Consider the following 54398-nt stretch of genomic DNA (forward strand, 5'->3'; position numbering starts at 1 on the left):
GGCCCGACCCTTGTTCCCCCACCCGCCCCCCTCCCGAACCCCCCCCCCCGCGCGGGGGGGCCCGCGGCGGGCACCGGGGGCGGGGGTGACGCCGGTGCACCGGCGTCACCCCGCGGGTCAACGGTGCGGCGTCACTTCGCCAGGAAGGCGAGGAGTGCGGTGTTGACCTCCTCCGCGTGGGTCCACAGCAGGCCGTGCGGGGCGCCCTCGATCTCGACGTAGTCGGCGGACGGCAGGGCCTTGTGGAAGGGGCGTGCGGTGCCCTCGGCCGGCAGGATGCGGTCGGCGGTGCCGTGCAGGATCAGGGCGGGCACGTCGACGGCGGGGATGTCGGCGCGGAAGTCGGTGTACCAGGTCGCCGGCGCGGCGGACGCGGCGAAGGAGCCGCCGCGGGCGGCGGTGTTCCAGCTGTTGCGGACGGCCTCCTCGCTGATGCGGGTGCCGAGGTTCTCGTCGAGGTTGTAGAAGTCGTTGAAGAAGGCCGTGTAGTAGGCGTACCGGTCGGCCTTGACGGCGGCGACGACGCCGTCGAAGAACTCCTTCGGCGCGACGCCGTCGGGGTTGTCGTCGCTCTTGAGCAGGCAGGGCTCGAGCGAGGCCAGGAAGGCGACCTTGGCGACGCGGTCGGAACCGTACGTGGACACGTAACGGGCGACCTCGCCGGTGCCCATGGAGAACCCGACGAGGACGGCGTCCCGCAGGTCGAGGGTCTCCATCACGGTGTTCAGGTCGGCGGCGAAGGTGTCGTAGTCGTAGCCGGTGGTCGGCTGCGAGGACTGCCCGAAACCGCGGCGGTCGTACGTGATCACGCGGTGGCCGGCGTCGAGCAGCGCGGCGCTCTGGCGCTCCCAGGAGCGTCCGTCGAGCGGGAAGCCGTGGATGAGGACGACGGGCTGACCGGCGCCCTGGTCCTCGAAGTACAGCTCGACGGGGTTGGTGTTCTCCTGGCCCACGGTGATGTACGGCATGGGGATGCTTCCTCGATTCGGGTCGGCTGGTCCGCGCCTCGAAGCGGCGCGGCATGCCCGTCACGCTAGGACCGGACCCGCACCTCCTGTTGCCGTACCGCGCACCACTCCTTGCACGGGGGCGCAGAGGTCGCTCAGCCGCCGGTGGCCGTTCCGGTGTCGTCCTCGGCGAGCACGACCCGGGCCAGGTGGACCCTGGAGCGCACCGAGAGCTTGCGGAAGATCGACGCCAGATGGGTGTTGACCGTGTGCGGGGAGACGACGAGGGCCTCCGCGGCCGACCGGTTGGTGTGGCCCGCCGCGATCAGCCGGGCCACCTTGCGTTCCGAGGCCGTGAGCGCGTCCCAGCCCTGTCCGGGGCGCGGCCGGGGGCCTCCGGTGCGTCGGCCGGAGCGGCTCGTGGCCCGGTCCGGATCGGCCCGCACCCGGTCGGCCTCCGCGTCGGCCCCCGCCTGGGCGTAGATGTCGTGCGCCCTGGTCAGGGCGGGTGTGGCGGCGGGGTCGCCGGCCGCGAGCAGGGCGCGCCCGAGGTCGGCGGACGCGGCGGCGAGGGGCAGCGGCCGGGGGCCGGTGAGGAGGACGCGGACCGCTCGCTCCAGGAGTCCGTGGTCGGCGTTCACCAGGCCGGCCGCGTGGGCGGCCGTCCCTTGTGCGGTCGGCACGGAAGGGTTGCGGGTGGCGTGCTCCGCCGCCTGGACCGCGAGTTCCTCGGCCAGGTTCCGGTCCCCGCCGCGCAGGGCGATCCGCACGGCCTGGACGACATGGGGGCGCAGGAGGCGCCATCGGAGGAAGGGGTGGTCCCGCTGCGCGGCTCGGACCAGTTCGGCCGCTGCCGCGTGGTCGCCGTCGGCGTCGGCGACGACGGCCTCGAAGTACTGGTGCGTGGCGTGGTTGCCCGTGTTCGGCCGGTCGGCCACGGTCGCCCGCACGACGTCCAGGTGTTCCCGCGCGGCTTCGCGGTCGCCGCGCAGGAGCGCGAGCAGGCCGCGGTTGACGCGGATGTTGACCAGGTTGCCGGGCACGTGGAGGTCCGCTTCGAGCCGCTCGGCGGTGACGAGGTCGGCGTCCGCGTCGTCGAGCCGGCCGAGCCCCATGTTCAGGGTTCCCTGGGCCCAGATCAGCATGGCGGGGCGCAGGGGAGCGTCGCCGGCCGTCCGGAGCAGTCGCCGTACGGTGTCGAAGTCGTCCATGTGGATGCGGGCGACGGCCTCCTCGGGCAGGAAGGCCGTGTCGAACACGCTCAGCGCCGTGTGGTGTTCGACGGCGGCGGCGCAGTCGCCCGCGTTGAGGGCGATCTCGCCGAGCCCCCAGAGCGCGAGGACCCGGGCCTCCCGGTCACCGGACCGCGCCGCCTCGGCGAGCGCCCGTTCGGCGGTCTCGCGAGCGGCCCCGAGGTCGCTTCCGCGGGACCGGGCGAGGGCCTGCCGGGCGGTGAGCCGGGCGCGGATCACCGGGTCGGTGACGGCCGCGAGTGCCGCCGTCGAGCGTCGGGTCAGCTCGTGGACGTCGTCGAGGTGCCACAGCGTGTCGCCGAGTACGGACTGCAGCCGGGCGAAGACGTCCAGGGGCGGCTGCCGGGCGAGCAGCGTGTCGCCGGTGTCCCGTGCACGGGTGTACCGGCCCGCGCGGGTCAGCGCGACGATGGCCCGTTCTCCCACGTCGAACATCATGGGCGCATGGGGCGGTACGAGTTCCAGGGCGCGTACGGCCAGGTCGGCGGCGAGGTCGGGCATCACGGCGATCACGTCCGCGGCGGCCGTGCCGAGCAGCCCGATCGCCTCCTGGTCGCCGGGTTCGGCGCTCTTCAGCAGGTGCGGGACGGCGTCGGTGGAGCTCCGGCCCGCCGCGACGAGCCGGCTGGCGGCCTCGCGGTGGAGCGCCCGGCGTACGGAGGGGGCGAGATCGGCGTACACCGCCTGGCGGAGCAGGTCGTGGCGGAACAGGAGGCGGTCGCCGTCGTCGTGGAGGAGGGCGGCCGCGATCGCCTCGTCCACTTCGGCGCTGAGTCCGGAGGCGGGCCTGCCGCACAGGGCGGCGGCGTCCGCGAGCGAGAACGCGCGGCCGAGGACCGAGCCGATCCGCAGGAAGTGGAGGGTGTCCGGCCGGAGATCGGCCAGCCGGTCGCGTACACCGAGGACCAGCCGCTCCGGCGGCTGCGGCGTGTCCGCGCCCGGCGCCGCGATACCCGTGAGCATCTCGGCCGCGAGGAAGGGGTTGCCTCCCGCCCCGTCGAGGAGTTCCGCGACCCGCGTCGGCACGTCGCCGCCGAGGACGTCCCGTGCCAGTTCGGCCAGGGCCGTGTCGGACAGCGGCCGGAGGGGGAGGGTCGTCGTCCGCGGCCCCTGCCCGTACAGCTCGGGGTCGCTCCTGCCCGTGAGCAGCCAGAGGACCGGGGAGCTGAGCAGCCGTGCCGGCATGACGCTCAGGGCGAAGCGGCTCAGCGGGTCGGCCCAGGGGACGTCGTCGACCGCGATCACTACGGGCGTGCTCGCCGAACGTTCCTCGATCAGCTGGGCCAGTCGTTCGACGAGCCAGATGCGCTGGTCGTGACGGCCCGCGAGGTCGGCGAAGTCCGTGCTGGACAGCAGCGGGGGGTCGCCGTGCAGGAGACCGGAGGCCAGCGAGGCGAGCGGTGCCAGCTCGTGAAGTTCCTCGGCGCGTCCGTGGCTGACGAGGAACCCGTGAGCCCGCGCGATCGAGAGGGTCTCCCGCAGCAGTACGGTCTTCCCGATCCCGGGCTCGCCCAGGAGCAGCGCGATCGCTCCCCCCTCGCCGTCGCGCACCCCCTCGACCAGGGCGCGCAGCCGCTCCAGCTCGGCTTCGCGGCCCCGCAGCCCCGGCCGGCTCAGCGCCGTGCTCCCGGGCGCCTCCGTGCCTGCTCCGCGGGGCCCGTCGGTGCTCATCCCTTGACCGATCCGGCGAGCAGTCCCCGTGCGAAGTGCCGCCGGAGGGAGAAGAAGACGAGCAGCGGGACGGACGCCGCCACGAAGGCTCCTGCGGTGAGCCGCTGCCACTCGTTGCCGTACGTCCCGGCCAGGCTCGCCAGTCCGACGGTCATCGGCGCGGTCTCGGCCGACCCGCCCGACAGTGTCAGTGCTACGAGGAGGTCGTTCCACACCCAGATGAACTGGATGATGGCGAAGGAGACCAGGGCCGGGCGGGCCAGGGGCAGCACGATCCGGAGCAGCAGTGTCCCGTGCGACGCGCCGTCGACGCGGGCGGCCTCGATCAGTTCCCGGGGCAGGCCCGCCAGGACGTTGTGCAGGAGGAACACCGCGTACGGCAGCGCGAAGGCCGTGTGGGCGAACCAGATCTGGCCGAAACGGGCGGCACCGGTGAGGTTCCACGCGGGCAGGAACAGCCAGCCCTGGGAGAACAGCTTGAGGAGGGGGACGAGCGCCATCTGGAGCGGCACGACCTGGAGCGCGAAGACGCCGACGACGAGCGCGTCCCGACCCCGGAAGTCGATCCACGCCAGGGCGTAGGCCGCGAAGAGCGCCAGGACGAGCGGGAACAGCACCGAGGGCAGGGTGATGACGACGGAGTTGACGAAGTACTCCGCGAGCCGCCCCGACCCGTTCCCGCCGCCGGACAGCACCTCGCCGTAGTTGTCGAGCGTGAGATGCGGTGTACCGAACACGGTCCACCAGCCCGTCGTCTTGATCTCCTCCTCGGGGCGGAACGAGGAGAGCAGCAGACCGAGGGTCGGTGTCGTCCAGAGGACCGCGATCACCACGGCGATCGCCGTGAAGGCGCGGGAGGCCAGGCGCTCCCGTACGCCGTTCACGCCGCCCTCCGCTGTGCCCGGACCTGGTGGGCGACGAAGGGGGTGACGAGGACGAAGAGGAGCACGGCGAGCGCCGCACCGCGGCCCGTGTCGCCGTAGCGGAAGGCCTGGTCGTACATCTCGTGGGCGATGACGCCCGTGTCGAACTGTCCGCCGGTCATGGTCTTGACGATGTCGAAGGCCTTGAAGGTGCCGATCGCCTGGGCGAGGACGACGACGAGCAGGGTGGGCCGGATCGACGGCATGGTGATCCGCCAGAGGATCTGCCGGGGGGACGCGCCGTCGAGTCGGGCCGCCTCGGTCAGCTCGCCGGGGACGGCCCTGATCGCGCCGGCAAGGAGGACGGCCGCGAAGCCCGCCTGAGTCCACACCATCACCACGATGAGGAACAGGACGTTCCAGGGAGAGTCCACGAGCCATTGCCTGGGTTCGCCGCCGGACGCGACGACGAGCTGGTTGAGCAGCCCGATCTGCCCGGCCTCCGCGGGACGGTAGGCGTAGACGAACTTCCAGACGACGCCCGCGCCGACGAAGGAGATCGCCATCGGCATCAGGACGAGGGACAGCGCGAATGCTCTGAACCGCGACCGTACGACGGCCACCGCGTAGAGCAGGCCGACCGTGGTCGCAAGGAGCGGCACGAGCACCACCCACGCCAGGGTGTTGCGCAGCGCCACCAGCGCCCGGGGGTCGGTGGCCATCCACACGTAGTTGTCGAAGCCGGCCCACGCGTCTCCCCCGTTCTCCGTGAACGACAGCGCCAGGGTGCGCAGGCCGGGCAGGAGGAGACCCACCGTGAGCAGCAGCAGGGCGGGGGCCAGCAGGATCAGGGCCGCGGCCCTCCTCCGGACCGGCCCCCGGTGCAGCGCCAGCAGGATCAGGGCGACCACCGCCGCGAAGGCGGCGACGCCCTGGAGCAGGTACAGCAGCTTGGGCTGCTGGGCGACGGCGTCGAACGACATCAGCGGCTCGGCCAGGACCGTTCGATGGAGTCGGTGACCTGCCGGGTGCTCGCGCCGCCGATCCAGTCGACGGCTCCCTTCCAGAACGTCCCGGCGCCGACCGACGCGGGCATCAGGTCCGAACCGTCGAACCTGAACTGGGTCCCGGGGTCCTGGAGCAGCCGGATCGAGAGCCTGTCGACCGGGGTGGCGGCGTTCGCCGGATCCACGCCCTTGTTCGCCGAGACGAACGGGCCCTTCTTCATCCGCTCGTTCGCGAAGTCCGCGGAGGCCAGGTACTCCTGGAACGCCCGCACTTCGGGACGGTCGGCGAACACCGCGGTGAACACCCCACCGCCCAGTACGGGGCGGTGGGCCGGGTCGGCCCCCGGCAGCAGGAAGGCGTAGACGTCCTTGTCCGGTCCGATCTCCGTGCCCTTCGGCCAGAGGTCGGCATAGAACGAGGCCTGGCGGTGCATCGCGCAGTCGCCGGAGAGAACCGGTGTGCCGGCCTCCTGGAAGGAGATCGACGCCATCGAACGGGCGGGTCCGAAACCGCCGTTGGCGTACCGGTCGTTCCTGAGGACGGAGCCCACGGTGTCCATGGCCTTGATCACCCGCGGGTCGTTGAACGGGATCCTGTGGGTGACCCACTGGTCGTAGACGTCCGTGCCCTGCTGACGCAGCAGGACGTCCTCGATCCAGTCCGTCACGGGCCAGCCGGTCGCCTCGGCGGACTCGATTCCCGCGCACCACGGTGTGACGCCCGACGCCGCGACCTTCTCCGTCACGGCCATCAGCTCGGACCAGGTGCGGGGAACGCTCAGTCCCCTGTCGCGGAAGAACGTGGGCGAGTACCAGACGAACGACTTCACGTTCGCGACCAGCGGCGTGCCGTAGAGGGTGCCGTTCACGGTCGCGTAGCTGTTCCAGTCGGCCGTCCAGCCCTGCTTCGCGAGGGCCACGACCCCGGCGCTCGCGGGCTTGAGGTCCCCCGCCCGCGCGAAGCGTTCCAGGAGTCCGGGCTGAGGGAAGAACGCCACATCGGGCGCGCTCCCGCCGTCGACGCGGAGCTGGATCTGGGCCTCGAACTCCCCGTCGCCCTCGTACCGGACGTCGATTCCCGTGCAGTCCGCGAAGTCCGCCCAGGTCTCTTCGAACAGGTCGGCCTCCCGGTCCCGGTTCTCCGCGTAGACGGTGACCTTGGTGCCGGGGTGCTCGCCGTACCTGGCGTACGGCTCGCAGTCGACGGCGGTGTGCGACTGCGGACCACTTTCCCGCGGCACACCGCAGGCGGTGGCAAGGGCGGCGAGGGTGATGACGGCGAGCGTGAGCCTCGCGCCGAACCTCATGGGTGTATCTCCTCCGATCGCCCGCCGAGGTGTCCTCGGGGGGCGATCCGAAGCTACCAGCGCTCGAACAAAATCGACTAATCGTTCGATCCCGACCGGTCGGGTCAGTGGGCGGTGGACCGGGCCGCGTCCTGGATCAGCTCCGCCACGGCCTTGGGCTGGGCAAGCATGACGAGGTGTGAGGAGTCGACCTCGACGGTGGTCATGCCGGCGCGCTCGTAGCCGAAGCGCTCCACATCGGGGTTGATCGTGCGGTCGGAGGTGGCGACCAGGCCCCACGAGGGCTTGGTCTTCCAGGCCGCGACAGGCGCCGCCTCCGAGAAGGCACGTGCGGCCAGGGGGCGCTGGGAGACGGCGAGGACCGCGGCGAGGTCGGGGTCGACGTCCGCGGCGAAGAGGGCGGGGAACTTCTTGGTCTCCACCGAGACGTCGGTTCCGGTCTCGGTGGAGCCGGCCACCGGGAACGGGGTGTAGACGAGGGCGTCGGCGAGACCGGAGTCGGGGAAGCGGCCCTGCAGCTCGCCCAGGCTCTCGCCCTCCTCCAGCGCGTAGCCCGCGAGGTACACCAGTGCGCGGACGTTGTCCTCCGCGCCGGCGAGGGTGATGACGGCGCCGCCGTAGGAGTGCCCGACCAGGATCACGGGGCCTTCGACGGCGCGGACCACGGAGGCGATGTACGCGGCGTCGTCGACGAGGCTGCGGTTGGGGACCGCGGGGGCCACCACCTCCATGCCTGCGGCGGTCAGTTCGGGGATGACCCGGGCGAAGCTGGACGCGTCCGCGAAGGCGCCGTGGACCAGGACGACGGTGGGACGGGCGTGGCGGGACATGGGGGAACTCCTCGGTGTGTGACGGGGGATGGGACTGGGGAAGCGGGAGGTGCGGGGCGTGTGGTGCCTCACAGGCCGAAGCGGGCGCGCCTCGCCTCGGGCACCAGGTCGGTGTACTCGGGGTGCTTGCCGATCCAGCCCCGGACGAAGGGGCAGTACGGCAGGACCTGGAGCCCGCGCGCGCGGGCGTCGTCGAGGGCTCCACGGGCGAGCAGCCCGCCAAGCCCCTGGCCCGCGAACCGGCTGTCGATCTCGGTGTGGATGAAGGCGATCTCGCCCTCCGAGAGGTGGTACTCGGCGAAGCCCGCGGTCTCGGTGCCGTCGTCGCCGGCGAGGATCTCGTAACGGGACTTCTGGGGCTGGTCCTTCACCTGCGGTGCCATGGGTGCTCCTGTGCGGTCGTGGTGTGACGGGTGGGTGGGCGCGGGTCAGAGCGTGCGGCGCACGCCCGCCTGGCGTTCCAGGTTGCGGAGCTGGACCGACAGGTCGCCTTCCACGGCGAGGTGGGCGGGGCCGCTGCGGCCGATGGGCAGGACCTGCTCGCTGCGCATGTCCTCCAACATCAGGGCGAACGCCGTGTACATCGCCACCAGCGCCACCACGAGGCCGAGCGCGCCGGACGTGCGCGTCAGCCATTCGGCGCCGGTGACGCCAGCGAGGCCGGTGGTCGCCCAGCGGGGCAGGGAGACCGCGAGGACGAGCCACAGGGCGCGCTTGGGCCGGGTCACGGCGGTCATCAGGGCGCCGAAGCAGAGCAGCGCCAGGTTGAACACGCCGAGGACCTGGAGGCCGTCGGCCGCGCCGCTGAACATGACGAGCGCGTACGCCAGCCAGCTGCCGGCGAAGACCGCCATCAGCGTCGCCGCTATCACGTCACGGGCGCCGAAGGCCAGGACGCTCACGAGGAGTTGGAGGACGAAGGCCGGAAGCACGGTGAAGGCGACGGCGGCGCGGGCCGCCTCGTCGAACACCCCGAGCTGGAGGCAGCCCGTCATCACGGAGGCGATGGCGATCGTGAAGAACCCGAGCGGCATGGGGGAGGCGATGGGGTGCAGGTTGATCCGTGTCATCGACCGGAGGTCCGGTTCGAAGCGGCGTCCCGGCGGCGCGTCCGGCGAGGCCGCCGGGGTGTCGCCGCCGTCGGCGGCGGGGGAGGCTGCGGGCATCGGGGGATCTCTCTCTCAGTGGTCGAAGCAGGGGTCGACGAACGACGGCGCCGTGTCGGGGACGGAGCCGCGTGCGACGCGCCAGCGGCGGTGCTGCTCGGACTCGGCGGCAGCCTCGGCCACGGACGCCGCCTGGTGCGCACCGCTCGACTGGTAGCCGCCGAAGTGGGCCACCGGGCTCCATTCCGGGCTGACCGGCGGGACGGCCTCGTCGAGGCCCTCGTACTCCGCGGCCGCGTGGACGATGCGGCCGCCGACGACGGTGAGAACGGACTCGATGTCGGGGATGACGGCCTCGGGCACGGTGAGGTAGTCGTCGGACAGGATCGCGAGGTCGCCGTAGAAACCCTCGCGGAGGACGCCCTTGACGTCCTGCTCGCCGGTGAGTTCCGCCCCGCCCCGGGTGTAGAGGCCGAGGGCGGTCTCGCGGTCGATCAGGTTGCCTGCCGGGTAGAGGGCGGTGCCGCCGACGGTGCGGCCGGTGACCAGCCAGTGCAGTGCGACCCAGGGGTTGTAGGAGGAGACGCGGGTGGCGTCCGTTCCCGCGGCCACGGTCAGGCCCCGGTCGAGCATGGCCCGCACCGGCGGGGTGTGGGCGGCGGCCTCGGGGCCGTAGCGGTCACGGAAGGCGGTGCCCTGGAACGACATGCGGTTCTGCACGGACACCGCGCCGCCCAGGGCCGCGATCCGGTCCAGGCTGTCGGCCGAGACGGTCTCCGCGTGGTCGAAGAGCCAGCGGTTGCCGCCGGGGAAGAGTCCTTCGGCGGCGAGCTTCTCGAAGACGGCCAGGTCGCGTCGGATCGTCTCGTCGTAGGTCGCGTGGAGCCGGAAGCCCCAGCCGTTGTCCATCAGCAGCCGGACCGCCTGCTCGAACCCGTCCTCGTAGCCTGCGGCGAGTTCGGGCCGGGGTTCGGAGAAGTTCTCGAAGTCGGCGGCGGCCCAGGTCAGGTTCTCCCCCGCGCCGTTGAGCCGGAGCCACTCGTCGCCGTCCCCGGGCTTGACCATCTCGGTCCACCGCTTCAGGTCCGCGAGCTCCTGGCCGGCCGTCTGCGGGAACAGGTGGTAGGCGATCCGGAGAGTCAGCTCACCCGACCGGGCGAGGTCCATGACGGTGGCGTAGTTGTCGGGGAAGTTCTGGAAGCCGCCGGCGGCGTCGACCGCCGAGGTCAGTCCGAAGCGGTTCAGCTCACGCAGGAAGTGGCGCGTCGAGGTCCGCTTGTCCGTCTCGTCGAGGGCCGGCGCCTTGGCCAGCGTCGAGTACAGGATCAGGGCGCTCGGCGCGGCGAGGAGCACGCCGTTGGGTTCGCCGTCCCGGCCCCGGACGATCTGCCCGCCGCGCGGGTCGGGGGTCTCCCGGGTGAATCCGGCGGCCCGCACGGCGGCCCGGTTCATCAGCGCCGACTGGTAGAGGTGCAGGACGAAGACGGGGGTGTCGGGGGCGGCGGCGTTCAGCTCCGCGACCGTCGGCATCCGGCGCTCGGCGAACTGCTCGGCGGTCCAGCCGCCCACCACGCGGATCCACTGCCCCTTCGGCGTGCGGCCGGCCTGCTCCCGCAGCATCGCGAGGGCCTGGCGGAGGCTGCGGACGCCGTCCCAGCGCAGTTCCAGGACGTAGTTCAGGCCGCCCCGGATGACGTGCAGGTGGGAGTCGTTGAGGCCGGGGATCACCCGGCGGCCGAGGGCGTCGACGACCTTCGTCGCCGGGCCGACGAGGTGGGCGAGGTCGTGGTCGTCGCCGAGGGCCGCGACCCGGCCGTCGCGGATCGCGACGGCACGGGCCTCGGGGCGGTCGGGGTCACCGGTGTAGACCTTGGCGTTACGGACGAGGAGGTCGGCCTGCGCCTGTTCCCGCCCGGGGGCGGGGACGAGGCCCGCGACCGGCATGCTCGTCGACGGGCCGTGCACCGGAGGTCCTCCGGTCGGCTGCCCGGTCGGCTGCCCGGTCGGCTGCCCGCTCATGCGAGGGCCTCGCGGAGGGTGTCGGTGGCGAGGCGGATGGCGAGTTCCGCGGCCCGCGTCTCGCGCAGCGCGTTCAGCATGACGAAGTCGTGGATGGCTCCCTGCACGCGCAGGGCCGTGACGGGGACGCCGGCGGCACGGAGCTTCGCCGCGTACGCCTCGCCCTCGTCGCGCAGCACATCCGCCTCGGCCGTGATCACCAGCGCCGGCGGCAGACCGGTCAGCTGCTCGGTGGTGGCGCGCAGCGGCGACGCGGTGATCTGGGCCCGCTCGGCGTCCTCGGTCGTGTACTGGTCCCAGAACCACTTCATGGCGTCACGGCGCAGGAAGTAGCCCTCGGCGAAGGCGTGGTACGAGTCGGTGTCGAAGCTCGCGTCGGTCACCGGGTAGAAGAGGACCTGGTGGGCGATGCGGACGTCGCCGCGCCGCTTGGCCATCAGGGTCAGGGCCGCGGTCATGTTGCCGCCGACCGAGTCGCCCGCGACCGCGAGCCGTGTGCCGTCGAGGTCCTTGTGGTGACCCTCGCGGGCGACCCACTGGGCAACGGTGTAGTTCTGCTCGATCGCGACGGGGTAGCGGGCCTCGGGCGACAGGTCGTACTCGGGAAAGACGACCGCAGCGCCCGTACCGACGGCGAGTTCACGGACGAGCCGGTCGTGCGTGTGGGCGTTGCCGAAGACCCAGCCAGCTCCATGGACGTAGAGGACGACGGGAAGCGGGCCGGCGGCACCGCGCGGGCGGACGATCCGGGCACGGACGTCGCCGGTCGGGCCACCGTGGACGGTGACCCACTCCTCGTCGACGGCGGGCAGCGCGACGCCCTCACCGCTCTGGACACCGTCCACGGCCTTGCGGCCTTCGGCGACGGGGATCTGGTACAGGAACGGCGGCTCGGCGGTGGCATCGGCGAACGCCTGGGCGGCGGGCTCGAGAATCGGCCGGTTCGGCATGAGGGGTTCTCCTTCGAAGGGGGTACGGGGCAGGGTCAACGGGTCGCGCGCGCGGCGGCGAGGATCACGTGGGTGACCACGGCCGGCCGGGAGACGGCCACGGCGTGCGACGCGTCCACCTCGGTGATGTGCGAGCCGGCGCGCCGGGCCATCCACCACTCGGCCGCCGGCGGGATGTTCTTGTCGGCGGTGGCGATCAGCGCCCAGGACGGGATCGTCCGCCAGGCCGCTTCCCCGGCCTTCTCCTCCAGGGCGGCGGTGGCGACCGGGCGCTGGGTCGCGGCCATGACCGCCGCGTCGGCGGCGGGGACGTCTGCGGCGAACTGCTCGTGGAACTTGGCCCGTTCGATGACGAGTTCGGTGCCGGTGCCACCGCCGGGCAGCGGGTACGACCGCGGGTTCACCGCGTCACCGAGGGTGGAGCCGGGGAACCTGGCGGCGAGTTCGGCCGCGCTCTCGCCCTTGTCCGGGGTGAACGCGGCGATGTAGACGAGAGCCTTCACCCGGCTGTCGCCCAGCGCGGCACCGCTGATGACCGCCCCGCCGTAGGAGTGGCCGACCAGGACCACGGGTCCCTCGACGGCGGCCAGCACGCTGCGGAGGTAGGCGGTGTCCGCGGCGAGACCGCGCAGCGGGTTGGCCGGGGCCAGGACGGGGTAGCCGGCGCGCTGCAGCCGCCTGATCGTGCCGCTCCAGCTGGAGGCGTCGGCGAACGCCCCGTGGACCAGGACGATCGTGGGCTTGGGACCGTGCCGGTCGGTGTCGGTGTCGGTCTCGGCGGCGGCCGGGCCGCTCGCGGGGCGGGCGGATCCGGCGGGTGCGGCACCCAGCAGGGAGGCCACCGCGGCCGGCAGGGCCAGGGCGAGGGCGAGGGTGCGTCTCGTGGGATGCATGGGGGTTTCCTTGTCGGGTGGTGAAGCGTTCGGGGGCGCTCGGGCGGGTGCGCCGGTCCGGCGGTAGGGGCGTCGCCTCAGAGGTCGTACGCCTCCGAGAGCAACGGTGGCCGGGCGGATGAGCCCGGTCTCCGTCAGGCCGGTGAGTACGCAGCCGACGTCGCTTCGAGGCTCGTCGACGACGGGCTCGGCGGGGCCTCGGTGGTCGTCCCCGTGGAGCGCGGCTCCGGCGGCGTCTCGATGCGGCGCTCCACCGTAGGTACCGCGAGACCGCCGCACGTGCCGCGCGTTCCGTGAGACCGACGCTCGCGACCAGGCCGACGGAGTCCGGGCCGAGGTCCGCGGTGCGCGGGCGCAGTCCGACGTCGGCGAGGACCTCGTCGCAGACGAGGTCGGTGCCGACGTCGTACGTGTCCATCAGCCGCGCACCAAGGGGGTGTCGACGAGGTGTTCGGCGAGGAACCAGACCTGTGCCTCGCCGGTGCGGATGACTTCGGAGACGAGGAGGTCGGTGGTGCCCTCGTCGCCTTCCCCGGAGATCCGGGCGGCGGCGTCGCGGGCGTCGATCAGGATGCGCTCGTGCGCGTCGAGGAGCCGCGACAGCATGACCGGCACCGGCTCGACGCCGTCCGGCGGACGGGGGATCGCGGTCAGTTCCGCGACGTGGCGCGGGTCTCCGACGGCGACACCGCCCAGGCTCTGGACCCGCTCGGCCAGCGCGTCCACGATGGCCAGCTGGGCCTCGGCGTGCTTGTCCAGCATCAGGTGGAGCGAGTAGAAGGTCGCCCCGCGCATGAGCCAGTGGTGCTTCTTGTAGAGGGAGTACAGGATCTGCGTGTCGGCGAGTACGCGGTTCAGCCGCTGGCACGCGTACATGCGGGTGTCGTGCCCCAGACCGATCGGCAACTGCTTGAGCGTGCCGAACGCCTGCGTCTCGGCGCCCTTCTGGTGCAGCAGCGGCTGACCGCCGCCGTGCGAAGTCGTGAGGGTGTCCATCGAATGCTCCTGTTCGGGAGAGAAGGCGGGAAGGACCCGGCCGCCCGGTCGGGGGGAACGCGGGCGGCCGGACCCGGTCTGCGCGGCCTGCGCTCAGCGCTCGCCGAGGGCTTCCGTCCGGGTCGTCGGGGTGGTGGTCCGGTGCAGGACGAGCCGGGTGAGGAGTCCGCTGCCGAGACCGGCCGCAAGCGCCACGGCGGCCCACCACACCGGATACGGCGTGAGACCGAGGACCGCGTCGAGAGACCACGCCCCGGGGCCGGTCGCGGCGAGGGCGGCGGCGGTGACGACGAGGACCAGCGGATACTCATAGCCGTCGTTCTGCACCCAGAGCCCGTGACGCCACTTCACCGTCAGCGCGACCGTCATCACCCCGATGACACCGGTCACCGCGAGAGGAGTCAGAAGGCCGGCCGCGAGCAGCAGCCCGGATCCGATCTGACCACCGCCCGCAGCCAGGGCGGTCAGGGCACCGCCGCGGAAGCCGTCCGCGCGGAACTCCTCCGTACCGCCCTCAAGCCCCCTGCCGCCCAGGTGCGAACTGACCTTCTGCACCCCGTGACCGGCGACGAGCAGGCCCACCAGCAGACGCAGAACCAGAATGCCGGTGTCCACGGACGTCAGCCGGCCGCGTGCGCGCCGATGACGCTCTGCGCGTACACGACACCCAGGCCGTACGCGCCCGCGTGCGCCTTGACGATCTCCATGACCGCGCCGTACGTGTCCTGGCGCGCCCAGTCGCGCTGCAGCTCCAGAAGGACCTGCACCCAGGTCACCGGCACCGCACCCGCGGCGAGCATCCGCTGCAGCGCGTGTTCGTGCGCGGCCGGGCTGACGCCACCGGAGGCGTCGGAGACCACATACACCTCATACCCCTGCTCAAGCGCCGAGAGCGCGGGCAGCACCAGGCAGACCTCGGTCCACAGACCGGCCAGGACGATCTTCTTGCGGCCGGTCGCCTTCACCGCCGCCACCAGCGCCTCGTCCTCCCAGGCGTTCATCGTCGTACGGTCGATGACCTCCTGCTTCGGGAACACCTCCGCCAGCTGCGGCAGCAGCGGCCCGGAGAACGACTCGGCGGCCACCGTCGTCAGCACGGCCGGCACACCGAACGCCCGCGCCGCCTTCGCCAGACCCACCGTATTGTTGATGATCGCCGCCCGGTCACCACTGCCCGTACCGAAGAACATCTGCGGCTGGTGGTCCACGAACAGCATCACCGAGTTGTCCGGCGTCAGCAGATCCTTGCTCGGCGCGGCCTGCACCTTGTCTATGTCGAACATGAGGGGGTCCTCTCGCAGCGGTCGGTAGATGCCCACCGCACTCCCGCGGCCCGGCACACCTTCACGCTACGAGCGGCCCGACCGGCCGTGTTGACCTTCGGCGCCCAGGGGTTGACACGACAGCGCACAACCGGTCAGGGACGGAATCCGCGCGGGGTCACGGGCGCGCACGCGCGAGGCCGAGGTACGTGCGGTGCCGCCCGGTCCGGTCACGCCAGGCGGCTCAGGGCCGCCGACACCAGGGTCTGGACGCCTGGCACGAGCACGGAGAGGTCGGGGGCGAACAGGGGGCTGTGGTTGCCCGGCACGTTGCCGAACTTCTCGGCCAGGTCCCTGCCGGGCGCCGCCTCCCACACGTCGGCCGGAGTCGAGGTGACGTACCAGTAGTCGTACGGGACGCCGCCGGGTACGAGGAGGGAGAAGTCCTCGCTGCCCATCGCCGGTCCGAAGTCGAACACCGTCTCGGCGCCGAAGAGTGCGCGGTGCACGGCCGCGATCTGTCCGTCGAGTACGACGTCGTTGACGGTGTTCGGGTAGCCGGGCCGTACCGTGACCTCGGGCGGCTCCGGGCAGCCGGCGGTCCGGCACTCGCCCGCGACGATGCGGCGGACGGCGCCGAGGACCCGGTCGCGTACGTGCGCGTCCTGGGTGCGCAGGTTCAGGGAGAGCCGGGCGTCGGCGGGGATGATGTTGTGCTTCGTACCGGCATGGAACCGGCCCACCGTCAGCACCACCGAGTGCGCCGCCGCGACCTCCCGTGACACCACCGTCTGCAGGCGGGTGACGATGTAGGCGGCTGTCACGACCGGGTCGATCGTCGACTCGGGACGTGAGCCGTGGCCGCCCACGCCGTGCACGACGACGTCGATGTCGTCGGAGGCCGACATGGTCAGGCCCGGGGTGTGCGGGTGGAACCCGGCGGGACCGGGCGCCACGTGCTGGCCGAGCAGCACGTCGGGGCGGGGGAAGCGGCTGTGCAGTCCACCGGCGACCATGGCGGCCGCGCCGCCGCCGGACTCCTCGGCGGGCTGCCCGATGACGACCAGCGTGCCGGACCAGGTGTCGCGGGCGGCGGCCAGTGCCTCGGCGGCGCCGGCGAGCCAGGTGACGTGGAGGTCGTGGCCGCAGGCGTGCATGACTCCGTCGACGGTGGAGGCGTACTCCAGGCCGGTGGCCTCCTGGACCGGCAGCGCGTCCATGTCGCCCCGCAGCCAGACGACCGGGCCGTCGCCGTTGACGAGGACACCGACGACACCGGTGCCGGCGACCCCTTCCGCCACGTCATAGCCGGCCGCGCGCAGGCACGCGGCGAGCTTCGCCGCGGTGCGGTGCTCCTGGAAGGCGAGCTCGGGATGGCGGTGCAGGTCGCGGTAGAACTCCTCCAGTGCGGCGGGCTTCAGACCGGCGGTGATCTGCCGGGTGCGGTCGGCCACGGCGGTCGGCTCGTTCATGCTGCTGACTCCTTCATCCCGAGCGTCTTCTCGGACGTCACCTCAGGCTTCTTCTCGAACGCCGGCACGCTCGCGAGCAGGCGGCGTGTGTAGGGGTTCCTCGGCGCGCGGTACACGTCCCGCACCGGTCCCTGTTCCACGATCTCCCCCTGGCGCAGGACCGCGACCTCGTCGCTGACATGGCGGACGACGGCCAGGTCGTGGGAGATGAAGACCATCGTCAGATCCAGCGAACGCCGCAGCTCCTCAAGCAGGTTGAGCACCTCGGCCTGCACCGAGGCGTCGAGCGCCGAGGTGATCTCGTCGGCGATCACCACCTCGGGTTCCACGGCCAGGGCGCGGGCGACCGCGATGCGCTGGCGCTGGCCGCCGGAGAACTCGTGCGGGTACCTGGCCGCGGCCGAGTCGTCCAGCGCGACGGTCTCCAGCCACCGCCCGACCGTCGCCGCGTGCTTCCTCGCGTCGGCCCGCACCGGGTCGACGGCCTCGGCTATGGCCTCACCGACCGTCATGCGCGGGTTGAGCGAGGCGTACGGGTCCTGGGAGACGAGCTGTACCCGGCGGCGTACGGCGACGAGCTCCCTCCCCCGGAGGCCCGTGAGGTCCTCTCCGCCGAGAGTGACGCGGCCGGTACGGACGGGGTGGACGCCCACGATCGCCTTGGCGATCGTCGACTTCCCCGATCCGGACTCGCCGACCAGGCCGAGCGTCTGCCCGGCCCTGACCCCGGTGGACACGCCGTGCAGCACCGTCCTGGTGCGCCGGCCGTGCCCGAAGGTGACGGTCAGGTCCTCGACGGCCAGCTTGTAGGGGGACGTGGTGGTCATGCGGGCTGCACCTCCTGGCGTACGGCGTGGCAGGCGACGGCGTCGGCCATCGGCGGGCGTTCGGTCCCGCAGAGGCCGTCGAGCACCACCGGGCAGCGGTCGGCGAAGGCGCAGCCGGCCGGGCGGTCGGCGGGTGCCGGCGGGCGGCCCGGGATCGTCGCGAGCGGTGCGCGCGCCGCGACGGCGTCCGTGCCCGTATCCGTGCCCGTACTCGTATCCGTGCCCGTGTCCGTGTCCTGGAGGCGCGGGCTCGCGGCAAGCAGGGCCTTCGTGTAGGGATGCCTGGCGCGGCCCGCCCGCAGGTCGGCCGCGGACAGTTCCTCCACCACCCGGCCGGCGTACATCACCACGACCCGATGGCAGACCGTGCCGATCACCCCGATGTCGTGGGAGATGAAGAGCATGCTCGTGCCACGGGTGCTGTTGATGTCCTTCAGGAGGTCGAGCACCTCGGCCTGGACGGTCACGTCGAGGGCGGTGGTGGGTTCGTCGGCGACGATCAGCCGCGGACCGGGCAGGATCGCGGCGGCGATCATCGCGCGCTGCCGCATGCCGCCGGACAGCTCGTGCGGGTACTGCTTCACGACCCTGGCCGGGTTCTCGATCCGTACCTGCTCCAGGGCCTCGACGGCACGCCCACGCGCTTCCCCTCCGCGCACGCCCTGGTGCACGCGGAGCGTCTCGGTCAGCTGACCGCCCACCTTGAGGGCCGGGTTGAAGGAGGCCGAGGGGTCCTGGAAGACGATGCCGATCTCGGTGGCCAGCCGCCGGGGGTCGATCGCGGAGCCGGTCAGGTCGAGGTCGTCCAGGGTCAGCTCCGCCGCGTACGCGGTCAGCCCCTCCGGCAGGAGCCGGGCCACGCTCATCGCCGTCAGCGACTTTCCGGAGCCGGACTCCCCCACGAGGCCGAGGATCTCGCCGGGCATGACGTGCAAGGAGACGTCGTCGACGAGACGGGTACCGTCCGGCAGGGCGACGACGAGGCCGTCCACCGTCACCAGGGCGTCCACGGGCGCCCGGTGGGAGCTCGCGGAGACGTCGACGGCCGGGCGCCTCGTCCTGGCCTTCGTTCCGCCGGTACGAGGGTCGAGTGCCGTGGCGAGGCCGTCGCCGACGAAGCCCGCGAGAACGCCGGTGACGGTGATGGCGACCGCCGGGCCGATCGCCTCCGCCGGGTTGGTGTAGAGCGCCTCCAGGCCGGAGTTGAGCAGCGCCCCCCAGTCGTAGGCCGGCGACTGCACGCCGATGCCCAGGAAGGACAGGCCGGACAGTGCGACGAGTACGTTCGCGAAGGCCACCGAGAGCAGGACGAGCAGCGGCCCGGAGATGTTGGGCAGCAGGTGGCGGGCGAGCAGACGGGAGGGCGGTACGCCCATCAGGCGGGCCTGCGTCACGAAGTCGCGCCGGGCGACCGAGGCCGCCATGTTGGCGGTGAGGCGGGCGAACGCGGGTGCGCCGCCCAGGCCGATCGCGAGGACCGATGCGGTGGGCCCTGTCCCGAGGACCGTGGCGATCACCAGGGCCAGGATGAGCGCCGGGTAGGAGATCATCACGTCGATCAGCCGCAGGCCGAGCTCGCGTACGCGCCGGCCCGAGACCCAGACGACGGTGCCGAGCAGGCTGCCCGCGACGGCGGCGAGCGCGGTCGCGGCGAGCGTCATCTCCAGGGTGAGGCGGGTGGCGACCAGGGTGCGGGCCAGTACGTCGCGGCCGAGGGCGTCGGTGCCGAGCCAGTGTGCGGCGGACGGGTGCGCGCGGGCGGAGCCGCCGAGCGCGGTCGCCCGCTCCTCCCACAGGAAGGGGGCGACGACGCCGAGAAGGGCGATCAGGCCGAGGCCGGTGAGGGCCACGACGAGGGGGGCGTTCCACCGTACGCGTCGCATCAGTGGCCTCCCTTTCCGGCGAGGGTGCGCGGGTCGAGCAGCGCGAGGACGACGTCGACGAGCAGGTTGAGCAGGGCCGCGAGCAGGCCGAGGACCAGGACGCAGCCCTGGATCACGGGGTGGTCGCGGACGAGGAGCGCCTCGACGACGCGTTGGCCGATGCCCGGCCAGGCGAAGACGGACTCGACGACGACCGTGCCTCCGAGCAGGCCCGCGAGGATCAGTCCACCGAGGGTGAGCGTGGCGGTCAGCAGGTTGGGCAGGGCGTGGCGGGCGTACAGGCGCAGGGGTGGCAGGCGGCGGCCCCGCGCCGTGCGCATGTAGTCCTGGGCGAGGACGTGTGCGGCCTCGCTGCGCACGATGCGGGCCATGACGCAGGTCCCGGGCAGGACCAGCGCGGCGATGGGGAGCACCATCGACGTCACCGTCTCGGCGCCCGCCGCCGGGAGCCAGCCCAGTCCGATCGCGAAGCCGAGGACGAGGAGCGTTCCGATGATGTACTCGGGTGTGGCGCCGACCAGGCCGGTGACGAAGGTGAACGATCCGTCGGTGCGCCGGCTGCCGCGTGCGGCGACGGCGAGGCCGATCGGCACGGCGAGCAGCAGCACCGCCAGGACGGAGAGGAACGCGATCTCGGCGGTGAAGGGCAGTCGGCCGCCGATGATCTCGGCGACGGGTTCCTTCGTCTGGAAGGAGGTGCCCAGGTCGCCGCTGAGCAGGCCGCTCGCGTACGTGCCGAACTGCGTGGACAGCGGTTGGTCGAGCCCCAGTTCGTGGCGGGCCCGCTCCACGTCGGCGGGCGTCGCGTCGGCGCCCGCGACCACGCGCGCCGGGTCGCCGGGGATGAGGTGCACCATCAGGAACGTGCCGACGACGAGCGTGATCGCGACGGCGGCGAGCCCGACGAGTCGCCGGAGGAGGAAGCCGCCCCAGGGGCCGGGCGCCGTCGTGCGCCCCGCCCCCACGGCCGTCCTGCCGGCCGGTGTCGTCGTCGCCATCAGCCGGTGACCCGGAGCGTGGAGACGGTCAGGGATCCGGCCGGCATGGCGAACGACACGCCCTTGCGGGCGACGTAGTGCACGTTGACCGTGGCGAGCGGGATCACGTCGTCGGCCTTGAGCAGGGCTTCCTGCGCCTTCTGCCAGGCCGCGCACTTGGCGTTCCGGTCGGTGGTGGCGGTGGCCTTGACGTAGTTCTCCGCGAACGCCGTGTTCTTCACCGCGCCGTAGTTCTGGCCGCCGCCGGCCGGTTCGGGGCCCAGGAGGTAGGCGCCGCCGCGCGCGAGGAGCCCGCTGATCAGCGGGAAGACGGTGACGTCCCAGTCGCCCTGGTTGGCGGTGACGTCGGTGGCCCAGGTGGCGTTGTCGGCGTTGGTGAGCTTCACGTCGGCGCCGGCGGTGCGCAGGGCTTCGGCGACGTAGGAGTTGCCCGCGCCGCCCGCGACGGCGTTGGACCCCTCCAGCTTGATCGACACTCCTGCGAGGGTCTTCTTCGCGGCGGCCGGGTCCGTCGTGGTCAGCAGGGAGGTGTCGGTGGAGACGCAGGCGGACGTGTCGTCCACGTACGACGTCATGGGCCGGCCCGCGCCGCCGAAGACCTTGTTGAAGGCGGTGGCGCTGACCGCCTGCGCGACCGCGTTGCGGACCTTCGGGTCGGCGCCCGGGTGCCCGGGGCGTTGGTTGAAGGCGATGTAGTTGCGGATGAACGGCGCCGACCTGATGACGTACCCGGCGTCGCCGGTGAACCGCGTGACGTCCGTGCCGGTGATCGGGGCCAGGTCGAGGGCGCCGGTCTGCAACTGGTTGGCGAGGGTCGACTCGTTCCTCGCGATCTGGATCCGCAGCGTGTCGGCCGGCTTCCCCGCGGGCAGCGAGGCGAAGCGCGGATACGCGTCGAAGCCCTTGCGCAGCCTGAGTTCGTACGAGGCGCCGCGCCGCGCCGTCGCCATCTCGTACGGGCCGGAGGCCGCTCCCGCGACGGCGCCCTGGGCGAGTGCGGCGGTGCCCGCGTCGAGACCGGCCTTGCAGATGATCCCGGCACCGGTGCCGGAGAGGCCGCTGAGGACCTCGCCCCACGGGGTGGCGGTGGTGATGGAGACGGTGCCGGCCGCGTCGTCGCCCGTGATCGTCGTCTTCTCGCCGGCGTTCGCGGCGCCGAAGGTGAGCAGGGCTCCCGCCGAGGTCTTCCGGTAGCGCTGCAGCGAGGCGACGACCTGCGAGGCGGTGAGGGAGGAGCCGTCGGAGCAGGTCAGGCCCTTCTTCAGGGTGAGGGTCGTCTTCGTGGGCGTCGACGTCCAGGTCTCGGCCAGACCGGCGACGAACACGCCGCCGTCGTCCTGGCCGATCAACGGCTGGTACAGCAGGGACGTCATCACGTAGTCCGTGCCGCCCGCGCCCTTCGCCGGGTCGAAGGAGGTGACGTCGGAGGTGACACCGATCCTGATGGTCCCCCCGCTCTTGGCGCCGCTCGACGAGGGGCCGACCGCGGAGCCGGTGGTGCAGGCGGAGGCCAGGAGGGACGTGGCGGCGACCGTGACGGCGCCGGAGAGAAATCGCGAACGGTGCATGGAGGACTCCCCGGGACGGAGGACTGAGGGCGGGGGGGCGGCGCTGCGGTGTGATGCGGCATACAGAACAGGCCACTTCCGGCACCAGCCCGAAATTGCAAGAATCCGCAGCTGGGAGGCGCTCACATGCATGGATCCGCAGCATCTGTCGGCCCGGCCGCGGTCGACACCCCGCCCCGGGGAACACTCGATGAACTCGATCTCGCGCTCGTCAACGCGCTGCAGATGGCACCCCGCGCCCCCTGGGCGCAGTTGGCGCGCCCGCTCGGCGTGGACGCGGCGACGCTCTCGCGGCGCTGGGCCCGGCTGCGTGCCTCCGGCGAGGCGTGGGTCACCTGCCATGCGGCTCCCTCCCAGGTCGCGCACGGCGCCCTCGCCCTGATCGAGGTGTCGTGCGTGCCGCAGGCCCGGGAGGCCCTCGCCGACCGGCTCGCGCGACACCCGCACGCGATGAGCGTGGAGCTGGTGGCGGGATCGTGCGACCTGCTCCTGACGCTGGCCACGGCCACCAGGTCGTCGATGACCGCGTACGTCCTCGCTCTCGGCCGGGACGAGGCGGTGACCGGCACCCGCACCCATCTGGTGCAGCACCTGTACCAGGACGGAAGCGAGTGGCGCATGGACTCGCTCTCCCGCGATCAGCGGCGGGATCTGGCGGAGGCCGAGGACAGTGCCGCCCGTCACGCCGCCGCGGTCCTCGCGCCCGAGGACCGTGCCCTGATGTTCGCCCTCGCGCAGGACGGCCGCCGGTCCATCGCCTCGATCGCCGCCGAACTGGACCGGCCGGAGTCGACGGTGCGGCGGCTGCTGCACTCCCTGCTGCACGGCGGCAGAGCGGTACTGCGCGTCGACACCGCCCACGTGCACTCGGGCTGGCGCAGCTCGGCGACCGTCTGGATGTCGGTGCCGCCCGCGCAACTCACCTTGGCGGGTGACGAGTTGGGTCGACTGCGGAGCACCCGTATGGCGGCGTCGGTGTCCTCGGAGGCCAATCTGCTGAGCGTCGTGTGGCTGCACGCGCTGGACGACCTCGCCCGCTACGAGGCCCAGACCGCCGCCAGGATCACCTCCGTGCGCGTTCTCAACCGCGCGGTGAACCTTCGATGGATCAAGCGCATGGGGCGCCTGCTCGCCGACGACGGCCGCAGTACGGGCTTCGTTCCCATCGACCTGTGGGCCCCGGTCGCCTGAATCACGCCCGCCCGAGCGAGCTGCGGTTTCCCGCACAGCGCCCCCGGTCGTGGCGGATCCATGCAATCCGCGGGGCGGACGGGACCGGTCCATGAGGCTGACACCACCGGCAGACGGCCCACCGGCCGGCCTCAGCCCATGACCGAGAGGGACGCCCATGTCCAGCCACACGCCCGCCGGCGACGGCCTTGTCCACCTCAGCGCCACCGAGGCCATCCGGCTCTTCACCCGCCGCGAGGTGTCTCCGGTCGAGCTGATGCGAGCGGTCGTGGAACGCGCCGAGAAGGTCGAACCGCGGATCAACGCCTTCAGCGAGCGCCTCTTCGACGAGGCCCTGGAGCAGGCCGGGCACGCCGAGGACCGCTACCTCGGCAAGAACGGCCTGACGCCCCGCCCGCTGGAGGGCGTCCCGGTCGCGGCGAAGGAGAAGCACGCCATCCTGGGCCGCACCCTGACGGACGGCTCCCTCGTCCACGAAGGCCGGATCGCCACCGAGAACGCTCCCGTGATCGATCGCGTCCTCGACGCGGGCGGCATCATCCACGCCCGCACCACCACCCCCGAGTTCTCCCTCTCCACCTACACCCACTCCCGCCTGTGGGGCGTCACCCGCAACCCGTGGAACCTCGACTTCACCCCCGGCGGCTCCTCCGGCGGCTCCGGCGCCGCCCTCGCCGCCGGCACGACCCTGCTCGCCACCGCCTCCGACATCGGCGGCTCCACCCGCATCCCCGCCGCGTTCACCGGAACGGTCGGCTTCAAGGCTCCTTACGGCCGCAATCCCGGGCTCGGCGTGCTCACCGCCGACCACTACCGCGGTGACGGCCCGATGGCCCGCACGGTGGACGACACCCTCGCCTTCCAGAACGTCCTGGCCGGTCCCGATCCCCGCGACCACACCTCGATCCGCCCCAAGCTGACGCTGCCCACCGCGTACGAGGACGTCCGCGGCATGCGGATCGCCCTGTGCGTACGGCTGGGCGAGTACGACGTCCACCCGGAGGTCGAGGCCCACACCCGCGCGTCCGCCCAGGCCCTCTCCGACGCCGGCGCGCACGTGGAGGAGATCACCCTCCCCTGGACCCGTACCGAGCTGCTCACCTCGCTCGCCGGCCACTTCTCGACCATCTTCGGCGCCCTCGTCATCGAGGCCGCCGAGACCCGTCGCGACCTGCTGAGCCCGTACGCGGTCGCCTTCGCCGACGCCATGACGTACGCCCGCTCCCAGGTGAGTTACCTCGACTCCCTGCGCGCCGAGCACCGGCTGCAACGGGAGCTCGCCACCGCCATGGCCGGATTCGACGCCATGCTCTGCCCCACCACCGCCGTCCCCGGCTGGCACGCGGGCGACGACCTCGCGGGCGAGAAGATCGTGGTGCACGGCGAGGAGGTGGCCGACACGCTGTGGAGCGCCATGACCAGCCCCTTCAACATCAACAACCGCTGCCCCGTCCTCAACGTCCCCTCCGGCATGTCGAGCTGGGGACTGCCCACCGGCCTCCAGATCGTCGGCCACCCCTACGACGACCCGGCCGTCTTCCGCGTCGGCAAGGCCCTGGAGATCCTGCGCCCCTGGTCGTACGCGCGGATCGAGGACCGGCTGGCGTAGAGGCCTCTCGTTCTCGCCCCCCTCCACCAGCCCTCGCACGAAAGGCAGTTCCCGTGAGCACCACGCAAGGCGATCCGCTCTGGCCGACGTACGGCGAGCCGGACGACCTGAAGACCGTCGAGTCCGTCCCCCTGGAGGACCGCGGCCTGCCGGGTTCCACCTACGACGTTCTGGCCCGCGCCGCCGCGCTGTGGCCCGACCGGCCGGCGCTCACCGCGCTGCCCGGCGCGGAGCGGTGGACGCGTGGCGAGACCGTGGGCTTCGCCCGGCTGCGCGACGACGTACACCGCATCGCGAACCTGTTCCACCAGCACGGCGTCCGCCGCACCACCGCCGTGGGCCTGCTGACCCCCAACACCGGCCTGCTGCCCGCCGCACTCCTGGCCGCCCAGCTCGCGGGCATCGCCGCACCGGTCAACCCCTCCCTCGCCGCCGAGCACGCCGAACGCCTGCTGGGTCTCGGCGGGGCGAGGATCCTGGTCGCGGCCGGACCCGAACTCGACCCCGGCGCCTGGCGGACGGCCCGCACCGTGGCGGCATCGCTCCGCTGCTCGGCGCTCTTCGCGCTGCGCCCCGTCGGCGCGCCCGCCGCCGCCCCCGCTCTGGAGCCGGTCGAGGGGGTGGAGGTCGCCTATCTGCACGTCGCGGCCGCCGCCCAGCCGGCGGAACTCCGTCCCGGGGTGGTGCCCCCGAAAGCGGGTGACCTGGCCGCGTACTTCCACACCGGCGGTACCACCGGCGCTCCCAAGCTGGCCGCGCACACCCATGCCAACGAGGTGACCGACGCCTGGATGATCGCGGCCAACAGCCTGCTGGACTCCGATTCCGTCCTCTTCGCCGGGCTGCCGCTGTTCCACGTCAACGCCCTGGTCGTCACCCTCCTCGCGCCGCTGCTGCGCGGTCAGCACAGCGTGTGGGCCGGTCCCCTCGGTTACCGCGATCCGGCGCTGTCCAAGGTCATCTGGAAGATCGTCGAGCACTTCCGGATCGCCACCATGTCCGCCGTTCCGACCGTCTACGCCGGACTCGCCCGGGTGCCGCTCGACGCGGACATCACCTCGCTGCGCTTCGCGATCGTCGGGGCGTCCCCTCTGCCGCCTGCGGTACGCGCGGCGTTCGAGGACCACACCGGCGTCCCCCTGTGCCAGGGGTACGGACTGACCGAGGCCACCTGCGGCAGCGCCCGGAGCTTCCTGCGCGGACACCAGCGGCCCGAGGCGGCCGGGCAGCGCATGCCGTACCAGCGGGTGAAGACGGTACGGATCGACGGCGACGGCCGGTGGCACGACCTTCCGCAGGGTGAACCCGGCGTCCTCGCCATCAGCGGCCCCACCGTCTTCCCCGGCTACGTCGTGGGCCACGACGCCGACGGACCGCGCCTGGACACCCTCGGCACCGTGCGCGACGGCTGGCTCGACACCGGTGACCTCGCACGCGTGGACGCCGACGGCTTCATCCACCTGCTCGGCCGCGCGAAGGACCTGATCATCCGCGGCGGCCACAACATCGACCCCGCCGTCATCGAGGACGCGCTCCTCGCCCACCCGGCCGTCACCGGCGCGAGCGCCGTCGGCCGCCCCGATCCGCACTCCGGCGAAGTCCCGGTCGCGTACGTCACCCTGGCCCCCGGCGAGACCGCCACCGGCGCCGACGAACTGATCGCGTTCGCCGCACGACACGTACCCGAGCGAGCCGCGGCCCCCAAGGACGTCATCATCCTGACGACGCTGCCCCTGACCGACATCGGCAAGCCCTCCAAGGTGCCCCTGCACCTCGACGCCACCCGGCGCGCCTTCTCCGGCGCCCTGGCCGCCATCGGCATCGCCTTCTCCGACCGGCAGATCCGGTGCGACCTGACCGACGGCCGCCCGGTGGTGTCCCTGCCTCCGGTCTCCGACCCCGCCCTACGCCGCCGCATCACCACCCAGCTCGCCCCGTACGGCGTGGACTGGACGTTCACCGACGCGGACGGCGGCCGGCCCCGGGCTTGGGGCGGTCACGCCTGATCCGTGGCCAGCGGGGACAGCGGCCGCTCGAAGAAGGTCTCCAGGACCACCGTCGCCTGCGTTCCGCTGACCCCCTCGATGGCATAGATCCGCCGCAGCACGTCCTGCAGCTGCTCGGTGGTCGCGGTCCTGACCTTCACGAGCACCGAGGCGCTGCCGGCGATGACGTGCGCCTCCAGGACCTCGGGGAGCGCGGCGAAGTCCCGCGCCGAGTCACCCATCCAGGACGTCGAGTCGACCATCACGTAGGCCAGGACGGCGCTGCCCACGGCGGCCGGGTCCACGTCGACGGCGGTACGCCGGATGACGCCGCGCTCCCGCAGCTTCCGCACCCGCTCGTGGGCGGCACCGGCGGACAGGCCGACGGCCTGACCGAGCGCGGCGTAGGGCTGCGTGGCGTCCTGCTGGAGCTGCGCCAGCAGTGCGCGATCGATGTGATCCACAACTCTCCATTCGGAATCGACTAGCCAGGACAGTATCCCATCTTGCAACATGCGCCTCAGGCCGATTCACATTCGGCATGTGTGGGGTTTCGTGAGGAGTGGACTTCATGAGCGGCGACCGCCCGGGTCTTTACGAGATGCTTGACGACCGGTTCCGTACCGGCAGGTGCATGAACGGTGACGAAGCGCTGGAGGTCCTGTACACCGGCTGTCGTTGGGCCGAGGGGCCGATCTACGTGCCCGCCTGGCGCCAGGTGGTCTGGAGCGACATCCCCAACGACCGGATGCTGCGGTGGGACGAGGAGACCGGCGCCGTCAGTGTCTTCCGCCGCTCCGCCGGACACACCAACGGCAACACCCTCGACCGCGAGGGCCGGCTGATCACCTGCGAGCAGGGCAACCGCCGGGTGACCCGGACCGAGCACGACGGCACCGTCACCGTGCTGGCCGACCGGTGGCAGGGCAAGCGCCTGAACAGCCCGAACGACGCGGCCGTGAAGTCCGACGGCTCCATCTGGTTCTCCGACCCGGACTTCGGCATCACCAGCGACTACGAGGGGTACCGCGCGCAGAGCGAGATCGGCGCCAACAACGTCTACCGGATCGATCCGGCCACGGGCGAAGTGCGGCTGGTCGCGGACTGCTTCGGCGCGCCGAACGGGCTGGTCTTCTCGCTCGACGAGCGGCAGCTGTTCGTCTCCGACACCCGCGCGGGCTTCATCCGGGTCTTCGACGTACGCGACGACGGCACCCTGTCCGAGGGCAAGGTCTTCGCCGAGGCCGGAGCCCGCGGGAAGGCCCGCTTCGACAACCTCCGTTTCGACGACGGCGGACGGCTGTGGGCCGCCGCGATGGACGACGGCGTGCACTGCTACGACCCCGACGGCACCCTGATCGGCCGCCTGAACGTCCCCGAGGCGGTCGCCAACATCTCCTGGGGCGGCGCGAAGCGCAACCGCCTCTTCATCACCGCGGAGACCAGCCTGTACTCGGTGGTCATGGGCGTCACCGGCACGCACCCGACCGGACCGGGACGCCGGCCGTGGCCGGCCGGACCGGCGTTCGGCGATCCGGCTGGTGTGCTCCGATGACAGGGACACGAGAGCGCCGCGATGTGGGCCCTCCTGACGGCGGGTCGGACGAGCAGTCGACCCTGCTCGCGTTCCTGGACTACGTCCGCGACGCGGTGGCGGCGAAGGCGCGGGGCCTCGACGACGGGCAGGGCCGAACGCCCGGAGTGCCTTCGGGGACCAGCGTCCTCGGTCTGGTCAAGCACCTTGCCGCGGCGGAGGTGTACTGGTTCTCGTGGGCCTTCGAGGGGGCCGACATCGAGCATCCGGACCTCGGCATGGACCTTTCCGAGAAGGACAGCGCGGACAGTCTCCTCGCCGCCTATCGCGCTGCCGTGGAACGGTCGAACGAGGTCATCGAGCGCTGCGACGACCTGAGCCTCCCGTGCGCTCGGGCGGCGGGCAGAGGGGGCGTCGTGCGATCGATGCGGTGGGTGCTCGTCCACATGATCGAGGAGACGGCTCGCCACGCGGGCCACGCCGACATCCTCCGAGAGCAGGCCGACGGTTCCGTCGGCAGGTAGGGCGTGGGGCGTGGGGCGTAGGGCGCACGTGGCCCGCGGTCATCGGCATACCGCGGGTCACGTGCCCCTCCCCTCCCCCGTACCGGTCGCGTGCGCCGTACGGCGGCGCGGCTCAGGCCGGGGTCAGTTGATCGTCCAGCGCTGCAGGGGCGCTCCGGTGTCCGGCTGCTGGGTGACCGCGGCGCCGTCGGTGCCGGACGCGGTGGTGAGGACCAGACCGCTCTTCACGGAGGTGACGGTGTACGTGCCGCCCGCCTGCCGTGTCACGGTCCAGCGCTGGTTGGTGCCGCCGGTGCAGGTCCACTGGATCACCTTGGCGCCGGCGCCCGTCGCCCCGCCCTCGACGTCGGCGCAGAGCCCCGACTCGGCGTTGGCGAGCTCGTAGGAGCCGTCGGTGCGGCGGGTGAAGCGCCAGCTCTGGTTGGCGCCGCCGTTCGGGGTCCAGGTGACGAGCTGGGTGCCGGGGGTGGTGCTGTGGCCGGGGTTGTCCAGCGCCTTCCCGCTCGCGACAAGGGTGTGGCCGCCGTCGGGGATCGTGCCGGGGGCCTCGCCGACGGGGGTGAGGGTCAGGGTCTGCTCGTTCGCGGTGCGTGTCCCGCCCACCGCGTTGCCGGTGCTGTTGGTCCAGGTGCGGGTGGGGGTCGTCTCGACCGGTCGGTTCGAGGCGGCGGACATGCCGATCACGAGGCCGCTGTAGCGGTTGACCAGTCGGTACGTGCCGTTCGGGGAGCCGTTCGCGGCGGAGGTGCCGGGGATGACGAACCACTGCTGCCCGACGCCGGGGCCGCCCGCCTGGGCCGCGGTGACCGTCGGCCTGGTACCCCAGGCGCGGGTGCTCGTCGTGGCGGAGTCGACGCCGAGGAGGTGTCCGGTGGCGCCGTTGGCGATGCGGTACGAGCCGTCGCCGTTGGTGTGGAAGATCCACGATTCCAGGGCGGCGCCGGTGGCCGACGGCACGGACGTGGTGGCCGTGCCTCCGGTGACCTGGGCGAGCACCCGGCCGCTCGCGTCGGCGACGCGGTACGCCTTGTTCGTGTCAACGGGCGCGGCGGGTGCGGAGGTGTCGATCGCCAGGTTGACGTACTCGCTGGACGTTCCGCCCGAACAGCCGAAGGAGCAGTAGGAGCGGAAGTTCCTGCCGACGATCCCGGAGCCGGTCTTGTTCACGCCGTCGAGGAACCAGCGGTACCAGGACGCGTTCCGGTAGCTGCCGGTGTCCCCGAGTCGGAACCACTTCTGGGTGGCGAGGTTGTCGGTGGCGTAGATCTCCTGGGGCGCGTTGCCGCTCTGGTCGACGGCCTGCGGCTCGCCGATGTACAGCCCCAGGTGGGCGTTGTACGTGATGTCCATGACGAACAGGGGGGAGGTGGCGGGCATGGTGCCGGCCGCGACCTGCTGGCTCACGGTGCCGGGGTTCGCCGGGTCGTACTCGTCCCCGACGGGGGTGTAGCCGGTCCCGCCGGAGGTCCCGACCGGCGTCATGTTGCTCTCGCGGCCCCCGACACCGGGCTCGGTCCAGGCTCCGTCGTACCACTTCCTCCACGAACCGGGCGCCATCTTGGCGGAGATGGGGGCGCGGGCCACGTGCGCGTGGAAGGCCTTCCAGCCGCCGTTCTTCTCCACGATCCGCGAGCCGTAGAAGGCGTAGAAGTACCCCGAGGCGGTGTCGACGAACAGGCGCTGGTCGCCGTCGCCGTAGTGGTAGGTCTGCTGCGGGAAGGCCGCCGTGTCGCCCCGCCGGGTGCTGTACGGGGAGGTGATGACGTGGCTCTTGATGGTCCAGGTCCTGCCCTGGTCGGTGGAGACCGCGTAGTCGATCCCGTCGTAGTGGACGCCGTCACCGAACGGCTGCGGGGTGAACTCGTTGTGCACCAGGCCGTACCAGTCGCCGGTGTCCGGGTCGACCCACACCCCGGCCAGGTCGCAGAAGTTCCGCTGGGAGTACCCGGAACCGGCCGGCGGCGGGGTGGACTCCAGACCGGTCGGGCTGTTGTTGCACCGCCAGGTCGTGTCGTTGTTCCTGTCGTCGGCGTTCGCCGGGTTCACGGCGTCGCTGAGGGCGCTCGACCGGACGGCGGTGTCGAAGTTCGTGCCGGTGTAGAAGTTCCACTTCCGTTCCTGCGTCGCTCCGTAGAGCGCGTGGGCCTGCTGGAAGTAGAAGGTGCCGTCCTTGTCGATGTAGGTGCCGGCCGGCGTGTCGTCGGGGTGGGTCCACGATCCCTTCGCGCCGACGGTGACCTGGTACGTGGCGGCGGTGGCGGCCGTCGACGCGGATGTGCCCGCCGTGGCCGGAGGGGCCGCCGCGGCGCCCCCTCCGGCCACCGCGAGGGATACGGCGAGGGTCACGGCGAGAACCGTACCGAGCGGACTTCTTGCAGGAGTTGACAACGGGTACTCCCTGGGCTGGTCTCCGTGCGCCGCGCTCCACGACGGCGCATCCACTGCCGACCGGTGCCGACGGCGGCTGGTTACACAGAAGCGCGTGGCCGTCGGCCGTGCACATGGACGCTCGCCCACGGGGCTTGGATTTTCCGGCTGGAACGCGGTCGGCGTCCCGCGGGGGATGATGGGGACGGAATGACGGAACGCGAGGTCAGGAGCTTCCATGGCGAAGCCGGTTCACCAGCCCCGTGAGGACGCGGAGTTCGATTTCATCCTCCGGATGAGCAGAGTCCCGGTCCTCGCCTACTTCATCGGGACGTGGCCCAAGGCCATCGAGCCCTGCCGGGCGATGGACCTCGTCGTGGGCGACGTCGCCGACGCGTACGCGGGCCGCCTGACGGTCGTACGCGCCGACATCGCGCGCTGCCCGGCGGCGACCGAGCGGTACGGGATCACGGGAGCCCCCTCGTACGTCCTCCTGAGGGACGGAGAGGCGCTGGCCCACGGTACGGGGCCCCTGACCGGCACGGAGGTACGGGAGCTCCTCGACGCCCACCTCTGAGAGCCGGGTGCGCCCTCACCGGGTACGCGCCCTGGCCAGGCCTTTCGGTGATGCGTGGCGGAGGGGTGGCGCGGAGCGATGAGTTTCGGGTGGCCTGGCGGTCTGCCCTGTATGGAGAACACCTCACGCATGGAACAGATCGACCTGGGAGCGGCGGCGGAGCGCGTCGCCCGGCTCGCGGAGGGCATCGCCGACGAGCGGCTCGGCGACCCGACGCCCTGCCCCGAGTACACGGTGGGGGTACTGCTCGCCCACGTCGCCGGGCTGAGCGTCGCCTTCCGCGACGCGGCCCGCAAGCACTTCGGGCCCACGACCGACACCCCGCCCGGCTCGTCCCGGCCGGTACTGGCGGACGACTGGCGGACGGCACTGCCGAAGGCGGTGGACGAACTGGCCGCCGCCTGGCGGGAGCCGGGCGCCTGGGAGGGCGACACGCGGGCCGGCGGGATCGACCTGCCGGCCGCCGTCATGGGCCGCATCGCCCTCGACGAACTGCTGATCCACGGCTGGGACCTGGCGCGGTCCACCGGACAGCCGTACGAGGTGAGCGAGGAGGAACTGAGGGTCTCCGAGGCCCTGCTGACCCCGACCGAAGACTCCTCCGGCCAAGGTTTCTTCGGCCCGATCGTCCCCGTACCGGCCGACGCACCCCTCCTGGACCGCGTGATCGGCCTCAGCGGCCGCCACCCCGACTGGCGCCCGGCCTGATCGGCAAGACATCCCCTAGGAACGGCGGTGGTCCGATCGGGGCCGTACGTGGTCCACTGAAGCTCTTCGTGGACGGATCGGGGGGAGCGGGGGACACGTGGGAGACGGCGCGATGGTGGCCAGGGGGTTCGCCGACGCACGGCGTACGGCGGTCGGAGCGCTGTTGGTGCTCGCTCTGATCAGCGGGTGCGGAACCCAGGGCGGCTCGGGCGGCTCGGACGGAGGGCGCGTCGCGGCCGACGCGCCCAGCCGATCGGCCGAGCAGAACCCGCCGGTGGAGGTCAGGCGGGACAGGGATCCGGTGCTGAGGCGGTTCCCGCAGCTGGGGAACATCACCGGCGTCGAGTGGGCCTCGGCTCCCCTCGGCAGCGGGTCCTCCCGAGTGCCCGGTCCCACCGACTTCCGGTTCTCCGGTGTGGCGACCCTCGCGAAGGCGGACGTGCGGCGGCTCCAGACCGAGTACGACTGGGTGCCCGGCCAGACGCCACCGTCCGTCCTGGAGGCCATCGCGCCCGAGGTACCCGCGGGCACCTCGTGGCAGATGAGCGAGGGTTTCACCTCGGCGGTCACCGGCGACGTGTACACGGCGACCTTCCTGCTGGATCCCGCGACCGGCGTCATGGTCTTCGACGCCGTCAACCCGAACGTCGTCGACGGCGCCTAGGTCGTTTTCTCCTGGTCGTCCACCACCTCACCCGGCTCAACGCGCGCGTGACCGCCGCCTTGCGGTGACTGAGGTCGACGGCGGTCGCCTTGGCAAGCGCGTACGCCATGTCGGGGGTTCGAGGAACCAGGTGTGGCCGATCCCGTCGCGCAGCGGGAGGTCGCGGAAGTGCGCGAGATAGCCGAACGCGTGTTCTCGTACCGCCGCGCGGGCATCTCGGCGTACTTCGCCACGGCGGAGTCCTTGCCGTCGGCTCCGATCGCCAGGCGGGCCCGGATCCCACGCCCGCCCCCGGGCGTCGACGCGTCCGGGAAGCCGGGCCGCCTCGGTGTCGGGGCCGGCCGAGCGCGGTGCTGGCAGACTCCGCCCCATGACCAACGACTCCGACTGCGACTCCGTTCACACCCTCTCGGTGGTGCCGCTGACCGCCGGCCACGCCGACGAGGTCGTCGCGATCTACCAGGCCGGCATCGACGAGGGCGACGCCACCTTCGAGACCACCGCTCCCACCTGGGAGCAGTTCGACGCGGCCAAGCTGCCCGAGCACCGCTTCGCCGCCGTCGACGCCTCGGGCAGGGTCCTGGGCTGGGTGGCGGCCACCAAGGTCTCCGACCGGTGCGCGTACGCCGGTGTGGTCGAGCACTCCGTCTACGTCCACCCCGGCGCCCGCGGCCGGGGCGTCGCCGCCGCCCTCCTGAAGGCGCTCGTCGCCTCCACCGAGGCGGCGGGGATCTGGACGATCCAGGCGGGGATCTTCCCGGAGAACGCGGCCAGCCTCGCCGTCCACGCGCGGGCCGGCTTCCGGGTCATCGGCACGCGCGAACGCATCGGGCGCATGAACGGCGGCTGGCGCGACACCGTCCTAGTCGAGCGCCGCAGCACGACCGTGGTGTGAGCGCGACGCCGGCCCCGGGCCGGCTGCGCGCTCAGACCAGGCGGGTCAGGAGTTCGGCGAAGAGGCCGGGGCGGCCGAAGTAGCCGATGTGCGAGGTGGCAAGGGTGTGCACGTCGAACGGGTTGTGCGGGGTCAGCGCATCCGCCTCGCGGATCATGAGGTCCTGGACGGACGGGGTGAGGCTGCGGTCCTCGGAGAGACGGACGTACGTGTGCGGGACGCGCCCCCAGCCGTCGGCCCTGACCAGCGCCGCCGGGGCGAGGACCGCGTAGTTCTCGTCCGGGTCCAGTGAGTCGAGCAGCAGCCGGAACCGGTGGTCCGTCGCGTCGGCCATGACGGCGGCTTTCAGGGCGGCGAACAGTTCCGGATCGGCGTGGGCGCCGCGCCAGTTCAGCCGTACGACCCCGGGATCGGGCAGGTCCGTCGGCACGGCGATACGGGCCGCCGCGGCGTCCAGCAGGTTGTCGTCGACGGCGTCCCACGGCTCGGTGAGCATCGCCGGGTCGCTGAGGCAGAGCGCCGAGAGGTAGACCACTCGGTGCAGGAGTTCGGGAACCGCGTTGGCGACGGCGCTGATCGTGAGACCGCCGAGGCTGTTGCCGACCAGGATCACCGGACCGCGTGCGGCGATCCGGCGCAGGACGCCGACGACATGCGTGACGTTGTCGTGCAGGGTGACGCCGCTCATCGGGGAGGGCGCGGTGGCCAGTGCCGCGGTGTCCTGGGGGTGGCCGTAGTACGCGGCGGGGCCGTCGGCCAGGTCGCCGTGGCCGGGCAGGTCGACGGCGTACGAGCGGTGTCCGAGCAGGGCCAGTTCGTTCTGCAGCGGGCCCCAGGCCTTGGCGTTGCTGGAGCCGCCGTGTACGAACACGAACGTGGGGCGCGGGTCTGCGCGCATGGTGAGGATCCTCGTCATCCGGAGGTGAGGTGAACGGCGGACGTGTGACCCGGGGTCGGCGACGGCCGACACGGCAGGGTCAGGACGCCTAACGGATGCGGCAGGAAGGCCAGTTGTGGATGACGTGGCAACACATGCCGCTGACGCTAACAGGCGGGCACAGCGCCGGACGAGCCGTTTTCCCGCCGGAAGCCCGGTGCCGCGACGCCTACCCGGGCCCGCCCGGCGAGTGGTGCCTCAACGACCGGCGTACGGCAGCAGGGCCATCTCGCGGGCGTTCTTGACGGCGGCGGCGAGGGCCCGCTGCTGCTGGGCCGTCACCCGGGTGACGCGACGGCTGCGGATCTTCCCCCGGTCGGAGATGAACTTCCGCAGCAGATCGGTGTCCTTGTAGTCGATGTACGTGATCCCGGCCGCGTCGAGCGGGTTGGGCCGGGGCGTGGCGGGCTTGCGGGCTTCGTGGCGTCGGGCCATGGGCGTATCTCCTTGTACGGGCTCTTCGGGCGGTGTGATCAGGTCGTACGAGGTCAGGAGGCGTCGAGAAGGGAGTCGAAGGCGGCAGGGAGGTGCTTCCACGCCTCGCGGCCCGAGCCGTACTCCTCGTCCGTCAGCAGGCAGGAGTCGAGGAGCCGTTCCAGCTCGTCCCGGTCGAGGCCGGGTGACGTGAACACCAGGTGCTGGCAGCAGTCGCCGTGGTCGGGGTGCCAGTCGAGGGCGGCCGCGGCACGGCGCACGGCAGGGACCATGTCCCAGGCCGCGTCCGGCAGCGACGCCAGCCAGGGGCCGACGCTCTCGACGCACAGCGCCCCGCCGGCCGCGTCCCACGCGAGCAGCGTGTCGGGCCGGTCGGCGAGCCAGAACCGGCCGCGGCTGCGGGCGGCGGCGCAGCACAGGTCTTCGAGCGCCTGGTAGAGGCGCTCGGGGTGGAACGGCCGGTGGCGGCGCCAGACGAGCGTGGAGACGCCCGCCTCGTCGGCCTCCTGGGGCAGCAGCGCGCACGCGGGGTGCTGAGCCGCGGCGGCGGCCTCGATGTCGACGCCGGCGAAGGCGGCCCGGACGAGTTCGGCGGACGCGGAACGGGCGGGTTCGCCGGAGGAGGAGTCGGAGGAGGGGTCGGAGGAGGAGTCGGATGCGGGGGCGGCCGGGACCCGGCGCGCGGTGGGGTGCAGCTGCGCGAGGAGGGCCCGGTCCTCGTCGTCGGCCTCGTCGTTGTCGACGACGGCGAGGACGGGCGCGTACTCCAGCTGGCGGGCCCAGGTGTCCCCGACGGTGCGCTGATCGGTGGGGGCAGCAGCGAGGCCGGCCTCGGCCAGGTCGTCGCCGTTGGCGAGACAAGGCAGGACGAGCGCGGGGTCCACTGCGGTGATCACGCCGGTCAGCGCCAGCCGGTCTCCGCCGTGTCCCGCGACGACCTCGGCCATGGCCTTCGGTTCGACCGAGTCCCACAGTTCGACCACGGCGAGCCGGGTCAGGCCGGCGTCCGCCATCCGCTCCAGTTCGGGGACCAGGTCCTCGCGCAGGGCGCAGCACGCGCAGTCGTTGACCAGGGGGGTGTCGTCGCGGGAGACGGGGCCCGAGGCGTCGCGGATCACGCGGAGCACGGTGCCGTCGGGTGCACCGGACAGGTCGTGGTGCAGTGCCACGCTGCCCTGGACGGTGTGCAGGAGGCGCTCGACGACCTCCCGCCGCGCGTCGGCGTGCATGCCGGCGACGATCACCACGGGGAGCTTGCCTTCGTGCTCCATCAGCGGGCTCCGTAGCGGCGCTCGAAGCGTTCGACGCGGCCGGCGGTGTCGAGGACGCGGGCGGTGCCCGTGTAGAAGGGGTGGCTCGCGGAGGAGATCTCCACGTCGACGAGCGGGTAGGTGTTGCCGTCCTCCCAGTCGATGCTCTTGTCGCTGGTCATGGTGGAGCGGGTGAGGAACGCGGTGCCGGAGGCGGAGTCGCGGAAGACGACGGGCCCGTAGGCGGGGTGGATGCCGGGCTTCATTGCGGGGCCTTTCGGTGGTCGGGCGGGGGGGTGGGGGCAGCGCTCCGCGGCGTGCCACGAGAGGAGTATATGGCAATGGTTTTCATTACCAAGACGGGGGCCCCTGGGGCGGAAGGGGCGCATCGGCCAGATTGATAATGGGATCCATTTTCATATAGCCTCGCCGTGCTCCTCCTCCCCCCAGACCCCTAGGAGATCCCTGATGGCCGTCCCGAAGCGGAAGATGTCCCGCAGCAACACCCGCCACCGCCGCGCCCAGTGGAAGGCGAGCACCCCCCAGCTCGTACCCGTCACCGTGGACGGGTCGGTGTACCAGGTGCCGCAGCGCCTGGTGAAGGCGTACGAGCGCGGCCTGCTCCACCCGGAGGGCTGAGCCCCCATGACGCCCACCGAGCGACTCCCCGTCACCGTCCTGTCCGGATTCCTCGGCGCGGGGAAGACCACCCTCCTCAACCACGTCCTCGGCAACCGCGAAGGACTGCGCGTCGCGGTCATCGTCAATGACATGAGCGAGGTCAACATCGACGCGGCGCTCGTGCGCGGCGGTGAGGCCGCCCTGTCCCGTACCGAGGAGCGACTGGTCGAGATGACCAACGGGTGCATCTGCTGCACCCTCCGCGACGACCTCCTGGAGGAGGTCGACCGGCTGGCCCGCGAGGGCCGCTTCGACCATCTCCTCATCGAGTCCAGCGGCATCTCGGAACCCATGCCGGTGGCCGCCACCTTCTCCTTCCCCCGGGACGACGGGGCCACCCTCGGCGACCTCGCCCGCCTCGACACGATGGTGACCGTCGTGGACGCCGCGAACTTCCTGCCGGAGCTGGACGCCGGCGACGAGCTCGCCGAGCTCGGCCTCGCCCCCTACGAGGACGACGAGCGCACGGTCAGCGATCTCCTGGTGGAACAGGTCGAGTTCGCGGACGTCATCGTCCTGAACAAGCTCGACCTGGTCGGTCCTGACGAGGCCCGTCGGCTCCGCGCCACCCTCTCCCGGCTCAATCCGGAGGCGCGTGTCGTTCCCGCCGTGCGCGGACGCGTGCCGCTCGAACAGGTCATGGGCACCGGCCTGTTCGACGTCGAGCGGGCCCAACAGGCCCCCGGCTGGGTCAAGGAGCTGAACGGCGACCACGTGCCGGAGACCGAGGAGTACGGCATCTCCTCGCTGGTGTACCGCTCCGGGCTGCCGTTCCACCCGGGCCGGCTGTGGACCTTCGTCACCAAGGGGATGGACAGCGGAACCTACGGGCGCGTGCTGCGCTCCAAGGGCTTCTTCTGGCTGGCCACGCGGCCCCGGGTCACCGGACTGTGGTCGCAGGCCGGCGCCGTCGCCCGGTTCGAGCCCTCGGGGGCCCGCGGCCCGGAGACCGCACAGGGGCAGGAGCTGGTCTTCATCGGCACGGGACTGCGCGCCGACGCCCTGCGCGCGGCTCTGGACGCCTGCCTCCTCGCACCGGGCGAGCCCGTACCCGCCGACGACGCCTTCCCCGCGTGGGAGACGTACGGCATCGAGGACGCCTGCGAGCACGAGCAGGCGGCCTGAGGGCAGACGCCACCCGGGGCCCCGGCGCACTGCGCGGCCCGGCGACCGTCATCAGCGAGGTGAGCGAGGCGCACCGCATCGACCGGCTCGGATCGACCGGTTCGGATCGACCGGTCCGCATCGACCGGTCCGGTACCGGAGGGCCGCCCCGGTGACACGAGTGGCGCCGAACGAGTGGACTCGCCGGTCCGCGGGCGGGACGGCGGGCCCTCGGCCGTGGGTGCCGGTGGTGAATGGCCGTCCGAGACCCGTGACCCGGAAGAGGCATCCCCCGATGCGACGTACCTCCCACCGCCGGCTGTTCGCCGCGACGCTGCTCGTGGCGTCCGTGCTCGCCCCGATGGCGGCCACCCCCGCCACTCCCGTACACGCCGCTCCCGCATCCGCCGCGAGCGCCGTCCTGCACGGTGAGGACGACTGCCCGCCGGGCGGTCTCGGCCCCGAGCTGACCGCCCGGCTGGACAAGTCGATCGAGGACGTCCGCAAGCAGGCGGGCATCCCTGGTGTCGTCGTCGGACTCTGGATGCCGGGCAAGGGCAGCTACGTCCGTGCGACCGGGGTCGCCGACACCGCCACCCGGCAGCCGATGTTCGCCGACAGCTTCGTCCGGATCGGCAGCGAGACCAAGACGTTCACGGTCACCGCACTCCTTGAACTCGTGGACGACGGCCGGGTGCGCCTCGACGAACCGATCTCGAAGTACGTCCGCCACGTGCCGAACGGCCACCGGATCACCCTGCGCCATCTGGCCGAGATGCGCAGCGGTCTGTTCCCGTACACCTCCGACCCCGGCTTCGTGCAGGACCTGCTGAGCGACCCGCAGCGCCCGTACACCCCGCACGAACTGCTCGCGTACGGCTTCAAGCACAAGAACACCTTCGAGCCGGGCCAGAAGTTCGAGTACTCCAACACCAACCTCGTCCTGCTCGGCCTGGTGGTCGAGAAGGTCAGCGGCCACCGGCTCGCCGACTTCATCCACCGGCGGGTCCTCCGGCCGGCCGGGCTGCACCACACGCTCTTCCCCCAGGGTGCCGAGTTCCCCGAGCCGCACGCGCGCGGCTACACGGACCAGACGCTGAGCGGTGCGGTCGCCGACGCCACGGACTGGAACCCGAGCTGGGCGTGGGCGGCCGGTGCGATGATCTCGAACCTGCACGACCTGCGGCGCTGGGCGAAGGTCGTCGCCACCGGCGAACTGCTCAGCCCCGAGACCCAGGCGGAGCGGCTCAAGACGCTGCCGACCACCTTCCCCGGCACCCGCTACGGTCTCGGCATCTTCGAGACCAACGGGTGGATCGGGCACAACGGCTCCATCCCGGGGTACGAGACGGTGACGGTCTACCTGCCGTCGAAGAAGGCCACCATGGTCGTCATGATCAACACGGACTCGCTCCACGAGGGCCAGGAGCCGTCCACCCTGCTCGCCCGGGCGATCACCACGATCGTCACGCCGGAGAACGTCTACGCGGGCGCGGTGGTGCCGCACTGATCGCACCGAAGGCGGCGCACAGAAGGTGAAACGAAGAGTGGCAAGGGGAGTAATCACCTCTTGCCACTCTTAACTTATAGCGCACAGGGGGGCTTGCGGCAAGGCCCCGGTGGTACCGCAGAATCGCTGATCTCAGCCATCCCCTGCAGAAATGGGAGCCCCATCCCGTGCGTGTGCTTTCGTCGGTGGACCAGTCGTACGGCACCAGCGCCTTCGACCTTCCCGACCGCCTCTCCCCCAAGGCCGACCCGGCGCTGATCGCCGGTGACGAGCAGCACTTCGCGGCCATCGCGAAGAGCCTCGACGAGTCGGTCGCGGAGCTCTCCGAGCGGCTGGACGCGACGCGCAGGGCGCCCGGCGGCGCCGGCCGGGAGGCGATGGACCGGGACGCGGAGATCCACCGGCTGACCGGCCGCCTGCGCACCCTGCGCCGCTTCGGCCTGGACCTGTGCCTCGGACGCGTCGTCGGCGAGGACGGCAGCGAGCCCGTGTACGTGGGACGCCTCGGCCTCACCGACAGCACGGGGCACCGGCTCCTCGTCGACTGGCGCTCCCCCGCGGCCGAGCCGTTCTTCGCGGCCACCCACGCCCGCCCGATGGGGCTCGCGAGCCGCCGCAGGTACCGCTGGACCGCCGGCCGGATCAGCGACTACTGGGACGAGGTCTTCACCGCCGACGGCCTGGAGGAGCACGCGGCCCTCGACGACCAGTCCGCGTTCATCGCCAGCCTCGGCGGCAGCCGGTCCCCGCGGATGCGCGACGTGCTCTCCACCATCCAGGCCGACCAGGACGCCGTCATCCGGGCGGGCTCGCGCGGCACGCTCGTCGTCGACGGCGGCCCCGGTACGGGAAAGACGGTCGTCGCGCTGCACCGCTCCGCGCACCTCCTCTACGCGGACCCGCGCCTCGGTCACCGCAGGGGCGGCGTCCTGTTCGTCGGCCCGCACCAGCCCTACCTGGCGTACGTCGCCGACGTGCTCCCCAGCCTCGGCGAGGAGGGCGTGCAGACCTGCACCGTGCGGGACCTCGTCGCGGAGGGCGCGAAGGCGTCCGCCGAGCGCGACCCGGAGGTGGCCCGCCTGAAGTCGTCCGCGGACCTGGTGCGGGCGATCGAGGCGGCCGTCAGGTTCTACGAGGAGCCGCCGGCCCGGGGGGTGACGGTCTCGACCGACTGGGCCGACATCCGGCTGACCGCCGACGACTGGGCCGAGGCCTTCGATGCGCCGGAGGCCGGTACCCCGCACAACGAGGCGCGGGAGCAGATCTGGGACGAGCTGGGCACGATCCTCCTGGCCAAGCTCGACGGCGAGGTCCCGGAGGACGCGGTCCGCGGGGCGCTGCGGCAGGACGAGGAGCTGGCCGGGGCCCTGCACGGCGCCTGGCCGCTCCTTGAGGCCGCCGACCTCGTCGGGGACCTCTGGTCGGTCCCCGCCTACCTGCGCAAGTGCGCTCCCTGGCTCGACCGCGAGGACGTCCACAGGCTCCAGCGGGCGGACGCCCAGGCCTGGACGGTGTCCGACCTGCCGCTCCTGGACGCGGCGCGGCAGCGGCTCGGCGACCCGGAGGCGGCACGGCGCATGCGCCGGCAGCGGGCCACGGTCGCCGCCGAACGCGCGCGCATGGCCGACGTCATCGACAACGTGCTCGCGGCGGACGACGACGGCGAGGGCGCGGTGACGATGCTCCGCGGCCAGGACCTGAAGGACAGCCTGGTCGACGAGGCCGCGCTGCCGGGCACCGAACCGGACCTGCTCGCCGGGCCGTTCGCGCACATCGTCGTGGACGAGGCGCAGGAACTGACGGACGCGGAATGGCAGATGCTGCTGCAGCGCTGCCCGTCCCGCAGCTTCACCGTCGTCGGGGACCGCGCCCAGGCCAGGAACGGGTTCACGGAGTCATGGGAGGAGCGGCTCGAACGGGTCGGACTCGACCGGATCACCGTGGCGTCCCTGAGCATCAACTACCGGACGCCGGAGGAGGTCATGGCGGAGGCCGAGCCGGCCATCAGGGCGGCGCTCCCCGACGCCAACGTGCCGACGTCCGTCCGCGCCGCCGGCATCCCGGTCGTCCACGGATCCGTGACGGAGCTCGACACGGTCCTCGACGACTGGCTCGCCGCCAACGCCGACGGGACCGCGTGCGTCATCGGCGCCCCCGGGTTCCGGCCGACGTCCCGCGTCCGGTCGCTGACCCCGTCGCTGTCGAAGGGCCTGGAGTTCGACCTCGTCGTCCTCGTCGACCCGGACGCCTTCGGCGAGGGGATCGAGGGAGCGGTCGACCGCTATGTCGCGATGACCCGCGCGACCCGGCAGCTCGTCGTCCTCACCGGCTCCTGACGAGTTCGCGACGCGGCCGCCCCTTCGGGCCCGGGCCCGAAGGGGCGGCCGGGCCTGGCTCCGTGGGGCGAACCGGTGGGGTGCGTGGGCGCGCCACGGCCGATCCTGCGATGAGATGACGTATCGATGGGTTCATGACTCACACATGCGAGCCCACCACGGCATCCGTTCTCGGCGACCCGGGCGTTCCCGGTGGGGAGTGCCCCGAGGTCGCGTCGCTCGTCGCGCCCTACCTGCGCATCATCCGTTCCGCGCTTCCCCCCGTGGAGGCGGAACGATTCTTCGTACGAGCCCTGGACGCGCACGAGGAGGAGCGGCGCCGGGCCGGGGCGCTCCAGCTCGGGTTCAGCGCGTACCTCTGGGACGGTCTCGGCGACAGCTGGGGCAAGTCCCTGGCGCACACCTCGGCCTGGGAGGCCATGCAGGCCATCCGCCACCTCGTCCGCAAGGCGCCCCGCGCCGACCTCGCCGCCTACCTGCGCCTCGGGCTCCGGCACGCCCGCGAACTCGGCACCGGCTCCCCCGGCCGGGCCCCGGTGGCCGTGGGCGCCTGACACGTCAGCGGCCGGGCCGTCCCGTCCAGGGGTCCGCGCCGGGGTCGGTGCCCTCGGCGCGGGAGGCGAGGCGGTCGACGTAGTGCTGCCAGCCCTCGGCGTGTTCCTCACAGGCCTCCGTCGAGGGGAGGCCGCTGTGGATCAGCCGGAGGAGCGTGCCCTCCGGCTCGGCACGCAGGGTGATCTCGACCGTGCTGGAGCCGGGCGCCACAGGCGTCGGCCCCGACTCCCAGGTACCGGAGCCGGGTGCGGCGGCCGTGGGGTCCGGCTCCCATCCCCAGCTGAAGACGACCCGTCCGGGCGGGTCGACGGTGATGAAACGGCCGGACGCGACGGCGGCGCCGGTGACCCGGGTGCGGTAGGAGCCGCCCGGCTCGAAGGAGAACGTGCCGTCGACGCCCATCCAGGACAGCCACTTCCCACGGTCGGAGAGCAGGCCGAAGACCGTCTCCGGGCGGGCGGCGATGTGCCGTTCCAGGGTGACCGTGTCCATGGGAGTCGGAAGGACCGGGGAGACGGGAGGGGGCGGGGGCACCGTCGAGGCCGGAGGGACCAGAGGGGTCGGGGGAACGGGAGGGACGGGAGGGAGCGCGGGCCCCTGAGGAATCAAGGGGTCCGGAGGGACCGAGGGGTCCGGAGGAGTCAGGGGGTCCGGAGGGTTCAGGGGGTCTGGAGGGTTCGTCATCAGGGCTTCTCGCTTCACTCGCCCGGGGACGGCCGCCCGGCGGCCCCCGGCACATCCCGGTCCACGGCCCTGTCCGGAACCGCTCGGTCCCCTCTTTGCGCAGCGTAACCAGAGACGCGCCCGCAGGCACCTTGAGCCGGCGGGACCGCCGGTGGGCACGGGTGGCGACGCCGCGGTCAGTCGGGCAGGCCGACCGCCCGTTCGCCGTTGCGGCGCTGCTGGACGACGACCGCGACCACCAGCAGGACGCCCTGGGCGACGTTCTGCCGGAAGGAGTTGATGCCCTGGACGGTGAGGCCGTTCTCCAGACAGCCGAGGAGCGCGACGGCGAGGAGCGTGCCGCCGATTCCGCCCTTGCCGCCGCGCAGGGCGCAGCCGCCGAGGGCCGCCAAGAACAAGGAACTGGCCTACGCCTTCACCGAGTTCGCCACCACCGGCGCCGGCGCGAGCAGCCGGGTCGCAGCGGGCGCCTTCCCCGCCACCCGCGCCGACTGGTCCTACCTGCCGTACCAGGTGTACGCGAACTCGGTCTTCAACGACACCGTCGGCAAGGCGTACGTCTCACCGACCAAGCTCTCCGAGGGCCTGAAGGCGTGGCAGGAGGCGAGCGTCACGTACGGCAACGAGCAGGGCTTCACCGTCAACAAGTAACAGGAAGCCGGCCCTACGCGTACTGGGCGATCTGGATCAGGTTGCCGCAGGTGTCGTCCAGGATGGCGACGGTGACGGGGCCCATGTCCACGGGCTCCCGGGTGAAGCGGACGCCGAGTCCGCGCAGCCGCTCGTACTCGGCGCGCACGTCGTCCACGGCGAAGGACGTGAGCGGGATGCCGGCCTCGACCAGCGCCTTCTTGTACGTCTGGGCGGCGGGGACGGCGGTGTCGGGCTCCAGGACGAGTTCGACGCCGTCGGGGTGCTCGGGCGACACGACCGTCAGCCAGCGGTACTCGCCGAGGGGGACCTCCGTCTTCTTCACGAAGCCCAGCACGTCGGTGTAGAAGCGCAGGGCCCTCTCCTGGTCGTCGACGAGGAGGCTGGCCAGGTTGATCCTCATGGGTGCTCTCCGGCGGGTGGTTCGGGTGTTCGGATCGTGGAACTTCTAGCATCCCTGCCCGCTCGCGGCGGCGGGACGCGCCGGGACCCGCCGCGCCGGGGTCCCGGTCGTCGCGACCGGAGCACGCGCGCGTAGCGTGACGGTGTCGGCTCCGTCGTCTCTCACCACTGGAGATCGCCTGTGTCCAGCGCTGTCCCGACCCGTACCGCTGTCGTGGAATCCCTCATGGAGCGCTTCCCCGGGATCCCTCCGGAGGCCGTGTTCAAGGAGGACCTGCTGCGCGGCGGGCTCGCCTTCGACCCGGCCGCGCTGAGCGGCAACGAGGGGGGCGAGGTGAAGCCGAAGTCGTACTTCATCTTCTCCTTCGACCACCGCACGCTGCCGGAGCTGGGCGAGGCGGCGCTGAACCGCCCGCCGGAGGAGATCGTGCTGACCGGCGGTCCGTACGGTCTGCGCCGCACGGTGGTGTCGGTGCGGGTCAACCCCTCCTCGCCGTACCGGGTGGCGCCGGACGCCGACGGGGCGCTCGCGCTGTTCCTCGACGGGGTGCGGATCGCCGATGTCGGTCTGCCGCCGATGCCGGAGTACTACCGGCACCCGCTCTCGAACGGCAAGTCGGTGATGGAGGTCGCGCCGACGATCCAGTGGGGCTATCTGATCTACCTGACGGTCTTCCGGGTGTGCCAGTACTTCGGCGCCAAGGAGGAGTGCCAGTACTGCGACATCAACCACAACTGGCGCCAGCACAAGGCGGCGGGGCGTCCGTACACCGGGGTGAAGCCGGTGGACGAGGTCCTGGAGGCCCTGGAGATCATCGACCGGCACGACACGGCCCGTACGTCGACCGCGTACACCCTGACCGGCGGGGCGGTCACGTCCCAGGTCGGCGGTAAGGACGAGGCGGACTTCTACGGGCAGTACGCGCGCGCGATCGAGGAGCGCTTCCCCGGCCGCTGGATCGGCAAGGTCGTCGCCCAGGCCCTGCCGAAGGAGGACGTGCAACGCTTCCACGACTACGGCATCCGGATCTACCACCCCAACTACGAGGTGTGGGACCGCCGGCTCTTCGAGCTGTACTGCCCCGGCAAGGAGCGCTACATCGGCCGGGACGAGTGGCACCGCCGGATCCTGGACTCGGCTGAGGTCTTCGGGCCGCGCAACGTCATCCCGAACTTCGTCGCGGGTGTCGAGATGGCCCGTCCCTCCGGCTTCCTGACCGTGGACGAGGCGATCGCCTCCACCCGGGAGGGGCTGCGTTTCTTCATGTCGCGCGGGATCACTCCCCGCTTCACCACCTGGTGCCCGGAGCCGACGACCCCGCTGGGGCGCGAGAACCCGGACGGCGCTCCGCTGGAGTACCACCTGCGTCTCCTGGAGGCGTACACGGCGACGCTGGAGGAGCACGGGCTGACCGCGCCGCCCGGGTACGGGCCCGCCGGTCCGGGGCGGGCGGTGTTCTCGGTCAGCTCGTTCATGGACGCGCTGTCGCCGGCGCCGGGCGAGTGACCTCGGCCGGGTCATGAGTGAGGGCCGGTACCCCTGTGGGGGTACCGGCCCTCACTCATGGGCGCCGGTTCCGTCTCACTCCCCGGCGGGCGGGCCCGGCACCGTACCCAGGAAGCGGATGTGCGGAGGTCCGCCCGGTTCCGGCCGGGTCACCGCCGACCGGACCCGGTAGACCTCGGCGATCAGCTCCTCGGTGAGGACCTCGCCCGGAGCGCCGGCGGCCACCACGCGGCCTTGTGCCAGGACCACGAGCCGGTCGCAGTACATCGCCGCCAGGTTCAGGTCGTGCAGCGCCACGACGGCGGTGAGGCGCAGCTCGGCGACGAGCGAAAGGAGGTCCAGCTGGTGCTGGATGTCGAGGTGGTTGGTGGGTTCGTCGAGGAGCAGCTCGCGCGGCTCCTGGGCGAGGGCGCGGGCGATCTGGACGCGCTGGCGTTCGCCGCCGGAGAGGGTGCGCCAGGACTGCCGGGCCCGGTCGGTGAGCCCGGTGCGGGCGAGGGCCGAGCGGACGGCGGTCTCGTCGGCGGCCGAGAGGGGTGCCCAGGCCCTGCGGTGCGGGACGCGGCCGAGGCGTACGACGTCGGCGACGGACAGATCGGTCTGGGTGTCGGCCTGCTGCTCGACGGTGGCGAGGCGCCGGGCGACCGTGCGGCGGCCGAGTGCGCCGAGCGGGTCGCCGTCGAGGGTGACGACGCCCGAGCCCGGGGCGAGGACGCCCGCGAGGAGGCGCAGGAGGGTCGACTTCCCCGAGCCGTTGGGCCCGAGGAGGCCGGTGACGGTCCCTGGCGCGAGGGTGAGGCTGACGCCGTCGAGGACGAGGGTGCCGCCCGCCGTGCGCGAGACGCGGTCGGCGCGGAGCCCGGCGCGGGCGCCCCTGCCCGTGTCCGTGCCCGCATCCGCGCCCGTCTCCGTGTGCGCGCTCATCGGCTGCTCCTGGTGCGGTACAGGACGAGGACGAACGCCGGTACGCCGATCAGCGAGGTCACCACGCCCACCGGCACCTCCTGGGGGTCGAGGACCGTCCGCGCGAGTGTGTCGGCCCAAACGAGGAACACCGCCCCCGTCACGGCGGTGACGGGCAGCAGCCGGGCGTGCCCCGGCCCGGCCAGGGCCCGTGCCGCGTGCGGCAGGACGAGTCCGACGAAGCCGATCGCCCCGGCGGCGGAGACCAGGGCGGCCGTCAGGAGGGCGGTGACGCACAGCAGGACGAGCCGGGTCCTGGCGACGGCGACGCCGAGGGACGCGGCGGCCTCCTCGCCGAACGCGAACGCGTCGAGGGTCCTCGCGTACCCGCCGCAGATCAGCAGGGACACCGCGAGCACCGCTCCGCACACCGCGACGTCCCCCCAGTCGGCCCCGCCCAGCGAGCCGAGCAGCCAGAAGAGCACCCCGCGGGTGGTCTCGGCGTCCGCCGCCGTCATCACGACGAAGGAGGTGAGGGCGGAGAAGAGCTGCATCGCGGCGACGCCCGAGAGGACCACACGGTCCGTGGAGCCGCCGAGGGTGTGGCTCAGGAGGAGGACGAGCGCGAAGGAGCACACCGCCCCGATGAACGCCCCTCCGGTGACGGAGAGCACGCCCCCGCCGACGCCCAGGACGACGACCGCGACCGCGCCGGTCGAGGCCCCGGAGGAGACCCCGAGGACGAAGGGGTCGGCGAGCGGGTTGCGCAGCAGCGACTGCATGACCGCCCCGCAGACCGCGAGCCCCGCGCCGCAGACGGCGGCGAGGAGGGTGCGGGGCAGCCGCAGGTCCCACACGATGCCGTCCCGGATCGGCGAGACCTCGGCGGTCTCGCCGCCGATGTGGGCGGCGACCACGGACCACACGTCACCGACGCCGATGTCCGCAGGCCCGATGGTGATCGCCACGGCCACCGACACCGCCAGGACGGCGAGACCGGCCGCGGTCCACAGCGGCGCCGTGACCCCCGCGCGCACGGCGGTCCCGTCCGAAACGGCCTTGCCCGAAGCGGCCTTGCCCGAAGCGGCCTTGCCCGAAACGGACGCCGTCACTTCTCGAGACCGTACGCGCGGAGGGCCGCCGCCACCTTCTCGATGCCCTCGACGGTACGGATCGTGGGGTTCATCGCCTGGCCGCTGAGCAGGACGTACCGCTTCTTCCGTACCGCCGTCATGTTCCGGGTGACCGGGTCGGACTCCAGGAACTCGATCTTCTTGGCGGCGCTCTCGGCGGACTGCGAGCGGCGGGTCAGGTCGCCGATGACGAGGACGTCGGGGTCGCGGTCGGCGACGGTCTCCCAGTTGACCTGGGGCCACTCCGCGCGCGTGTCGTCGAAGACGTTCTTCGCGCCGAGGGCGTTGGTGACGATGCCGGGGGCGCCGCAACAGCCCGCCATGTAGGGCGACTGCGCGTCGGAGAACCAGTAGAGGACCGTGGCGTCCGTGAAGTCGCCGCCCGAGGTGGCCTTCGTGACGCGGGACTTGAGCTGTCCGACGAGCCGCTCGCCGCGCTCGGGGACGTCGAACACCCGGGCCAGGTCGCGGATCTCGCCGTACACCGTGTCCATGGTCAGCGGCCGGGTGCGGACGCCGTCGCCGTCGCCGCTGTTGTCCTTGCCGACGCAGTCGGTGGGCGAGAGGTAGGTGGGGACGCCGAGCTTCTCGAACCGCTCGCGGTCGGCGACCCCTCCCTTGCCGAGGGTGTACGCGAAGGAGGCGGCGGCGAAGTCGGGTTCGGTGTCGAGCACCTTCTCGAAGGAGGGGTAGCGGTCGGCGAGGCGCGGTACCTTCGCGTTCTCCTTCTCCAGGCCCGCCAGGACCGGGTCCGTCCAGGTGGCGGTGCCCACCATCCGGTCGGCGAGGCCGAGGGAGAGCAGGATCTCGGCCGCTCCCTGGTCGAGGGCGACGGCCCGCCGCGGGGACCGGTCGACGGTGACCCGGCGGCCGCAGTTGTCGTCGAAGGTCACGGGGTACCCCTGCCCGACGCCTCCGGCCTGGTTCTTCGCGGGCTTCGCGGGCGGGTTCTTCGCGCCCGGGGCGGCGGATCCGCCGCCGCAGCCGGTCGCGGTCAGGAGCAGGGCGCCGGCCAGGAACAGCACGGCGGAGCGGGCGGGGTGTGCGAGCGGCACGGGAACTTCCTCTGCGGCCACGGCTCATACGCGGAGCCTGTCGTAACGGTGCTCCCCGTACGGCAGCGTGCCGCCGGGGCCGCCAGCAGGTCTTCGGACTCGGGGTCAGCCGGACGGAGCGCCTTCCCGGGCCCGTCGTGCCGCCCAGTGGCCGATGCTCCGCCCGTCGCCCTCACCGCTGCGCGTCAGTTCCGGTTTCGCACCGGATTCCCTGACCCGTGCACACACCCGTTCGGGTGCGTACAAAGGTGCGACTGGCTTCGGCACAGTACCACCGGCGGTGTCCCCCGCCCGGGGGCGCCGCCGGTGGCGCGGCCGTGCCGCGTGGCGCGTCAGACGCGCAGTTCCTTCGCCTCGAAGCGGCCGTCGCCGAGGACGAGGACGAAGGAGACCTGCTGCCCTTCGGAGAGCGAGCGCTCCTCCCCCTCGATGTCCACGGCGCTGAAGTAGACCTGTTCCTCGGAGCCCACGGGAAGGACGAATCCGTACCCGCCGGCACGGTTGAAGGACTGCACGAACCCTTTGCTTCTGCCTTCCACGGCGGCCTCCTCGTCGTCACCGGCGACGCGGCCGAGGGGGGAACCGTGCCCGTCGGGCCGCGTCCGCGTCTCAGGGGACTTCTACCCCACCGGCCCGCTCTTCGCCCGTTACGGGAAGGGCCCCGGCCCGCCGGGACGGCCGCGTGCACGGAGCACGGGCAGAGTCTCGTACAATATTCAACAGAGGCCCGGTGCCGGAGATCCCCCGTGTCCGACATCGGGCCTCGCCCTACCCTCAGGGAGCCAGAGAGCCAGAGGGGCCGGCCCCGCTGCTCAGCCCCCGCCGCCCGGGTACGCGATCCTCGCCGTGATCCGGGCGATGCGCCGCGCCGACTCCTCCGGCGAGTCCACCGGCTGCACGATGTGACTGACGGTGAGCCGCACGATCGTCTCGACCGCGAGTCCGCGCGACTCCTCCTCCACGTCGGGCCAGGCCTCGACGGCGTACGCGTCGAGCATCGCCATCGCCGTACCGAAGACGGGTTCCGGGCGGGTGGTCAGGTAGGCGAGGAGGTCGTCCTCGCCGCCCCGCGCGGCGAGCAGCACGCTCTTGATGAGCGGATTCTCCACCGCCTGCCGGAGCGTGTAGCCGACCCCGGCGGCGGCCGCCTTCTCCAAGTCACCCCGGTGTGCGTCCAGTTCTCGCTGGATGCCGATCAGGAAGCCTTCCAGCTCGCGCTGGACCAGGGCGCTGCCGATGGCCTCCTTCGAGCCGAACTCGTTGTAGAGGGTCTGTCGGCTGATACCGGCGGCCCGCGCGATAACGGTCATGCGCAGCACGCCCCAGCCCTCGGCGGCGACGAGGCGGTAGGCGGCGTCGAGCACCTGCTGGCGCAACAGGGATCGAACACTCTCGCGAAAACGTGTCATCGTGTCCCTACTTTATCCACGGGGCGCTGTCCGGAGCATGGACACTTCAGGCCCGTCGACCCCCCGTTTCAGCCGGTCACACCCGGGCAGCGGCACTTGTGTCGCCCCGAGGGCCGGGGCGTACACGCGCGGTGTGAGGGAGAGAGCCATGAGCCACCACGGCAGGCGTCACAACAGCGACCGGGAGCACTCGCACGAGCCGCCCCCGCGGACGACCCCGTCCCACGCCGAGGGTGAGAGCGGCGACACGGAGGCGCGGCGCCAGGCGGAGGAGGCGACGCTTGACCGGTCGAAGGCCGCCATGGAGGACGAGGACGGGAGCACCGCCAAACGGCAGGGGTCGGGTCTCGGGCGCGAGGAGCAGCGGAAGCCGTACCCGCGCGGGCGGGACGGAGACGGGTAGTGAAACCGCCGAGAAGCAGGCCCCGAACGCCGTCATCGTCGCGGAAGCACCGGTGAGCCGCCCCGGGCTGACCGCCCTCGACGACCTCGGGCCACTTGGGGACACCTCCTGCCACCACTGTGACCGGTGCACTTCCGGAGTATTTCCCCCGTCGCAGGGAAGAGGACAAAAGGGAAGATTTCGAACAGGAGGTGCGGGATGGCCGCCGGTAAGAAGGCCAAGAACGCCGCTCAGACAGCCAAGGGAAAGGCCAAGGAGGCGACGGGCAGGGCTGTCGGCAACGAGAGCCTGGAGATGAAGGGGCGTGCCGAGCAGATCAAGGGTGACATGAAGCAGGCGGGCCAGAAGGCCAAGGACGCGACCAAGCACTAGGAGCGTCGTACCGAAAGTCGCGCGCAGTGTCACACGAAGCGGCGGGCGGACCCGGGTGGGCGGGTACGCCCGCCGCACACGTACGCACAGAGGTCGCGGTACGCGCAGAGGTCGCCGTACCGCACAGAGTTCGCGGTCCGCACGGATCGGCTACGAGGCGTCGATCTGCGTGCGGTACCACGACGCGTGGCGGGCGAATCCCTCCGTGAAGCCGGGCCCCGGATCGCAGCCCAGCTCGCGCCAGGGGCGGTCGTCGGCGAACCAGTGGTCCGTGGCGAGCATGTCGAGGTGGTGCTGCGCGAACGGGACCCCGGCGAGCAGCGCGCGGGCCGTGGGGATGTCCACGGCCCGGCCCGGGGGTGCCCCGCCTCGCCGGGTGAGCAGGCCGTCGGCCGCCGCGAGCAGGTCGGCGACCGGGACGGGCTCGGGATGGTCGACGTAGTACGGCCCCGGTCGGGTACGGGGCGAGAGCGCCGCGCCGAGCAGGGCGCGCGCCAGGCTGTCCACGTCGATCAGGGAGTGCAGCGACATGCCCCCGTCGAGCGGGGCGGGCAGGGCCGCGAGGAGCCGCACCAGGCCGGGCATCAGCTGCCGGTCGCCGGTGCCGTACACGAGGTGCGGTCGCAGCACCGTCCCGCCGGCGTCCAGGACGTACCGCTCGCCCGCCGCCCGGGTGCGGCTGGTCGCCGACACGGGTGCGAGCGGCAGGGTGCCGGGGGCGGCGGCCCGGAAGGGGCCCCGGCCGTGCACGGAGGCGGTGCTCAGGGCCACGATGCGGGTCACCCCGGCGTCCACGGCCGCGTCGACGAGGGCTCGGGTGCCTTCGTCGTTGACCGCGCGGGCCAGTTCCGGTTCCACGCCGATCGCCGAGGCGCAGTGGATCAGGACGTCGATCCCCGCGCAGGCGCGACGCAGGGAGTCGGGGTCGCGGAGGTCGCCCAGGACGGTCCCGGTCTCCGGTCCCACCCGCTCGCCCGGCGGGGCGGGCGGGCCGGTCGGCGTGAGCGGGCGGCGGGCGAGCAGCCGCACGTACGCGGGTTCCGCCGACGAAGCCGGGGAGGGGCTCGGGGAGAGGGCCGGGAAGGACGACGCCGCGGCCGCCACCCGGCCGCCGATGAATCCGGTCGCGCCGGTGATCAGAACGCGAGGGCCCATCGGTCCGCTCCGGTTCAACCCGCCAGCCGGGTGTCGAGGCCGGCTCCGGCCACCGCCAGTTCCCGGCAGGGGGAGGTGAGCATGCAGTGGAAGAGCCGGTGGCCGTCCTGGTGGCCGATGACCCTGACGCTGTGCGTCGAGGGGTCGACGCCGGACACGATCTCGGTCTCGATCCAGCAGGGGCTGTCGAGTTCGGCGTAGCGGGAGAAGGAGACGTCCATGACGGTGGGCAGGAATGCACCGGTGCCGATGGTGAGGGTCGCCGCCTGCCGGGCGGCTTCGAGGAGCACCATCCCGGGCACGTGGTCGTTGGGGCGGCGGAAGAGGGTGGGGTGGGCGGTGTTGATGCGCAGCTGCCACTGGCCGGGGCGGGTGCCCGGTCCCAGGACGACGTCCTTGGAGAGCTCGCGGCCGACCAGGTGCGGGGCCACGCCCGGAATCAGCGGGACCGGCCGACCGAGCGCGGCCATCCGCGCGCCGCGGATCCTGCGGTACGCCGGCGCGGAGGTGCAGCGCGCCATTGCGCTGCCGGTGCCGAGGAAGCGGTCGTCGCGGGTGAGGACCACGGTGGTGCGGAGGTCGCGCAGCCGCCCGCCGCTGCTGCTGAGGTCGGAGCAGACGACGTCGACGGTGAGGTCGGAGGAGAGCCCGTCGACGGTGAGCGCCTCGGGATCGGCGCTGTAGGAGAGGCCCCACATGACGAACTGGTCGTCCACGGGTACCCCGAATTCGGCATGAGCTATCAGCATGGTGGCCTGGCGTATCGTCTCGGCCACCAGTACGGGGTCGTGCCGGTCCCCTGCCACCGGTGAGAAGAAGGGATGCGCGGCAGGCCAGCGCGCGGAGACGGAGAATCGGTTCTCCCGTAGCTGGGTCCAGCCCGTGGGGATGATGTCCGCGGGGTCCGCTCGGTGAACGAACTCCCCGGGGACGTGTGTCGTCGCCCCTCGACAGTTCTGATCCATGGATCCCCCTCGCATCCCCGCGCCCCCGGGCGGTGCGTCCGCCCCGATTAGAATACGTACAGCGCGGTTTTCTTTTCAATGCATCACGTCACACGTTGAGCACAGACAGCGAGACAGCAGGAGGCGCCTTGGCGCAGCAAGCGCGTGCAATCCGGACCCGGCAGATGATCCTCGAATCGGCCGCGACCGTGTTCGCGGAGCGCGGCTACGAGCGGACGACCATCGGGGAGATCCTGGTGCGCGCCGGGGTGACCAAGGGGGCTCTGTACTTCCACTTCGCGTCCAAGGAAGATCTCGCCCTCGGTGTGCTCGACGCCCAGATGCTCGACGTCCCGCTGGCGCCGCAGGCGGTCAAGCTGCAGGAGCTGGCGGACCAGGCCTTTCTGCTGACCCACCGTCTGCAGCGTGACGCGCTCGTGCGGGCCAGCGTCGCCCTCGCACTGGACAGTGGCGCCACCGGGGTCGACCGGGCCGCTCCCTTCCAGGCGTGGATCGACCAGGTGTCGGAGATCCTGATGGTCGCGAAGGCCCGGGGTGAGCTTCTGGTCCACGTGAACGTCACGGACACCGCCGAGCTCTTCTCCGGCGCCTTCTCCGGAATTCAGGCGATGTCCCAGATCCTGTGCGATCGCAGCGATCTGGCCCATCGGGTCTCGGTGCTTCTCCAGCATTTCCTGCCGAGCATCTGCACCCCCGCCCTGCTGACATGTCTGGACATGACGGAGGAGCGGGCCCGGCAGCTGGGTGCCGAATACGACGCGAACCGGCTCCGCAGGGACGAGGGATATCTCGCGGAGACTTCCGAGCAATAGAAACCGACCGAACGGTCTCTGTAGCGCCCCGACGCGGAACGGTGTCGGGGCGCTCTGGCGTCATGGCACTGAGTGTGTTTTGCTGAGGGTACTCAGTGCCACAAGCGTCTAGGGGAGCTCCACATCATGGGCAAGGACTTCGACCTGTATCGGCCTTCCGAGGAGCACGACATGCTCCGGGAGTCGGTGCGTGCTCTCGCGGAGGCGAAGATCGTGCCGTTCGCCGCCGCGGT

Annotated in this window: 54 protein-coding genes, 1 pseudogene and 1 riboswitch; of the genes and pseudogenes, 20 read left to right on the forward strand and 35 right to left on the reverse strand. The window is 72.2% G+C overall.

Features of this window, described 5'->3' with window-relative positions; all coding sequences use genetic code 11:
• Positions 1–131: 131 nt before the first annotated feature.
• The 19 genes from ACIA8N_RS35260 to ACIA8N_RS35350 all read right to left on the reverse strand — a co-directional run bounded on the left by ACIA8N_RS35260 (position 132) and on the right by ACIA8N_RS35350 (position 21852).
• Positions 132–968, reverse strand: a complete 837-nt coding sequence (locus ACIA8N_RS35260; RefSeq protein WP_365779794.1) for an alpha/beta hydrolase — start codon at positions 966–968, stop codon at positions 132–134.
• Positions 969–1102: 134 nt separating this feature from the next.
• The gene (locus ACIA8N_RS35265; RefSeq protein ID WP_365779792.1) at positions 1103–3871 is read right to left on the reverse strand and encodes an AAA family ATPase; all 2769 of its coding nucleotides are present in this window, start codon (positions 3869–3871) and stop codon (positions 1103–1105) included.
• The gene (locus ACIA8N_RS35270; RefSeq protein ID WP_365779790.1) at positions 3868–4755 is read right to left on the reverse strand and encodes a carbohydrate ABC transporter permease; all 888 of its coding nucleotides are present in this window, start codon (positions 4753–4755) and stop codon (positions 3868–3870) included. Before ACIA8N_RS35270 ends, ACIA8N_RS35265 begins: the two co-directional genes overlap by 4 nt.
• Positions 4752–5717 carry a sugar ABC transporter permease gene (locus ACIA8N_RS35275; protein ID WP_365779788.1) on the reverse strand — a complete coding sequence of 322 codons (966 nt, stop codon included), beginning with the start codon at positions 5715–5717 and terminating at the stop codon, positions 4752–4754. Before ACIA8N_RS35275 ends, ACIA8N_RS35270 begins: the two co-directional genes overlap by 4 nt.
• Entirely contained in the window at positions 5717–7048 is a 1332-nt protein-coding gene (locus ACIA8N_RS35280) for an extracellular solute-binding protein (protein WP_365779786.1), read from the reverse strand. The genes ACIA8N_RS35275 and ACIA8N_RS35280 overlap by 1 nt, the downstream gene beginning before the upstream one ends.
• Positions 7049–7152: 104 nt before the next feature.
• Positions 7153–7878: an alpha/beta hydrolase gene (locus ACIA8N_RS35285; RefSeq protein WP_365779784.1), complete on the reverse strand. Its 726-nt coding sequence runs from the start codon at positions 7876–7878 to the stop codon at positions 7153–7155.
• A 68-nt stretch (positions 7879–7946) separates the two neighbouring features.
• Positions 7947–8261, reverse strand: a complete 315-nt coding sequence (locus ACIA8N_RS35290; protein ID WP_365779782.1) for a GNAT family N-acetyltransferase — start codon at positions 8259–8261, stop codon at positions 7947–7949.
• A 45-nt stretch (positions 8262–8306) separates the two neighbouring features.
• On the reverse strand, positions 8307–9044 hold the full coding sequence (locus tag ACIA8N_RS35295; RefSeq protein ID WP_365779780.1) for a GPR1/FUN34/YaaH family transporter: 738 nt from the start codon (positions 9042–9044) through the stop codon (positions 8307–8309).
• 15 nt (positions 9045–9059) lie between these two features.
• Positions 9060–10928, reverse strand: a complete 1869-nt coding sequence (locus ACIA8N_RS35300) for an amidohydrolase (protein ID WP_365780128.1) — start codon at positions 10926–10928, stop codon at positions 9060–9062.
• A gap of 71 nt (positions 10929–10999) precedes the next feature.
• Entirely contained in the window at positions 11000–11953 is a 954-nt protein-coding gene (locus ACIA8N_RS35305; RefSeq protein ID WP_365779778.1) for an alpha/beta hydrolase, read from the reverse strand.
• Positions 11954–11988: 35 nt separating this feature from the next.
• Positions 11989–12846 (reverse strand): alpha/beta hydrolase, encoded by an 858-nt coding sequence (locus ACIA8N_RS35310; RefSeq protein WP_365779776.1) that lies wholly within the window; start codon positions 12844–12846, stop codon positions 11989–11991.
• 417 nt (positions 12847–13263) lie between these two features.
• The gene (locus ACIA8N_RS35315; RefSeq protein ID WP_365779774.1) at positions 13264–13842 is read right to left on the reverse strand and encodes a DNA starvation/stationary phase protection protein; all 579 of its coding nucleotides are present in this window, start codon (positions 13840–13842) and stop codon (positions 13264–13266) included.
• Between the two features lie 93 nt (positions 13843–13935).
• Positions 13936–14457, reverse strand: coding sequence for a DoxX family membrane protein (locus tag ACIA8N_RS35320; protein WP_365779772.1), 522 nt, complete (start codon positions 14455–14457; stop codon positions 13936–13938).
• Between the two features lie 5 nt (positions 14458–14462).
• Positions 14463–15125, reverse strand: a complete 663-nt coding sequence (locus ACIA8N_RS35325) for a hydrolase (protein ID WP_365779770.1) — start codon at positions 15123–15125, stop codon at positions 14463–14465.
• 209 nt (positions 15126–15334) lie between these two features.
• Complete coding sequence (locus tag ACIA8N_RS35330; RefSeq protein WP_365779768.1) at positions 15335–16576, reverse strand: amidohydrolase; 1242 nt, start codon at positions 16574–16576, stop codon at positions 15335–15337.
• Positions 16573–17403, reverse strand: a complete 831-nt coding sequence (locus ACIA8N_RS35335) for an ATP-binding cassette domain-containing protein (protein WP_365779766.1) — start codon at positions 17401–17403, stop codon at positions 16573–16575. Before ACIA8N_RS35335 ends, ACIA8N_RS35330 begins: the two co-directional genes overlap by 4 nt.
• Positions 17400–19286, reverse strand: coding sequence for a dipeptide/oligopeptide/nickel ABC transporter permease/ATP-binding protein (locus ACIA8N_RS35340; RefSeq protein ID WP_365779764.1), 1887 nt, complete (start codon positions 19284–19286; stop codon positions 17400–17402). The genes ACIA8N_RS35335 and ACIA8N_RS35340 overlap by 4 nt, the downstream gene beginning before the upstream one ends.
• Positions 19286–20284, reverse strand: a complete 999-nt coding sequence (locus ACIA8N_RS35345; RefSeq protein ID WP_365779762.1) for an ABC transporter permease — start codon at positions 20282–20284, stop codon at positions 19286–19288. Before ACIA8N_RS35345 ends, ACIA8N_RS35340 begins: the two co-directional genes overlap by 1 nt.
• A complete protein-coding gene (locus ACIA8N_RS35350; RefSeq protein WP_365779760.1) occupies positions 20284–21852 on the reverse strand; it encodes an ABC transporter substrate-binding protein in 1569 nt (522 codons plus the stop codon). The genes ACIA8N_RS35345 and ACIA8N_RS35350 overlap by 1 nt, the downstream gene beginning before the upstream one ends.
• Positions 21853–21978: 126 nt before the next feature.
• On the opposite strand from ACIA8N_RS35350, the gene ACIA8N_RS35355 reads away from it, so the two are divergent.
• The 3 genes from ACIA8N_RS35355 (at position 21979) to ACIA8N_RS35365 (ending at position 26658) form a co-directional block, all read left to right on the forward strand.
• Positions 21979–23043, forward strand: coding sequence for an Lrp/AsnC family transcriptional regulator (locus ACIA8N_RS35355; protein WP_365779758.1), 1065 nt, complete (start codon positions 21979–21981; stop codon positions 23041–23043).
• A 157-nt stretch (positions 23044–23200) separates the two neighbouring features.
• The gene (locus tag ACIA8N_RS35360) at positions 23201–24652 is read left to right on the forward strand and encodes an amidase (protein WP_365779756.1); all 1452 of its coding nucleotides are present in this window, start codon (positions 23201–23203) and stop codon (positions 24650–24652) included.
• Between the two features lie 53 nt (positions 24653–24705).
• Positions 24706–26658 carry an acyl-CoA synthetase gene (locus ACIA8N_RS35365; protein ID WP_365779754.1) on the forward strand — a complete coding sequence of 651 codons (1953 nt, stop codon included), beginning with the start codon at positions 24706–24708 and terminating at the stop codon, positions 26656–26658.
• Here the strand turns inward: ACIA8N_RS35365 and ACIA8N_RS35370 are convergent.
• Entirely contained in the window at positions 26649–27101 is a 453-nt protein-coding gene (locus ACIA8N_RS35370; protein ID WP_365779752.1) for an Lrp/AsnC family transcriptional regulator, read from the reverse strand. The two genes, ACIA8N_RS35365 and ACIA8N_RS35370, sit on opposite strands and share 10 nt — an antisense overlap.
• Before the next feature lie 107 nt (positions 27102–27208).
• Here ACIA8N_RS35370 and ACIA8N_RS35375 point away from each other — a divergent pair, with 107 nt between their 5' ends.
• The gene (locus ACIA8N_RS35375; RefSeq protein ID WP_365779750.1) at positions 27209–28192 is read left to right on the forward strand and encodes an SMP-30/gluconolactonase/LRE family protein; all 984 of its coding nucleotides are present in this window, start codon (positions 27209–27211) and stop codon (positions 28190–28192) included.
• On the forward strand, positions 28189–28695 hold the full coding sequence (locus tag ACIA8N_RS35380; protein ID WP_365779748.1) for a DinB family protein: 507 nt from the start codon (positions 28189–28191) through the stop codon (positions 28693–28695). The genes ACIA8N_RS35375 and ACIA8N_RS35380 overlap by 4 nt, the downstream gene beginning before the upstream one ends.
• A gap of 123 nt (positions 28696–28818) precedes the next feature.
• Here ACIA8N_RS35380 and ACIA8N_RS35385 read toward each other — a convergent pair whose 3' ends face one another.
• Positions 28819–31041, reverse strand: coding sequence for an RICIN domain-containing protein (locus tag ACIA8N_RS35385; RefSeq protein ID WP_365779746.1), 2223 nt, complete (start codon positions 31039–31041; stop codon positions 28819–28821).
• Positions 31042–31300: 259 nt separating this feature from the next.
• Between ACIA8N_RS35385 and ACIA8N_RS35390 the strand changes: the two genes are divergently transcribed.
• The 4 genes from ACIA8N_RS35390 to ACIA8N_RS35405 all read left to right on the forward strand — a co-directional run bounded on the left by ACIA8N_RS35390 (position 31301) and on the right by ACIA8N_RS35405 (position 33906).
• Positions 31301–31639 carry a thioredoxin domain-containing protein gene (locus ACIA8N_RS35390; protein WP_365779744.1) on the forward strand — a complete coding sequence of 113 codons (339 nt, stop codon included), beginning with the start codon at positions 31301–31303 and terminating at the stop codon, positions 31637–31639.
• Between the two features lie 129 nt (positions 31640–31768).
• On the forward strand, positions 31769–32347 hold the full coding sequence (locus ACIA8N_RS35395; protein ID WP_365779742.1) for a TIGR03086 family metal-binding protein: 579 nt from the start codon (positions 31769–31771) through the stop codon (positions 32345–32347).
• A gap of 97 nt (positions 32348–32444) precedes the next feature.
• A complete protein-coding gene (locus ACIA8N_RS35400) occupies positions 32445–33011 on the forward strand; it encodes a hypothetical protein (protein WP_365779739.1) in 567 nt (188 codons plus the stop codon).
• Positions 33012–33381: 370 nt separating this feature from the next.
• Positions 33382–33906 (forward strand): N-acetyltransferase family protein, encoded by a 525-nt coding sequence (locus tag ACIA8N_RS35405; protein WP_365779737.1) that lies wholly within the window; start codon positions 33382–33384, stop codon positions 33904–33906.
• 31 nt (positions 33907–33937) lie between these two features.
• Here ACIA8N_RS35405 and ACIA8N_RS35410 read toward each other — a convergent pair whose 3' ends face one another.
• The 4 genes from ACIA8N_RS35410 to ACIA8N_RS35425 all read right to left on the reverse strand — a co-directional run bounded on the left by ACIA8N_RS35410 (position 33938) and on the right by ACIA8N_RS35425 (position 36794).
• Entirely contained in the window at positions 33938–34804 is an 867-nt protein-coding gene (locus ACIA8N_RS35410; protein WP_365779735.1) for an alpha/beta fold hydrolase, read from the reverse strand.
• 237 nt (positions 34805–35041) lie between these two features.
• Entirely contained in the window at positions 35042–35278 is a 237-nt protein-coding gene (gene rpsR / locus ACIA8N_RS35415) for a 30S ribosomal protein S18 (protein WP_365779733.1), read from the reverse strand.
• A 53-nt stretch (positions 35279–35331) separates the two neighbouring features.
• Positions 35332–36549, reverse strand: coding sequence for a GTP-binding protein (locus tag ACIA8N_RS35420; RefSeq protein WP_365779731.1), 1218 nt, complete (start codon positions 36547–36549; stop codon positions 35332–35334).
• Positions 36549–36794: a type B 50S ribosomal protein L31 gene (locus ACIA8N_RS35425; protein ID WP_030223408.1), complete on the reverse strand. Its 246-nt coding sequence runs from the start codon at positions 36792–36794 to the stop codon at positions 36549–36551. The genes ACIA8N_RS35420 and ACIA8N_RS35425 overlap by 1 nt, the downstream gene beginning before the upstream one ends.
• Before the next feature lie 202 nt (positions 36795–36996).
• Between ACIA8N_RS35425 and rpmF the strand changes: the two genes are divergently transcribed.
• The 5 genes from rpmF to ACIA8N_RS35450 all read left to right on the forward strand — a co-directional run bounded on the left by rpmF (position 36997) and on the right by ACIA8N_RS35450 (position 42713).
• Positions 36997–37167: a 50S ribosomal protein L32 gene (gene rpmF, locus ACIA8N_RS35430; RefSeq protein WP_365779728.1), complete on the forward strand. Its 171-nt coding sequence runs from the start codon at positions 36997–36999 to the stop codon at positions 37165–37167.
• 6 nt (positions 37168–37173) lie between these two features.
• Positions 37174–38334 carry a GTP-binding protein gene (locus tag ACIA8N_RS35435; RefSeq protein ID WP_365779726.1) on the forward strand — a complete coding sequence of 387 codons (1161 nt, stop codon included), beginning with the start codon at positions 37174–37176 and terminating at the stop codon, positions 38332–38334.
• Between the two features lie 274 nt (positions 38335–38608).
• Positions 38609–39823: a serine hydrolase domain-containing protein gene (locus ACIA8N_RS35440; protein WP_365779724.1), complete on the forward strand. Its 1215-nt coding sequence runs from the start codon at positions 38609–38611 to the stop codon at positions 39821–39823.
• Positions 39824–39990: 167 nt separating this feature from the next.
• Complete coding sequence (helR, locus tag ACIA8N_RS35445) at positions 39991–42159, forward strand: RNA polymerase recycling motor ATPase HelR (RefSeq protein ID WP_365779722.1); 2169 nt, start codon at positions 39991–39993, stop codon at positions 42157–42159.
• 134 nt (positions 42160–42293) lie between these two features.
• Entirely contained in the window at positions 42294–42713 is a 420-nt protein-coding gene (locus ACIA8N_RS35450) for a hypothetical protein (RefSeq protein ID WP_030223422.1), read from the forward strand.
• 4 nt (positions 42714–42717) lie between these two features.
• Here the strand turns inward: ACIA8N_RS35450 and ACIA8N_RS35455 are convergent, their stop codons facing one another.
• Positions 42718–43206 carry an SRPBCC domain-containing protein gene (locus ACIA8N_RS35455; RefSeq protein ID WP_365779719.1) on the reverse strand — a complete coding sequence of 163 codons (489 nt, stop codon included), beginning with the start codon at positions 43204–43206 and terminating at the stop codon, positions 42718–42720.
• A 368-nt stretch (positions 43207–43574) separates the two neighbouring features.
• Positions 43575–43796 (reverse strand): hypothetical protein, encoded by a 222-nt coding sequence (locus ACIA8N_RS35460; RefSeq protein ID WP_365779717.1) that lies wholly within the window; start codon positions 43794–43796, stop codon positions 43575–43577.
• On the opposite strand from ACIA8N_RS35460, the pseudogene ACIA8N_RS35465 reads away from it, so the two are divergent.
• Positions 43777–44049, forward strand: a pseudogene (locus ACIA8N_RS35465) (sugar ABC transporter substrate-binding protein); the annotation flags it as partial. The gene ACIA8N_RS35460 and the pseudogene ACIA8N_RS35465 sit on opposite strands and share 20 nt — an antisense overlap.
• Before the next feature lie 13 nt (positions 44050–44062).
• Here ACIA8N_RS35465 and ACIA8N_RS35470 read toward each other — a convergent pair.
• The gene (locus ACIA8N_RS35470; protein ID WP_365779715.1) at positions 44063–44452 is read right to left on the reverse strand and encodes a VOC family protein; all 390 of its coding nucleotides are present in this window, start codon (positions 44450–44452) and stop codon (positions 44063–44065) included.
• 225 nt (positions 44453–44677) lie between these two features.
• Between ACIA8N_RS35470 and ACIA8N_RS35475 the strand changes: the two genes are divergently transcribed.
• Complete coding sequence (locus ACIA8N_RS35475) at positions 44678–45958, forward strand: radical SAM protein (RefSeq protein ID WP_365780127.1); 1281 nt, start codon at positions 44678–44680, stop codon at positions 45956–45958.
• Between the two features lie 75 nt (positions 45959–46033).
• On the opposite strand, the gene ACIA8N_RS35480 is transcribed toward ACIA8N_RS35475, so the two are convergent.
• The 5 genes from ACIA8N_RS35480 to ACIA8N_RS35500 all read right to left on the reverse strand — a co-directional run bounded on the left by ACIA8N_RS35480 (position 46034) and on the right by ACIA8N_RS35500 (position 50458).
• Positions 46034–46882 (reverse strand): ABC transporter ATP-binding protein, encoded by an 849-nt coding sequence (locus ACIA8N_RS35480; protein ID WP_365779713.1) that lies wholly within the window; start codon positions 46880–46882, stop codon positions 46034–46036.
• The gene (locus tag ACIA8N_RS35485; RefSeq protein ID WP_365780126.1) at positions 46879–47898 is read right to left on the reverse strand and encodes an iron chelate uptake ABC transporter family permease subunit; all 1020 of its coding nucleotides are present in this window, start codon (positions 47896–47898) and stop codon (positions 46879–46881) included. Before ACIA8N_RS35485 ends, ACIA8N_RS35480 begins: the two co-directional genes overlap by 4 nt.
• Positions 47899–47969: 71 nt before the next feature.
• A complete protein-coding gene (locus tag ACIA8N_RS35490) occupies positions 47970–49049 on the reverse strand; it encodes an ABC transporter substrate-binding protein (protein ID WP_365779711.1) in 1080 nt (359 codons plus the stop codon).
• Positions 49050–49136: 87 nt separating this feature from the next.
• Positions 49137–49262, reverse strand: a riboswitch (cobalamin riboswitch).
• A gap of 119 nt (positions 49263–49381) precedes the next feature.
• On the reverse strand, positions 49382–49588 hold the full coding sequence (locus ACIA8N_RS35495; RefSeq protein ID WP_037631190.1) for a cold-shock protein: 207 nt from the start codon (positions 49586–49588) through the stop codon (positions 49382–49384).
• 273 nt (positions 49589–49861) lie between these two features.
• Positions 49862–50458: a TetR family transcriptional regulator gene (locus tag ACIA8N_RS35500; protein WP_365779708.1), complete on the reverse strand. Its 597-nt coding sequence runs from the start codon at positions 50456–50458 to the stop codon at positions 49862–49864.
• Positions 50459–50606: 148 nt separating this feature from the next.
• Here ACIA8N_RS35500 and ACIA8N_RS35505 point away from each other — a divergent pair, with 148 nt between their 5' ends.
• Positions 50607–50861, forward strand: a complete 255-nt coding sequence (locus ACIA8N_RS35505; protein WP_365779706.1) for a hypothetical protein — start codon at positions 50607–50609, stop codon at positions 50859–50861.
• A 198-nt stretch (positions 50862–51059) separates the two neighbouring features.
• Positions 51060–51233 carry a CsbD family protein gene (locus ACIA8N_RS35510; protein ID WP_365779704.1) on the forward strand — a complete coding sequence of 58 codons (174 nt, stop codon included), beginning with the start codon at positions 51060–51062 and terminating at the stop codon, positions 51231–51233.
• Between the two features lie 150 nt (positions 51234–51383).
• Here ACIA8N_RS35510 and ACIA8N_RS35515 read toward each other — a convergent pair whose 3' ends face one another.
• Both ACIA8N_RS35515 and ACIA8N_RS35520 read right to left on the reverse strand, forming a co-directional pair.
• Positions 51384–52388, reverse strand: coding sequence for an NAD-dependent epimerase/dehydratase family protein (locus ACIA8N_RS35515; protein WP_365779702.1), 1005 nt, complete (start codon positions 52386–52388; stop codon positions 51384–51386).
• Between the two features lie 14 nt (positions 52389–52402).
• Complete coding sequence (locus tag ACIA8N_RS35520; RefSeq protein ID WP_399416884.1) at positions 52403–53368, reverse strand: ScbA/BarX family gamma-butyrolactone biosynthesis protein; 966 nt, start codon at positions 53366–53368, stop codon at positions 52403–52405.
• 113 nt (positions 53369–53481) lie between these two features.
• On the opposite strand from ACIA8N_RS35520, the gene ACIA8N_RS35525 reads away from it, so the two are divergent.
• Both ACIA8N_RS35525 and ACIA8N_RS35530 read left to right on the forward strand, forming a co-directional pair.
• On the forward strand, positions 53482–54165 hold the full coding sequence (locus tag ACIA8N_RS35525; protein ID WP_365779698.1) for a ScbR family autoregulator-binding transcription factor: 684 nt from the start codon (positions 53482–53484) through the stop codon (positions 54163–54165).
• Positions 54166–54291: 126 nt separating this feature from the next.
• Positions 54292–54398 (forward strand): acyl-CoA dehydrogenase family protein (locus ACIA8N_RS35530; protein ID WP_146250805.1); only part of this gene is annotated, 107 nt, incomplete at its 3' end.

Origin of the sequence: Streptomyces sp. NPDC051822 (genome assembly GCF_044452745.1) — a bacterium.
Lineage (GTDB): Bacteria > Actinomycetota > Actinomycetes > Streptomycetales > Streptomycetaceae > Streptomyces.

What these genes read in the sequence shown, in the direction of transcription:
- ACIA8N_RS35390 (WP_365779744.1), top strand. Translation starts at nt 31,301, where the DNA reads ATGGCGAAGCCGGTTCACCAGCCCCGTGAGGACGCGGAGTTCGATTTC.
- ACIA8N_RS35435 (WP_365779726.1), top strand. Translation starts at nt 37,174, where the DNA reads ATGACGCCCACCGAGCGACTCCCCGTCACCGTCCTGTCCGGATTCCTC.
- ACIA8N_RS35350 (WP_365779760.1), bottom strand. Translation starts at nt 21,852, where the DNA reads ATGCACCGTTCGCGATTTCTCTCCGGCGCCGTCACGGTCGCCGCCACG.
- ACIA8N_RS35455 (WP_365779719.1), bottom strand. Translation starts at nt 43,206, where the DNA reads ATGGACACGGTCACCCTGGAACGGCACATCGCCGCCCGCCCGGAGACG.
- ACIA8N_RS35515 (WP_365779702.1), bottom strand. Translation starts at nt 52,388, where the DNA reads ATGGGCCCTCGCGTTCTGATCACCGGCGCGACCGGATTCATCGGCGGC.
- ACIA8N_RS35335 (WP_365779766.1), bottom strand. Translation starts at nt 17,403, where the DNA reads ATGACCACCACGTCCCCCTACAAGCTGGCCGTCGAGGACCTGACCGTC.
- ACIA8N_RS35265 (WP_365779792.1), bottom strand. Translation starts at nt 3,871, where the DNA reads ATGAGCACCGACGGGCCCCGCGGAGCAGGCACGGAGGCGCCCGGGAGC.
- ACIA8N_RS35355 (WP_365779758.1), top strand. Translation starts at nt 21,979, where the DNA reads ATGCATGGATCCGCAGCATCTGTCGGCCCGGCCGCGGTCGACACCCCG.
- ACIA8N_RS35410 (WP_365779735.1), bottom strand. Translation starts at nt 34,804, where the DNA reads ATGCGCGCAGACCCGCGCCCCACGTTCGTGTTCGTACACGGCGGCTCC.
- ACIA8N_RS35380 (WP_365779748.1), top strand. Translation starts at nt 28,189, where the DNA reads ATGACAGGGACACGAGAGCGCCGCGATGTGGGCCCTCCTGACGGCGGG.
- ACIA8N_RS35480 (WP_365779713.1), bottom strand. Translation starts at nt 46,882, where the DNA reads ATGAGCGCGCACACGGAGACGGGCGCGGATGCGGGCACGGACACGGGC.
- ACIA8N_RS35360 (WP_365779756.1), top strand. Translation starts at nt 23,201, where the DNA reads ATGTCCAGCCACACGCCCGCCGGCGACGGCCTTGTCCACCTCAGCGCC.
- ACIA8N_RS35510 (WP_365779704.1), top strand. Translation starts at nt 51,060, where the DNA reads ATGGCCGCCGGTAAGAAGGCCAAGAACGCCGCTCAGACAGCCAAGGGA.
- ACIA8N_RS35425 (WP_030223408.1), bottom strand. Translation starts at nt 36,794, where the DNA reads ATGAAGCCCGGCATCCACCCCGCCTACGGGCCCGTCGTCTTCCGCGAC.
- ACIA8N_RS35305 (WP_365779778.1), bottom strand. Translation starts at nt 11,953, where the DNA reads ATGCCGAACCGGCCGATTCTCGAGCCCGCCGCCCAGGCGTTCGCCGAT.
- ACIA8N_RS35440 (WP_365779724.1), top strand. Translation starts at nt 38,609, where the DNA reads ATGCGACGTACCTCCCACCGCCGGCTGTTCGCCGCGACGCTGCTCGTG.
- ACIA8N_RS35260 (WP_365779794.1), bottom strand. Translation starts at nt 968, where the DNA reads ATGCCGTACATCACCGTGGGCCAGGAGAACACCAACCCCGTCGAGCTG.
- rpsR (WP_365779733.1), bottom strand. Translation starts at nt 35,278, where the DNA reads ATGGCCCGACGCCACGAAGCCCGCAAGCCCGCCACGCCCCGGCCCAAC.
- ACIA8N_RS35475 (WP_365780127.1), top strand. Translation starts at nt 44,678, where the DNA reads ATGGAGCGCTTCCCCGGGATCCCTCCGGAGGCCGTGTTCAAGGAGGAC.
- ACIA8N_RS35375 (WP_365779750.1), top strand. Translation starts at nt 27,209, where the DNA reads ATGAGCGGCGACCGCCCGGGTCTTTACGAGATGCTTGACGACCGGTTC.
- rpmF (WP_365779728.1), top strand. Translation starts at nt 36,997, where the DNA reads ATGGCCGTCCCGAAGCGGAAGATGTCCCGCAGCAACACCCGCCACCGC.
- ACIA8N_RS35520 (WP_399416884.1), bottom strand. Translation starts at nt 53,368, where the DNA reads ATGCGAGGGGGATCCATGGATCAGAACTGTCGAGGGGCGACGACACAC.
- ACIA8N_RS35295 (WP_365779780.1), bottom strand. Translation starts at nt 9,044, where the DNA reads ATGCCCGCAGCCTCCCCCGCCGCCGACGGCGGCGACACCCCGGCGGCC.
- ACIA8N_RS35340 (WP_365779764.1), bottom strand. Translation starts at nt 19,286, where the DNA reads ATGCGACGCGTACGGTGGAACGCCCCCCTCGTCGTGGCCCTCACCGGC.
- ACIA8N_RS35275 (WP_365779788.1), bottom strand. Translation starts at nt 5,717, where the DNA reads ATGTCGTTCGACGCCGTCGCCCAGCAGCCCAAGCTGCTGTACCTGCTC.
- ACIA8N_RS35280 (WP_365779786.1), bottom strand. Translation starts at nt 7,048, where the DNA reads ATGAGGTTCGGCGCGAGGCTCACGCTCGCCGTCATCACCCTCGCCGCC.
- ACIA8N_RS35405 (WP_365779737.1), top strand. Translation starts at nt 33,382, where the DNA reads ATGACCAACGACTCCGACTGCGACTCCGTTCACACCCTCTCGGTGGTG.
- ACIA8N_RS35505 (WP_365779706.1), top strand. Translation starts at nt 50,607, where the DNA reads ATGAGCCACCACGGCAGGCGTCACAACAGCGACCGGGAGCACTCGCAC.
- ACIA8N_RS35290 (WP_365779782.1), bottom strand. Translation starts at nt 8,261, where the DNA reads ATGGCACCGCAGGTGAAGGACCAGCCCCAGAAGTCCCGTTACGAGATC.
- ACIA8N_RS35450 (WP_030223422.1), top strand. Translation starts at nt 42,294, where the DNA reads ATGACTCACACATGCGAGCCCACCACGGCATCCGTTCTCGGCGACCCG.
- ACIA8N_RS35500 (WP_365779708.1), bottom strand. Translation starts at nt 50,458, where the DNA reads ATGACACGTTTTCGCGAGAGTGTTCGATCCCTGTTGCGCCAGCAGGTG.
- ACIA8N_RS35420 (WP_365779731.1), bottom strand. Translation starts at nt 36,549, where the DNA reads ATGGAGCACGAAGGCAAGCTCCCCGTGGTGATCGTCGCCGGCATGCAC.
- ACIA8N_RS35330 (WP_365779768.1), bottom strand. Translation starts at nt 16,576, where the DNA reads ATGAACGAGCCGACCGCCGTGGCCGACCGCACCCGGCAGATCACCGCC.
- ACIA8N_RS35325 (WP_365779770.1), bottom strand. Translation starts at nt 15,125, where the DNA reads ATGTTCGACATAGACAAGGTGCAGGCCGCGCCGAGCAAGGATCTGCTG.
- ACIA8N_RS35315 (WP_365779774.1), bottom strand. Translation starts at nt 13,842, where the DNA reads ATGGACACCCTCACGACTTCGCACGGCGGCGGTCAGCCGCTGCTGCAC.
- ACIA8N_RS35285 (WP_365779784.1), bottom strand. Translation starts at nt 7,878, where the DNA reads ATGTCCCGCCACGCCCGTCCCACCGTCGTCCTGGTCCACGGCGCCTTC.
- ACIA8N_RS35345 (WP_365779762.1), bottom strand. Translation starts at nt 20,284, where the DNA reads ATGGCGACGACGACACCGGCCGGCAGGACGGCCGTGGGGGCGGGGCGC.
- ACIA8N_RS35310 (WP_365779776.1), bottom strand. Translation starts at nt 12,846, where the DNA reads ATGCATCCCACGAGACGCACCCTCGCCCTCGCCCTGGCCCTGCCGGCC.
- ACIA8N_RS35395 (WP_365779742.1), top strand. Translation starts at nt 31,769, where the DNA reads ATGGAACAGATCGACCTGGGAGCGGCGGCGGAGCGCGTCGCCCGGCTC.
- ACIA8N_RS35470 (WP_365779715.1), bottom strand. Translation starts at nt 44,452, where the DNA reads ATGAGGATCAACCTGGCCAGCCTCCTCGTCGACGACCAGGAGAGGGCC.
- ACIA8N_RS35300 (WP_365780128.1), bottom strand. Translation starts at nt 10,928, where the DNA reads ATGCCGGTCGCGGGCCTCGTCCCCGCCCCCGGGCGGGAACAGGCGCAG.